Here is a 54,387-nt window from a genome sequence, read left to right as displayed (position 1 = left end):
CATTATTGGAGAAAAACTCAACAGCTCCATTCCCTCGACGCTCGAGGCGATGAGCGCAAAAAACGAAGAGTTTGTAGCCGGCCTTGCCGCGCGCCAGGCGGCAGCGGGCGCACATTATCTCGATATCAACACGGGTATGTGCGAAAACGAGGAAGAAACGCTTGTGTGGGCGGCAAAGCTTGCGCGTCAGGCAGCGCCCGACTGCGGCATCATGGCGGATTCCACCAACCCAAAAGCGCTTGCGTATCTGTTTGAACAGGTGGAGCTCAAAAATGCTATTATCAATTCCGTGACGCTGGAGGACGAGCGTATGCAGGGCGTGCTTCCGCTTGTAAAGCAGTATAAGACGGGTATCGTAGCCATGCCGCTCGATGGGGACGGCATACCCAAAACAGCGGAGCGCAGGGTGAGCAACGCGCAAAAGCTGATCGAAATACTGCGCAAGGAAGGCGTTTCGGACAGCGATATCTATGTGGATATCGTGGTGGAAGCGGCTGCGACGGGCTGGGACGCGCCCAAAGAAGCGCTCACAGCGACGCGCATCCTGCGCGAAGCATATCCGGACGTGCACCTTCTTGCCGGGCTTTCCAACATTTCGTTCGGGCTGCCTAAGCGCGGCATCATTAACCAGGCATTCCTTGCGTGCGCAATGGGCGAGGGCATGGACGCGCCCATCATGGATATTACAAACAATGCGATGAAGCTCCACCTTTGTGCGACGCAAATGCTTTTGGGGCAAGACGAATACTGTATGAATTATCTGACGGCTTACCGGGAAACGGAAGCGTAGACAACATGGAACTGCGTGCAGAGACGGGATTTTATGGCTGGCTGAAAGAGAGCAAATATTCCATACGGAATATTTGCCTTTTTTCATTGCTGATCGTGCTGCTTTCCCGTTTGCTGCTGTTTTTGCTTTTTTGCGGATATGCCGGCGTTCAGGGAGATACGCGAACGTTTTTGCAGGCACTCAACATCTGGGACGCGGAGTGGTATCAGGGCATCACCACACAGGGATACACGTGGGGCGCTGATTATGGCGGCGGGCTTGTCAACTGGGCGTTCTTCCCATTGTTCAGCCTGATCGTGCGTGGTGCAAACTTTCTGACGGGTCTCGACATCAACATTCTAGGTTTTGTTTTAAATATCCTTTTTCAGGCGGGGGCGCTTGCCCTGCTGATGCGGTATGTACTCGAAACGCGCGGCGCAAATATGCGTCAGGCGGTCGTGCTGTGCGTGCTGTTTTCGCTCGGCTGCTATACGTTTTATTTCGCGAGCTACTATACAGAATCGTTGTATCTCTTTCTGTTTGCGGGCGGACTGCTATTCCTGCACAGACGGCAATATCTATTTGCGGGAATCTTTGGCTTTTTTCTGGCGCTCACAAAAAATACAGGCATTGTGCTGCTGCTTGGTATGCTCATCCAGTTGCTGTACGATCACCGCAAAGGGCAGCATAAGGGCAAGTTAAGAGACGCGATACTGGGTGCGGTGCTCACTGCCGCCGGACTTGTGCTGTTTATGCTTTTTTTGTGGACGCGCACGGGCGACCCGCTGGCGTTCGTGCACGTACAAAGCGCGTGGGAAGGGTCGATCGGCAATCCGTTTGTCACCATTGCGAACGGCTTTGCCTCGGGTAAGGCACGGCAGATCTTTTTTGCCGTCTGCGCGCTCGCGGGACTTGCACTGTGCTGCTTTCTGGTATACAAAAAAAGATACGCGGAAGCGGGCATGGCGTTTGCGCTGCTGCTGATCCCCGTTTCTGTACGCCTGCAATCCATACCGCGCTACATCGCGTGCAACGCTTTGTTCATGCTTGCCTTCACAGACCTGCTTTTTCACATCAATAAAAAGTGGCTCGCGATCACGGCGGTCATAGCGTCCGCAGCGCTGGAATGTGGCCTTGTGTTCCTTTGGTTTGGATCATCAACCCTCCTTTGGTAAGAAAAATGGTAATTTTTACAAAATATTAATGCTTAGGACATACCGATTGATTGAATCCAAGCCTTTTTTATACTATAATAAAATCAATTTCCAATGGAAATTGACCACAGTCAAACAGATAAGGAAAAGGAATGTTCAATAACAATACGGTACAAACGACATCCTACGGGATTTTGAGCGATAAAGTAACAAGCGGTGTGGTGGTGGCGCACCTTTCCGATTTGCACGAAAAGGAATTCGGCATCCGCAACGGCCAGTTGTTCCATAAGGTAGAAAAGCTGATGCCGGATATTATTGCAATCACGGGCGATATGGTAGCGCACGAACACCAAAAAGGGATCGACGCGCGCTACACCAAGCAGTTTGCGCGCACGCTGGCGGGCATTGCCCCGGCCTATTTTGTCACAGGCAACCACGAGCGCAATTTTGATGGACAGATCGAAGATATTATGCAGGAATACGGCGTTACGGTACTGCGGGGCGGAGACCTTAAAAAGGTGCGTGCCGGCGGCAACGAGATCAACATTGCGGGCATGGACGACGTTTCCTTTTCGGGGGTAGACGTTCTCGATTCGGTGGGGGTGTTCTCCCAAACGAGCGGGTTTAATCTTTTCCTTGCCCACAGGCCGGAGTATTATCCGCTGTACCTGCATAAAAATATCGACCTTGTGCTGTCCGGGCATACCCACGCGGGACAGATACGCTTCCCCAAGATCGGCACGTTCGCCATGAGCGGGCAAGGCTTCATGCCCAAGTATGTGCAGGGTGAATTCACGGACGGCATAACGACCATGATCATCAGCCGCGGCCTCGGGTCGAGCGGCTACCCGAAAATCAGGATCAACAATCCGCCGGAGCTGGTTGCGGTATACATCGAGCCAAATCCAAAGGATCTTGCATAAAATTTTTTAGTACGTCAAGGAGTACAAGATGGAGAAGAGACCGTTTGTGACCAAAGAGCAGCTTGATAAGATCGCGGCAAAATATCCAACGCCCTTTCACCTGTACGACGAAAAAGGCATCCGCGAAAACGCGCGGCGTATGAACGAAGCGTTTTCATGGAACAAAGGGTTCAAGGAATATTTTGCGGTCAAGGCGACGCCCAACCCGGTCATCATGAAGATACTGAAAGAAGAAGGCTGCGGCATGGATTGTTCATCCTATACGGAGTTGATGCTGTCGCGCGCGTGCGGCTTTTCCGGGCACGAGATCATGTTTTCTTCAAACGATACGCCGGCGGAGGATTTTCAGCTGGCAAAAGAGATGGGCGTGATCATCAATTTAGACGATCTGACGCACGTGGCGTTTTTAAATGAGGTCGCGGGCATCCCCGAAACGATCTGCTGTCGCTACAACCCGGGCGGGAAATTTCAGACGGCAAACGGCATCATGGACAACCCGGGCGACTCGAAGTATGGCATGACGTACGACCAGATGGTCACCGCCTACCGGGAGCTTATGGTGCTGGGGGCGAAAAAATTCGGTATCCATGCGTTTCTCGCCAGCAACACCCAGACAGAGGACTATTATCCGGAGCTTGCGCGTATCCTGTTCGGGCTCGCGGTCAAACTGCGTGACGAAACAGGTGCGGATATCCGTTTCATCAATTTGTCGGGCGGGGTCGGTATCCCTTACGAACCGACAGGAGAGCCTGTCGATATCTTAAAGGTGGGCGCAGGGGTCAAAGCCGCGTTTGAAGATGTGCTTGTGCCGGCCGGGATGGGCGACGTCGCTATCTTCACAGAGCTTGGACGCTTCATGCTTGGGCCGTACGGCTGCCTGGTCACGCGTGCGATCCATGAAAAACATACTTATAAGGAATACATCGGGGTGGACGCGTGCGCGGCAAACCTGATGCGTCCCGCGATGTACGGGTCTTATCACCACATCACGGTAATGGGCAAGGAAGATGCGCCGCACGACCACAAGTATGATGTAACAGGCGGTCTGTGCGAGAACAACGATAAATTTGCCATCGACCGTATGCTGCCGGAGATCGACAGGGGCGATTTGCTGGTGATCCACGATACGGGCGCACACGGCTTTGCGATGGGTTATAACTACAATGGAAAGCTTCGCAGTGCGGAGGTGCTCTTAAAAGAGGACGGAACGACGCAGCTCATTCGCCGTGCCGAAACGCCGGAAGATTATTTTGCAACATTCGATTTTATGGATTTGTTCAACAAGTAAGAAAAGGCGATCAACAAAATGGATAAGTGGAAAAAACGGGTGTGCATTTTGTGTATGACGGCTGTCATACTCGTTTTGTGCTGCTCGTGCGGCATGCTGTACGATATAGGCGAAAGTGTGCTTGCGCAGCAGACAGAAGCGGCGCCCACCCCCACAAAGCGCCCAAGGCCGCTTCCCACCTTGCCGCAGACAGCAGAAGAAACGCCGCAGCCCGAGGAAACGTATAGCGCGCAGCGTGGCGATGAGGATTTTGAGCTGCTGGTCGATCCGGAAAGTTTGCTTTCCGGCGAAAGCGCGTTGACGCTTCCCGAGGCAGACGCAGACGCATCCTATAGTGTGCAGGCAGACGGAACGTACTTAAAAGAAACGCCGTTCATGGGCAAAGACGGCGGGGTGATCCTCGCCTTTGGCAGCAACGGAAAGAACGATTACGTCAATTATTTTTACAGCGGGGACTTAAAAACCATCACACCGCTGCTGATCGTAAAAGAGTTTACAGCGCTGCTTCATGCAACGCAGCAAAAATACGGGACTGCGAACATCCATCTGTGGTCGTTAAGCCCGACGGGCGATATGATGGATATGGCAATGGTGGGCGAGTTTACACAGGAAGATATCACGGACGCTGTCTTGCGCAACAGGACGGCAGGTTTTCAGTATGCGTGGCGCAGAGTGGGCGACAACATCGTCTATATCACGCTGTTTTTAGACGGACAGGGCAATTATGCCGTTGATTTCGTCTACGACAACACGCAGACAAGTAGTCTTCCCGCCTACGGGATTTGATATGCGGGTGCTTAGCAAATACGTTTTCTGTTTATATATATAGTAGGAAATAAACGGAAAAAAAGGAGTTTTATGGCAAATAAAATTGGAGAAGAGCCGGAGAAAAATAAGCAGGAAATGCCGGAGACGCAGGAGAGCACGCCGCGCAAAAAACGCAGCGGAGTGATTTCGTGGGTCGTTATTGTAATTGCCGCGGTTGTTCTCGTATTTTCTCTGGTGCAATATTTTGATATCAAGAGCGAAGACTGGGCGAGCGAAGGAGCTTATGACAAATTGAAGGAAGTGGCCGCAGCGTCGGCACAGCCAGAGGGGGCAAGTGACGACCCGCGGGACAGAAAGATCGATTTTGCCGCCTTAAAAGCGATCAATGAAGATGTTGTCGGCTGGATATACATGCCTAACACCAAGATCGATTATCCGATCGTGATTGGCAAAGATAACGATTATTATATTTCGCACAATGTGGATAAAACAGAATACCGCGCGGGCGCGATTTTCCTCGATTATCAGAATGCCCCGGATTTTTCTGACCAGAATACGATCATCTATGGACACCGTATGAATGACGGCTCTATGTTTGGAACGCTGAACCAATACGAAAGCGATGCGTTTTTCAGGGAAAACGACACGGTATATGTTTATCTGCAGGATGGCAGCGTGAACGAATATAAGATATTCTCGGCGTATACGGTAAACGAGGTAGACGAAACGTATACCATGGGCTTTGCAAGCGACGAGAATTATGAGCAATACTTAAAAAAAATGCGCGGGCGCTCCCCCTATAAGACGGATGTGGAGCTCAGCGCACAGGATAACATCATAACGCTTTCCACATGTGTAAGAGGACAGGACGAAAACCGCTATGTGGTACAGGCCGTACTGGAAAAATAAGGAGAATGAATGATGCATAAAACAATGAAGATCGAAGGAATGTCTTGTAGCCATTGCTCCGGCCGTGTCGAAATGCTACTGAACCAGCTGGATGGCGTAACTGCCAAGGTCGATTTAGAGGCCAAAACAGCGAGCATTGACGTTGCAGGCGACGTTAGCGACGCGCTGCTCAAAGAAACGGTAGAAAACGCGGGATATCAGGTGATCTCGATCGATTCGTAAAGTTGTTTTGGCGCTTTGCAGCAAGCGAACATGGCAAACGTAATGTATGCGCATGCAATGCCGAGTATTGCGCCTAGCAGGACGTCTGACGGGAAATGTACAAACAAATATACCCGTGAAAAAGAAATAAGAAGCGCGTAGACCGCTGCTGTGGTGCGCGCTTTTTGCTTGGTTAGAAAAAGCATAGTCACCGCGGCAAACGAGGAAGACGTATGCCCGGAAGGAAAGGAATAATCGTCCGGCGGCGAGATCAAAAGCTGCGAAACGCCAAACTGTTCGAACGGCCGCGGCCGCATCACCAGTTCCTTTAAAATCAGATTGCCAAGAATATACGAAAGTCCGATACAAAGAAGCATCATCCATCCGGCCTTGCGCATTTTTTTATCGAGCAGCATTAGAGCGCCGAGAAGCAGCCAAATAAATCCGTTGTCGTTGATCACGGAAAATGCCGGCATCAGTATATTGAGAAAATAACATGAAAAAGAGACCGAAGTCCATAGCAGCATTGCGCGATCCAGATTTTGCAGCATCAAAAGCCCCCGTTTCAAAAGTCTGTGGATATTATATCGTATTCGCCGCATAAAAACAGTAAACATTTTCTAAAGAAATCGACGATCGTATTTTTGATCGTAGACATTGACTTTTAAAGTGTTCTATTATACAATAATAAAGCTTTAAATTTTATAGTCGTGCCAGTAGCTCAGCTGGATAGAGTGCTTGACTACGAATCAAGAGGTCGGGGGTTCGAATCCCTTCTGGCACACCAGACCATCTAAAATCCGAACCCCTTTCTGGGGGCTCGGATTTGTTTTATATTTTTAGCAAAGTATTTGAATGGATTACACCTTTTGAATCGTATGTATAGTGAAACTAAATTCACGGAGGTGTGATAAAATGAGAAGAAAGACTAAAGTGATCGTTTGTATTGCCGTGGTGCTTTGCATCGTGCTGGCGGCAGGGACAGCCTTTGCCGCGTCGCACAGGGGCGGCAGGAACGGCGGCGGAAAGGGACAAAATGCAGGGACATCACAATCAGTGCCGCAGAAAACACAATGTACCTATCCAGATTGTCCTAGGCTTACAGGTGAGGCGGGTGCTTGCGCCAATGAAAATTGCAGATACTATCAGGATTGCCCCAACGAGGAATGTCCGCGGTTGAATGGTGGGGAATGCATCTATAATGATTGCCCGTTCAATGGTGAGAGGCCTCAAGACGGAACGGGGAGTCAAACAGGCAATAAGAATGCAGGCAGTCAAAACTCTGGAAACACGGGCGGCAATGGTACAGGTAACGGCACCCGTGGAGGTCACCATGGTGGGCGGCACCACTAAACAAGGTATTTATGCGCAGCGAAGCAGATATTGTGAAAACGATACAAACCTATTCTGACAATATTCGCAGAATCTGCTTCGTGTATCTTAAAAACGATGCGGATACAGAAGACGTCTTTCAGGACGTCTTCTTAAAATATGCACAATGCAAACAGAACTTTGAAAATGAAAACCATGTCAGGGCGTGGCTGATCCGTGTATGTATCAATCGGTGTAAGGATGTGTTAAAGAACTCCGCCCGCAGGAATACTTCAATTGACGAACTGCATTTCCTGCCGTCCACTGTTTTGGATGATAACAGGGAAACATTGGAAGCGGTTTTGGCGCTTCCGCAAAAATTCAGGACAGTCGTCTACCTGCATTATTATGAGGGATATACCGCGCCGGAAATATCCAGATTGATCCGAAAAAACATAAACACGGTCTATACATGGCTGGGACGCGCAAGGGAAAAATTAAAACAGATGCTGGGAGGTGAGCTGGGTGAATAGAATAAAAGATGCTTTTTCTGAAATCAAGGCCGAAGATGAGTTGGTTCAAAAGACAATAGAAGCTGTCACAAGAAAAACAACACAGAGAAAACCCCGCTCATTTGGGCGTGCTTTGGGAATTGTTGCTGGAGTAGCCTGCGCCTTCGTGCTAATGGTAGTTGGAGGTGTACTGTACACATCACAAACAGCTTATATTAGCATAGACGTGAATCCCAGTATCGAACTTTCTGTGAACAGGTTTGATCGAGTTGTGGATGCTGTCGCAAAAAACGAGGATGGGGAAGCCGTCCTTTCCGGGATTAAAATACAAAACTTAAAATATACTGATGCGCTCAATCTAATTATAGGTTCAGAACAAAAACTTGGGTATTTGCAAGATGGCTCGGATATTGTATTTGCCGTGCAAAGCAACGATGGGATACAACAGAAAACCCTTTTACAACAATCTGAAAGCTACGCAGAAAATGCTGTTGGGCTACAAAACACCGCTTGCTATGCCGTGAACGGCGATGAGTGGAACGAAGCACACCAACACGGTATATCCCCCGGGAAGTACAAGGCAATTCAGGAATTGCAGGAGTACGATTCGACTGTTACGGTTGAGGAATACGCCCACCATAGCACAAGAGAAATACGGCAGGAAATACGGCATCATCAGGATGGAAATGCGAATCAGGATTTGGATAATGCACAAGGACAGGGCAACGGAGATGGTCAAGGACAAGGCAGTGGGGGCGGTCAGGGAAATGGCAATGGTAACGATGGCAATCATGGGAATGGAAATTACAATGGAAATGGACACGGCTCAGGCGGGAATGGCGCAAAGCATGAATAGGTCATGAAGCGGCACTTACTGTTCATTAACAGTGAAACAAGACAAAACGCATAATAGAGGCATTTTTATATGTTCGGCACACCAAGAATAGCCCCCACCGGCAAGGTGAATTTACCTGGAGGGCAAAGAGAAGGCACCCTGGGGTTGATTCATGCAAGGGCGAGCCGAAGGCGAAGCGCGCGCAATCTCTTCTGGCACATTAACTATCTCTACCCATCAACCAATCGACAGATACATTCAAAATATTTGCAAGTGCATTCAGTTCTAAATCCGATTCAGGTCGTTTCTGACCTTCTAACAGTGAAAGAGCGGGGACACTAATATCAATTCCGACAGTTTGAAGTTTGCTTAAAAGTTCCACTTGCTTTATCCCAAGTTCTTTTCGCGCGATTGTTACCCGTGCGCCAATCATATTGCGATCACCAAGCGGCAGTTTCCTTGTTTTCATAGCGTGCTCCTTGTTTAAAAGGGCAAATAAAAATCGAATGATACTTTCAAGCGCGAACCGAAGTGTTCAGCCCTGTTATTTATCTTAACAATGCGTCCGTCGATACCTGAAAGCATTCCGCCAACATTTTAATTTCAATATCCGTGACAAACCGCTCCCCAAGCTCTACCCTACGAATAAAATGATTATCCACATCATATCCGGCCAGTTGTAATTTTTTCGCTAAAGCCCTTTGAGAAAGCGGCGGATTATAGTTTTCGCGTAAGCGTTTTACATTTTTTCCACAGAGATTATTTGTGCCATCTGGGGCTTTTATTTTAAACATATTTGCCTCTTTTTTGTTGAATAGTATTTACCATGACTTGATTCTAATGTATAAGTATCCTGACGGTGTTTAACACTATTCAACGCGAGGTAAAAAATGAATGATACTTTCCTCCATCGAAGCTGATCTATCTTTTTGAATCAGGAATATATGAATCGTTCAGCGAACCGGAACTGGTGGCTCAGAATGACAGGATCGCATGCGCGGACAAACGATTCGCGCGATATTATAATGAAGCAGAACAAATTTTTTTGCATCCCTAAATATAAGGCTGTAAATACGGACATCTACAATTTTTTTTGTTGGATACAAAGCGGGAAACAGGTATAATAAAATTTACTTGCGATTTAAAGCAAAATCTTTTTATAATCGTTAGATTTCGACAAAAATAATTGAACAACGCATCAAAACGAACATGAGCCAACAAAAGGGATAGGGTGGTTTTGGCTTTTTAGCGCGCATTTCAAAATTATGACGGTCAAAATATTACCGTTCTTTTCAAACAAGGTCATAAAAATACGATTCAAAACTACTTTTTTATGTCATTTGGGTACGAGTACTTTAAAAATGACATAGTCTATAATGAAAGAACACCGACACAAATTTTAACAAAAATTGCTCCCCTTCATAAATTCCACGAGATTTCAAAACAATATTTTGCTTTCATACGAATCTGTTTGTTCCAAGTGGAAAAAAGTTGCGCAGAACAGTTTGTTTTGCTGCACAAAATGTCTGGAGGTAAGATTATTGAACAGTAATTTATTGAATATCCGCAGCATTTTAGATCTGGAACAATGGCAAAAAATCCAGGATGAACTGGCGATCGTCACGGGTATGGCAATTTTGATTGTGGATTATAAGGGAGCGCCCGTCACAAAACACAGCGGCTGTACGGAATTTTGTGCGACAGTAAGGAAAAATCCGGAGACGGCTAAATATTGCCAGAAATGCGATTCGCGGGGAGGCATCGAGGCCGCGCGGCTCAACAAGCCTTTTATGTATTTGTGCCATTGTAATATTGTGGATGTCGCGATCCCCATCGTGATCGATGATAAATATATCGGCGCGGTTATGGCGGGGCAGGTCATGGCGGAACAGGCGAGCATGGCAGATAATTTGGAAAAGATACTGATGTCTGCTTATGAAAACAGTTTTATCGATCAAAGCGAGTCGCTCCGCAAAAAATTTGAGCGGATACCCAAAATTTCCATGCAGCGGATTAACGCAGGGATCAACCTGCTGCTTCACCTTTGTAATTATATTGTGGGAGAGGCGATCAGTAAAAGCGCGATGAACGAGACGTATGGAAAAATTTTGGGGAACGTCTCGGAAAGTGCTTCCGCGGGGGCAGACTTCACAGACACATCACTGGATGCAATGATCAATATTAAGGATCAGGTGGCAAAAGCGATCATGAGCAAGCAAGTAAAATCCGGCGAGCCCCAAGCGATCAGCTCGTCCAAGCATCCGATCCTTAAACCTGTCATCGAGTACATCTACAACAACAAACATGAAAACATCATGCTGTCGCAAATGGCAAAGTTATCCCATACCAGTCCAAGCTATTTAAGCCGTTTGTTCAAAAAAGAGATGGGAAAAAATTTCTCGGACTATGTGACAGATTTTAAGATGACGATTGCAAAAAACATGCTGGAAAACACCAGTTTGTCGGTAACTGACATCTCCAACGATCTTGGGTTCAGCGATTCTGGTTACTTTATCAAGTTATTTAAAAAGCATGAGGGCATCACCCCTGCAATGTTCAGAAAGTACATGAAGTGACAAATTTTACAGTCAAAAAACTACCATAACAGCCATGGAAGGCAATATTTTACGATGAATAATTACAAAATCAGGTCATAGTTGTATAATGCCTTTTGAATTTTTGGGAGTTATAATGGCACTACACCAACAAACCGAATACCGCATTTGCACCTTCCATCAGCCGGTATATCGGGAAACAATATCCAATATCTACTGAAAAAACAATAAATACAGGAACCACTCTTTCATTCAATTTATCGTATCAAAGATTTTATTAAAAAATCATGATAAAAATTATGGGCAAATAATAAAAAGGAGTGACAGATTATGACAAGAAGTTTTATTTCTCCCTCAAAATTCGTACAGGGAGAGGGCGAGCTTAAGAAACTGGGCGAGTATGTGGCCGGCTTTGGCAAGAAGGCCATATTGGTTGCGCATCCGGACGATTTTGCACGGGTGCAAGATATATTGGACGAGAGCCTGAGCGACACAGACTACGTACATGCCGCTTTTTCCGGAGAATCGTGCGATGCGGAAATAGGCAGGGTCGTGGAGCTTGTGAGACGCGAAGACGCGGATGTTGTGATCGGCCTTGGCGGCGGAAAAGCGCTTGATACAGCAAAGGCGACAAGCACGCTGACAAAAAAACCGGTCATCATTGTCCCGACGATCGCCTCGACAGACGCGCCGACAAGCGCGCTTGCCATTATTTATACGCAGAACGGCGAATTCGAACGGTATATGCACCTTCCCAAAAATCCTGACCTCGTACTGGTGGATTCCGGCATCGTTGCCAAAGCGCCGACAAGGTTTTTGATCTCGGGCATGGGGGACGCGCTTGCGACCGTGTTTGAAGCGCGCGCCTGCATCAAGGCAAACAAGCCCAACATGTCGGGCGGATTCAGCACGATCGCGGCAGCCGCGATCGCAGAGACGTGTTATGCTACGTTGCTTGAAGACGGGCATAAGGCAAAGGCGGCATGTGATGCAAATGTAGTGACAAAAGCGCTTGAGAATATCATTGAGACAAATATCCTGCTTTCCGGACTTGGGTTCGAGAGCAGCGGACTTGCGGCGGCACACGCGGTGCATGACGGGCTTACGGTATTGGAAGAAACACATCATTATTTCCACGGGGAAAAGGTTGCGTTCGGAACACTGGTACAGCTGGTGCTTGAAAATACGGATGAAGAAACGTTGATAGAAGTGCTGGACTTCTGCCGTTCGCTGTCGCTGCCGGTGTGCCTTGCAGACCTTGGCGTGGAGGAGCTTGACGACGAGAGGCTGATGAAGGTTGCGACGCACGCGTGTTCTGATTTGGAGACGATGGATAATATGCCGTTTGAGGTAACACCGAAAGACGTTGCGGCAGCCATCCGCACTGCAGACATCATTGGGAGGACTTGGTAAATGAAAAAGATCATGAACGAGGTTGTATCCGTTGTGGACGAAATGTGTGAGGGGATCATACTGGCGGATGACAACCTGGAATTGAATGAAAGGTATCGGGTGGTCAAACGAAAAAACCTTGATAAGAGCAAGGTGTGCCTGATTTCGGGGGGCGGAAGCGGTCACGAACCGGCACACGCGGGTTTTGTGGGCGAAGGCATGCTGAGCGCCGCGGTGTGCGGAGACGTATTTGCATCGCCGTCCACGATACAGGTATACAACGCGATCCTGCAAACGGAGAGCGACGCGGGAACGCTGTTGATCGTCAAAAATTATTCAGGCGACTGCATGAATTTTGATGCGGCGGCAGAAATGGCGATCGAAGACGGTATCGAAGTAGAATGCGTGTATGTGAACGACGATATCGCGGTACAGGATAGCCTGTATACGATCGGCCGCAGGGGCGTTGCCGGAACGGTATTTGTCCACAAGATCGCCGGGGCTGCCGCGGAAGCGGGAAAAGACTTGCAGGAAGTCAAACGGATCGCAGAAAAGGTGATCGAAAATGCCAAAACGATCGGTTTTGCGCTGACGTCCTGTACCGTGCCTGCCAAGGGTACGCCGACGTTTGAGATCGCGGAAGAAGAAATGGAATTCGGCGTAGGCATCCACGGGGAACCGGGCATCGAACGCTGCGAGGCGACGTCGTCGCTGCGGATCGCAAAGCGTATGTGCGATATGCTGTGCGAGGAACTGAAGCTAAAACAAAAAGACGAATGTGCGCTGCTCATAAACGGTCTCGGCGGTACGCCGCTGATGGAGCTGTATATTCTGAACAAAGATATATGCCGGGAGTTGCAGCAGAGAAAAATCCAGATGCACGAAGTGATCGTGGGCAATTATATGACCTCGCTTGATATGGCGGGCGCATCGGTGACGGTGCTCAAACTGGACGAAGAATTAAAAAAGCTGCTTGACAGCCCGGCTGATACGCTTGCGCTGAAGATATGAGGGGTGAAGGAATGGACATTACAGTTTCAGACGTAAAAAATGTGATCGCAAAATTGTGCGACGTCATCATTCAAAATGAAGTATATTTTTGTGACCTTGACAGCGCGGCGGGCGACGGGGATTTTGGTATGTCGCTTTCCAAGGGGTTTCGGGAAGTGCAGAAGCAGCTTGACCAGATCGATACAGCTGACGTGAGCCAGTTTGTGAAGGGTTGTGCGATGATCATCACAGAATATTGCGGCGGCGCATCCGGCCCCATCTGGGGTTCGGGATTCCGCGCGGCGGCACTGTGCGTTAAAGGAAAAGAGACGGTTACAGAGCAGGACGTTCCGGAGATGATTGGCGCGGCGATCGAAGGAATACAAAAGCGCGGTGGCGCAAAATTGGGGGATAAGACTCTGCTTGACGCGCTGATTCCGGCGCAGCAGGCAATGCAAAAGGCGGTGGATGAAGGCAAACCGCTTGCAGACGCGGTGGCACAAGCGGCAAAAAGCGCGGCACAGGGCGCGGAAGACACGAAAAAGATCGTCGCGAGCAAGGGACGCGCGTCATACCTTGGCGAACGAAGTATCGATTATCCGGATGCGGGCGCTGTAGCGATCAGTGTTATTTTTGACAGCTTTGTAAAGCAGAAACAATAACGACCAGAACTTTCAACCAGTGGAACTTACATAAAGGAAAATCCGTAAATTGTAGTGAGAAAAGCACAAAATAACTACAGTGTTCTTTCTCATACGCAAGATACGGGATAGTGGGACAAAAGCGATGCAGGAAAGGAAAAGAAAAAATGAAAACAGTAACGGAAGCAAGCAGGGAAGTACCGGTTTTATGCGAGGCTGATGTTGTCGTGATCGGCGGCGGCGCAGCGGGGATCGGCGCGGCGCTGGGAGCAGGGCGTTCGGGAGCAAAAACAGTGCTGATCGAGAGGTTCAACTGTCTGGGAGGATGCCAGACACTCACGTTCAACGACTCGTTCTCCTTTATCGACGACCGTATACAGGGTGGACTGATCCAGGAAATCATCGACAAATTGCACGAGGGCGGCGCGGTATACAAGCCGAGTGTCGGTTCCAAAAAGGCACACTGGAGCGCAGACGAGGGATGCTTTTACTTTGATCCTGAATATTACAAATTGATGCTTGAAAACATGATGGGCGAAGCAGGCGTACAGCTTTTGTACCACGCGTTCGCGGTGGATGGTATCCGTGAAGGCAATGAGCTGAAAGGCGTAATCATCGAAAGCTGGCAGGGACGCCATGCGATCCTCGCGAAGACGGTCATCGATTGTACGGGCATTGCCGATCTGGCGTGGAAGGCGGGCGCTTCCGTAACAGGCGAGGAAGGCTACAAAGACGATACGTACGGCCCGTACAAGGGCATGCACATGGCGTTTGGGTACGGCTACTTTATACGTGGGCTGGATTATCCCAAATTCCGTGCGTTCGCAGAAGCAAACCCAGAGGAATGGGCCGACTGGGTAAAGGGCAGGAAGCTCTTTACGGAAGCAAAGAAGACGGGCGAGCTCTATTCTTTCCGCAACAGCTGCATCTTCCAGGAATACGAGGATGGACGGGTATGGATGTTAAGCCCCGGATACCCGATCGAAAAGGGACACCATCCGTGGGAAGCGGAACAGATTTCGCTTGCGACAGTAGACCTCAGGAAACAGGCGTTCTCCATCCTGAACCTGCTCAAAAAGCATGTGCCGGGCTTTGAAAACGCGACAGTCGAACAGACGGCGAGCAAGCTGCTGCACAGGGACGGTCACAGGATCGTCGGGAACTATACAGTGACAGAAGATGATATGCGCGGCGCAAAAACGTTTGAAGATTCGATCGCGTGCTGCAACATGCCGCCGGATCCGTTCTTCCCGGACGGCGGGCACCACTTCAAATTTGACGTAACGCCTTACGATATCCCGTACCGCAGCCTTGTTTCCAAGGATTTTGGAAACCTGATGGCAGCGGGCGGCGCAGGCTCGATGGACCTAATCACATGGGCGGCGCTGCGGTATTGCACGCCAAGCGTATGCACAGGACAGGCAGCAGGAACAGCGGCGGCAATGGCAGCGAAGCAAGGCGTCATGCCGAGCCAGATCAATGTATCGGAACTTCAAAAAGAGCTGCATGGCAAAGGCCTGATCACAACAAACAAAGACCTGCCAGCGTCCGTTGTTGAGGAATACGCAAGACGCGCTGAGGAATGGGGCAACGGCTTCGGTATGTAAGAAAGGAAAAATATAAAAATGAAAACGATAATGGAGACCTCCAAGGAAGTATCGGTTTTATATGATGTTGACGTGGTTGTGGTCGGCGGCGGCCCGGCGGGCATCGGCGCTGCTCTCGCGGCGGCGCGCAACGGCGCGAAAACCGTGTTGGTCGAAAAATACGGTTGCCTGGGCGGAAACCAGACGCTGACACACAACGATAACTATACTTTTGTGGACGACCGCGTGCAGGGCGGCATTGTTGCTGAAATCATCGAACGCCTGAAAAAGGCGGGCGAAACGTTCAACCCAAGCGTGGGGTGCCTGCGCGACAACTGGAGTCCCGGAACGGGCTGCATCTATTTTGACGAGGAATATTACAAGCTTCTGGTAGAAGAAATGATGGAAGAAGCGGGCGTGACCCTGCTGTACCATGCATCTGCAGCGACAGGCATTGCGGATGGCAATATGCTTAAGGGGATCATCGTAGAGACGCATGAAGGCCGGCAGGCGATCCTCGCAAAATCTGTCATCGACTGCACAGGTCTTGCGCACATTGCATGGCAGGCGGGCGCAAGCGTAACAGGAGAAGAAGGCTATCCGGACGACCGCTTCGGTCCGTTTAAGGGTATGCACATGGGATTTGGCTACGGTTTTTGGATGTGTGGCATAGACTATAAAAAATTCCGTGAATTTGCAGAGCAAAACGAAGAAGAATGGGATTATTGGATCAAGGGCAAAAAGCTGTTTGTACAGGAAAAAGAAGCGGGCAGGCTGTATACGCCGCGCAACAGCACGCTGATGATCGAATATGCGAACGGACGCTGCTGGTTTATCGGCGCGTATAAGCCCATCGAAAAAGGCAGCCATCCTTGGATGGGAAAGGATTTGAGCGACGCGGAGGTCGATCAGCGCAAGCAGGCGTGGTCGATTCTGGAAACATTCAAGAAAAATGTTCCAGGTTTTGAGAACGCAAAGATCGAGCAGACGCCCATCAGGCTGCTGCTGCGCGACGGACACAGGATCGTGGGCGAATATACGATCACGGACGACGATATGAAGAACGCGCAGTCGTTTGACGACTCCATCGCGTGCTGCAATATGCCGCAGGATCCGTTCTTCCCCAACGCAAGCCATCAGTTCATCTATAATGTAACGCCGTACGATATTCCGTACCGCACGATGCTTTCCAAAGACTTTGACAACTTGCTCGCTGCGGGCGGCTCTGCCTCTATGGATCTTGTGACGTGGGCGGCGCTGCGGTATTGCACGCCGAGCATCTGTACAGGACAGGCAGCCGGGACGGCGGCGGCGCTGGCGGCAAAACAAGGCGTGACGCCCAAAGAAATCGATGTGAAGCTGGTGCAGGACACGTTGCACGAGCAGGGAATGGTCACAACGAACAAACAACTGTCGCCTGAGGTGATAGAGGAATATAAATGGCGGACAAAGACATGGAATAGGGGACTTAAGCTTTGATGCAGGCTGAAGGATCCGGCTACAACAAATCTGCTGCCCGCAAGACTAAGAGATTTGGAGGAATGTATAAATGATTCTCCGTTTTGAGAATGTAACAAAATACTTTGGTGGTCTGGCTGCGGTAAAGGATGTGTCCTTTACCGTAGGGGAAAACCAGATATTGGGACTCATCGGGCCAAACGGATCGGGCAAGACGACCTGCTTTAATCTGATCACAGGCGTACATAAGCCAACGAGCGGCAACATTTTATTCGAGGACAAGGAAATAAGCGGTACGCCGTCCCATAAGATCGCACGAATGGGCATCGCGCGTACGTTCCAGATCAGCAGCGTTTTTCCAACGTTGAGCGCGGTGGAAAATGTGGTCACCGCTCATTACAACAAGACAAGATCTAATTTTGTCACAGGGCTTTTCGGCATATGCGGGACGATCAAGGAAGAAAAACGTGTGCTGGAGCACAGCGAGGAGCTGCTGGAATTCGTGGGGCTCAAAGAAAAAATGCAGACCCAGGCAGACTCGCTGACGAGTGCAGACCAGAGAAGGCTGATGATCGCGATCGCGCTTGCCACAAGCCCCAAGCTTTTGATGCTCGATGAACCGTGCGCAGGCATGATCGAGGACGAACGTGCGGAGCTGATCGCTTTGATGCGTTCAGTGTGCAAAGACGGCATACCGATCCTGCTTGTCGAACACCACATGAAAATGATCATGGAAGTATGCCACCATGTTGTGGTCATGAACATGGGGCAGAAGATTGCCGAGGGAAAACCGGAAGACATCCAGAAAAACGAAGCCGTGATCGAGGCATATCTGGGAAGGAGCGGAAATCATGCTTAAGGTAGAAAATCTGATATTCAACTACGGCAACGTAGAAATCCTGCATGGATTATCCTTCAAGGCGGAAAAGGGAAAGATAACGGTTTTGATTGGGACCAACGGCGCAGGAAAGACGACGACCATGAAAGCGATCATGGGTATGATGCCCATCAAAAGCGGCAGCATCGAATGGGATGGAACGGCTCTCAACAAAATGAAATCCCATGCGGTCACGCAAAGCGGCGTATCGCTGTGCCCGGAAGGCAGACAGCTTTTTCCGGATATGACGGTGTATGAAAACCTGATCATGGGCGCGTATACGCGCACAGATAAAAAAGAGATCGAAAATTCGGTGGAGGAAGTATTTGGATGGTTCCCGCGTCTAAAGGACAGGACGAGCCAGCTCGCGGGCACGCTTTCGGGCGGCGAGCAGGAAATGCTTGCGATCGCGCGGGCGCTGATGGCAAAGCCGCAGCTTTTGATGCTGGACGAACCCTCCTGGGGACTGGCGCCGATATTGGTCGAGGAAGTAGGCAACATCGTAAGAGATATCAATAAACGCGGAACGACCGTATTGCTTGTGGAACAAAACACGCAGATGGCATTTGACCTTGCCGATTATGTGTACGTTCTCGAGACGGGTAACATCGTGATCGAGGGCACCGCGGAAGAACTTTCAAAGGACAAAACGATCCATGAGACCTATCTCGGCATCTAAGGATGTACAGAGCGTAACACATAGTATGATTGCAATTCAAAAACCGCTTTAAAGGAGGAAAATTATGGAAAACGCTATACTTCTTCAGCAATTGGTAAACGGCGTTGTTACAGGAAGTATTTATACCCTGCTCGGCATAGGGTTATCGCAGATCTACGGCGTTCTCGGCATCTCGCATTTTGCACATGGTTCTGTTGTGATGGTCGGCGGCTACATCGGGTATACCTTTGCACGGCTGCTCGGCGTACCGTGGATACTGGCAGCGGTCATCGCGATCCTTGGATGCGCGCTGTTGGGTATGTTTTTAGAACGATACTGTTACCGCGTAATCATCAAAGGGCCGCCTATCAATATCTTTATCATGGCTTTGGGACTGCTCTTTATCTTTGAGAACGTCTGCCAGATGATCTGGGGGGCTGATCCGGTTTCGATCCAGGCTGTGGGCAATACGACGCTAAAGCTTGGGCCAGTCACGATCACGACGTTCCGTCTGTACGTGATCATCATCAATCTGGTGATCATGGCGCTTCTGGCCTTTATGATGAAAAAGACCAAACTAGGACGCTCGATCCGCGCTATGTCGCAAAACAGAGAAGCGGCGACAATGGTCGGCGTAAACGTCAACAAGACGAGCAGCTCGGTCTTTGCGATCGGCAGCGCGCTCGCGGGCTTGTGCGGTATCTTTGTAACCAGCCTGTTGCAAATGTTTCCGTCCTATGGCGGCGACATCGTACTCAAGGGCTTTGCGGTCATGATCTTGGGCGGCCTCGGAAGCATCCCCGGTGTTATTGTCGGCGGCCTCATCATGGGTATCGTCGAAAGCCTTGGCGCAGGATTTATTTCAGCAGCCTATAAGGACGCGTTTGGATTTATCATTATCATCCTGGTGCTGATATTCAAGCCGAATGGATTGTTCGGTAAATCAAGCGCTGCAACAAAATAATGAATATAAGGGTTTTCTGAAAGGAAAAGAGTAAATCAAAATACAGGAGGATTGAAAGGAATGAAAAAAGGAAACTTTAAAGTACTGGCTATACTTGTAGCTGTGCTGATGGTCGTCGCACTGGTTGGTGGATGCGGCGCGCCGGCGGCACAAGAAAGCGGCACGCAGACCGGAGCGGGCGAACCTTCCGGCGGAGTAGCATCAGCTGATGGTGGCTCTGCGGCGAACAGTTCCAATGAAACACTGAAAATCGGTGTAGACGATTCGCTGACAGGAACGGGTGCTCCTTACGGTCTGCCGGCCTCTAACGCGGTCAAGCTCGCTGCTTCGGAAGTAAACGAAGCAGGTGGCATCAAGATCGGCGACAAGACATATAATATCGAAGTTGTCGTATACGACAACAAGAGCGACGCGACGGAAGGCGTGTCCACCATCCAGAAACTGATGGACATTGACCAGGTGCATTATGTACTGGGCTGGAGCTCTTCTACCTCCACCTCGTCTGCCGCACAGCAGATCCCGGGTAAGGAAGTAACGATGTTGGTCGGCAACGCGCGTTCGCCGCAGATCGCATTGCTCTCGCCCGGTAACCTGTTCCGCAGTGCTACGGCAAACTGCTACGATCCGGTTGCGGACTGCGAATACATCAAAAGCTTGGGCATCAATAAGGTTGCGGTACTCGCGTTTTTCAATGACACAGGGTACAGCGTACACGCAAACAACGTAGTCGATACGTTTGGCAAGGTCGGCGTGGAAGTGGTCGCAAAAGAAACGATGAACGCAGGGGATCTTGATCTTTTGAGCCAGATGACGAATATCGCCAACTCTGGTGCGGAAGCGGTGTACATGGCAGGTAATATCGAAGAATCCGCTATGGCGCTCCGCCAACTGCGTGAGCTCGGCTCGGATATCCCGATGATCACATTCTCGAGCGGCACAGGCCCGCAGTGGCTGGAAACATGCACGAACGACCAGATGGAAGGCAGCTACACCATTCGCCCGCAGGTTGCTGAAGAAGGCGGCGAAAACGGCAAACAGTCCGACGAATTCGTAGCGAAATACGAAGCGATGTTTGGGGAAAACCCGAGCCAGACAGCGACAAACGGTTATGACAACTTCTGGATTTTGATGGCGGCGATGCAGAACGCAGGCACAACAGACTGGCAGGCTGTCAACGACGCGCTGAAGGAAGTCAAGGTAGAAGACCTCGACCCGAGAGTCCTGATAGAATATACGCCCCTTGAAGGCGGACTGCTGTTTGACGACCTCGGCCAGGCCTATCATCCCTACACCGTTGCAAAATGGAGCATGGAAGACGAGAACTGGGCGTATGAAAGCACGATCGGTAAGGAACTGGGGCCGGACTTCCTGCACAATTTCTTAAAGGCATATTGTGAAGAACAGGGGATCGAATATCCCGGCACGAAATAAACCCACATTGGCACCATACGATAGACCTGTTTCGGAAGGCCCCGCACGGCGGGGTCTCTCCGGAGCAAAACCATGAAGGAGAAACCAAACAATGAAAACGATTCAGGAAAGCGCACGAGAAGTACCGCTGCTTTGTGAGGAAATGGACGTCATTGTTATCGGAGGCGGCGCGGCAGGCATTGGCGCGGCCATCTCGGCAGCACGAAACGGTGCAAAAACAATCATTATTGAACGCTTTGGTTTTTTTGGCGGAAGCCAGACAGCAGCCTTTGATGATTCCTTTGCATGGGTAGACGACCGGGTGCAGGGTGGTATTGTGCAAGAGATCATGGATGATATCATCGCCGCCGGTATGGATCACAAAAACAGCCCGGGTCAGGTGCGCGACCACTGGGCAAATGAATTCGGAAGCATCTTCTTTGACGGAGAATATTATAAATATCTGGTAGACAACCTGATGGAAAAGGCAGGCGTAAAGGTCGTCTTTCACGCGCTTGCAGTAGACGCGATCGTAGAGGGCGATTCCCTGCGGGGCGTGATCATTGAGAGCCTTGAGGGCCGGCAGGCGGTTCTTGGCAAAACGATTATCGATTGCACGGGCATCGCGCATATCGCGTGGAAATCAGGCGCCAGCGTAACAGGAGAAAACGGATATCCGGACGACAGGTTCGGTCCGTTTGAAGGGCTGCATATGGGTCTCGGATACGGATTTTTTGTCCGCAATATCGATTATCACAAGTTCCGTGAGTTTGCGCAGGCAAACCCGGAACAGTGGGATCATTGGGTCAAGGGCCGCGAGCTTTTCCCAAAGGCGCGCGCCGAGGGAAAGCTGTATTCCCCGCGTAATTCCTGCCTGATGACAGAATATGAGGACGGAAGGGCATGGATCATCAATCCTTATTATAAGCTGGAAAAAGGGCAGCATCCGTGGCAGGTAGAGGTTGTATCATATGCGGAAAAAGACATGCGCAAGCAGGCGTGGTCGTGCTGGGAGCTGCTGAAGGAAAATGTGCCGGGCTTTGAAAAGTCCCGCATAGAGCAGACGCCGTCGTGCGCGCTGCTTCGGGACGGGCACCGCATCGTCGGCGAATACACGTTAAAGGAAGAAGATATGTACGGCGCAAGGACGTTTGAAGATTCTATATCTATCTGCAATATGCCGCCTGATCTTTTCTTCCCGGACGGATCGCATCATTTTAAGTTCAATGTAACACCGTACGACATCCCGTACCGCTGCCTGCTTTCTAAAGATTATGACAACCTCTTGGCAGCCGGAGGCACGTCCTCGCTCGACTTCATCACGTGGGGCGCGATCCGCTATTGCACACCCAGCCTGACGACAGGACAGGCGGCGGGCGCAGCTGCGGCGATTGCAGTGAAAGATGGCGTTGCGCCGAAGAACGTGGATGTTAAAAAGGTACAGGAACAGCTCAACAGGCAGGGGATGCTGACAACGAACAAACAGGTATCGCCGGAAGTGGTGGCGGAATACGCGCGGCGTGCCGAAGAATGGGGCGATGGTTTTAAGATCAGCGAATGACCGGGACTTCAATACATCATATGGAGGAATAAATTCTATGTTGAAAAAATCGAAAAAGAGGCAATTGACGATCGCACTGGTCGCCATAGCGGCGCTTGTGATCATGCTCTTTATCCCGCAGATCGTAACGACCTCGTACTATCTGCACCTGATCATCGTTACGCTGATCTGGATCGTCCTGACGTCCGGGCTCAACATTATTCAGGGATATGCTGGATATGTATCCATGTGTCAGGTCGCCTTTTACGGGATAGGCGCATACGTATCCGGGCTGATGATGAGCAAGCTGGGGCTTTCCATGCCGGTAGGCCTTTTGATGGCGGTAGGGATCGGCCTTGTGGTCGGTACGATCATCGGCCTTCCGTCCCTGCGCACCAAAGGGCATTACTTCTCGATCGTTACGCTGGCGTTCGCCATGCTGTTATTTACGATCATGAAGGGCTGGCAGGATGTGACAGGCGGCATTCAGGGATTTTCGATCCCGCCGCTCAAAGGAGATTTCTTTGGGCTTCCGCTTTCGTCAAGGGAAGGGTACTTCTATATTGTGCTCATTGCCGCGGTGCTGACGCTGCTGTTTGTCTATCGGCTGTTTAAATCAAGGACGGGCAGGGCGATCGTCACGATGCGCGAGAATGAGAACCTGGCAAAGGCAGTGGGCATCAATGCAACGGGAACAAAGCTTCTCGCCTTTAACCTAAGCGCGGTTCTCGGATGTGTTGGCGGCGTGCTTTACGCGCACTACATGAATTTTGTCAATCCGACAACGTTTGCGGCAGGCATCGGCATGAATGCGATCCTCGCGGTTATGATCGGCGGATGCGGTACGGTGATCGGGCCGATCGTCGGTTCGGTGGTCGTGACCTTCCTGCCGGAGCTGCTGCGCGCGGCAGAGCTTTACAGGCAGCTGGCATTTGGTGTTTTGATCATTGTTATGGTATATCTGCTGCCCAAGGGAATGGTAAAACCGATCGTAGACGGCTTTAAGAAATTGATCAGCAAAATAAAAGAAAAAAACAACAAAGAAAATATTGCCAATATGCCGGAATGACAGGCAATACCAACCAAAAACAGCCCTCCAGTGGTGTCAGCGTGTTTGTCTGAATGGGGAGCAGACCACACAAGGTACCCATAAAGAACCCGCTTACCACATATTGATGAGCGGGTTTTGTTTATCCGGCGAAGAAAGGAATACAAAAGAATGCAGGACATTTATATTTTAGGCAGCGTAAGGACGGCGATCGGAGCGTTTGGCGGTTCATTACAGGACGTAGAGGCAGTAGAGCTGGGAACGGCTGTCATCAAAAATACGTGCGAACGTGCGGGCGTAGGTATGGAGCAGGTAAGTCAGGTTCTGATGGGCAACGTACTACAGGCCGGACTGGGACAAAATCCGGCACGACAGGCGGCAATGCGTGCGGGCATCCCGCAGGAGATACCGGCCATGACGATCAACAAGGTATGCGGGTCAGGGCTCAATGCTGTGAATCTTGCGGCGGCCTTGATACGTGCAGGCATGGCGGAATGCGTCGTCGCGGGAGGCATGGAAAATATGTCGCGCGCGCCGCATACGATGAGCCTTCGCCGGGGACAGAAGATGGGCAGCGTACAGGCGACGGATTCGTTGATCCATGAAGGTCTGTGGGATGCGTTCTATGATTATCATATGGGCGTCACAGCGGAAAATGTAGCGAAGCAATACGGCGTCACGCGTGAAATGCAGGATACATTTGCCCTGCAATCGCAGCAAAAAGCGCTGCGCGCGATACAGACAGGACGGTTCAGGGATGAGATCGTGCCCATTCCTGTCCTGCAAAAAAAAGGAGAGGCAGTATTGTTTGCGCAGGACGAATATGTACGGGATACTTCGGCAGAGGCACTGGCAAAATTACGTCCGGCCTTTGAGAAGGATGGAACAGTCACCGCGGGCAACGCTTCGGGCATCAACGACGGTGCGGCGGCGATGGTGGTCGCGTCCGGAGATTTTGTGAAAAAACACAACCTGATGCCGCAGGCGAAGTGGCTCGGGTGCGCGTCGTGCGGGGTAGACCCGCAGGTCATGGGCACAGGGCCGATCCCGACGGTCAAGCAAGCGCTGCAAAATACAGGACTTGTGATCGGCGATATGGATTTGATCGAGGCAAACGAGGCGTTTGCGTCTCAGGCTATCGCGGTGATGCGGGGAATTGGTGCGGACGAAGAAAAAACAAATGTCAACGGCGGTGCGATCGCCCTCGGACACCCGATCGGCGCGTCGGGCGCGCGTATTGCGGTGACGCTGCTGCATGAGCTCGCAAAACGAGAAGCAAAATATGGGCTCGCAACGTTGTGCATCGGCGGCGGGATGGGCGAAGCCGCAATCTTTGAGCGGGACGCCCTGTGCAGGTGAGCGGCATGGAAACCATTCGGATCGAAATCGAAGAAAATGTTGCGCGTATCGTGCTCGACCGCCCTGCGCAACGAAACGCACTCAACGAGCAGATGCTCTTTGAGCTGCAGGAAGCGTGTCAAAAACTCAATGGCAACCGGGAAGTGCGGTGCGTGATCGTTACGGGAAGCGAGGAAGGCAGGGCGTTTGCGGCAGGAGCGGATATTGCCGCGATGGAAAAAATGACGTATGAACAGGCGTACGCGTTTGCGCAGCTGGGGTGCGAAACGTTCCGCATGCTCGAGCAGTTGGAACAGCCTGTGGTCGCGGCGGTAAACGGCTATGCCCTTGGCGGCGGCATGGAGATTGCTCTGGCATGCGACATTCGCCTTGCATACGATACGGCGGCGTTTGGGCTGCCGGAAACGACGCTGGGCGTGATGCCGGGGTTTGGCGGTACGGTACGCCTAAGGGAGCTGGTCGGTCGTGGACGCGCGGCGGAAATGATTTTTACAGGCAAGATGATCAGCGCGCACGAAGCGCTGCAATATGGACTGATCAACGCATGCTTTGAAAAAGACGTGTTTGAGCAGGAGGTGGCAAATCTGGCGCATACGCTGTGCGCAAATGCGCCGCTTGGCATCAGGAATGCAAAAAAAGCCATGACACAAAAAAAGTTTATAACGGAAAACATGTATTTTGCCCAGTTGTTTCTGACCAAAGATCAAAAAACAGGCATGGGTGATTTTAATCGTAAAAAGAAAACAGAATATTTTTCAGGAGAATGATAAATGAAGAAAATAGCGGTAATCGGCGCGGGAACGATGGGTGCATCCATTGCACAGGTGTTTGCAATGGCGGATCGCGAAGTCGTTTTGGCGGATCGCAGTATGGCGGATGTGGGGCGAGGAAGGGACATCATCTGTGATTCGCTGCTGTATATGATGGCGAAAGAAAAAATCAGCGAGAGACAAAAAGACGAAATCCTAACACGGATAAATTTTACGGACAATATGGAGGAGTGCGGCGGAAGCGACCTTGTCGTGGAGGCGATCTATGAGAACATGGAGGCCAAGCGGGAGATGTTTGGCGCGCTGGAAAAAATTGTGGGAAGCGATACGATCCTTGCGTCCAATACCTCGTCCCTGTCTATCACGGAAATCGGGAACGGGCTGAAATACAGGGAGCGTTTTTTGGGCATGCACTTTTTCAATCCGGCAAACATCATGAAGCTGGTCGAGGTCGTGAGCGGTATGCATACCGCGCCGGCGGTCGTGGAACGTATCGTAAAGACGGCGCGCGAAGTTGGCAAAACGCCGATATGCGTTAAGGAACACGCGGGCTTTGTGGTGAACAGGATACTGATTCCCATGATCAACGAGGCGATCGGCGTATATGCCGACGACGTTTCTTCGGTGCAGGATATTGATACGGCGATGAAGCTGGGATCGAACCAGCCGATCGGCCCGCTGGCACTGGGGGATATGATCGGGCTTGACGTGGTTCTGGCGATCATGGAGGTACTGCAAGCGGAAACAGGGGAGGACAAATACCGTCCGCATCCGCTGCTCAAAAAAATGGTGCGCGGCGGACTGCTGGGAAAAAAGACAAAACAGGGTTTTTATTCATACGAAAAGTAACCGTCGCTTTTTTTACGCCGCTTTGGTATACTAAGGAGCAAGAAATGCGGCGTGAAATGGATTTTGTATTGAGAAAATGGGAAAAAAGTGATGCGCACAGCGTTGCGCGTTACATCAACAATCATGACGTGCAAAAATGGCTGCGTGACGGGCTTCCTTTTCCCTATACTCTCGAGGACGCGGTTGTGTTTATTGAGGATATGTGCCTTGCCGCCGACCCTAAGAAGAACATTATGCTGGCGATCGATGTGGACGGCGAAGCAGTCGGGAGCATTGGCGTTTTTCAAAAGGACAACATCTACTGCAAAAGTGCGGAGCTCGGATACTGGCTGGCGGAGCCCTACTGGGGACGCGGGATCATGACGCGCGCGGTGCGCCAGATATGCAATGTAGCGTTCGATAGCTTGGATATCGTGCGTATCTTTGCGGAGCCGTTTGCGGAAAATGCCGGATCAAGAAAGGTGCTGCAAAACGCAGGGTTTCGCCTGGAGGGGATCGCCGAGCGTTCAGTATATAAGGAGGGGCGCGTGCAGGATTCCTGCATGTATGCATTCGTGATTTGAAATTCAAAGACATTTCGATCCAAAAGAAAATTACATTGGCAAACTTTATGATGATCGTCATTCCGGTGATGATCGTTTTACTTGTTATGGTGGGCATCCTGTTCGGCATACTGGAGGGCAAGGGCTCGGGACTTACGGTCACGGCGCTGGAAAAATTCAGCAGTAAAACAACGAACTACCAGCTGCAGGTGATGGTGGATTCTTTGAGCGAGGAGCTTGTGGAAAACGCACAGCCGTTCGCGCAGGGATCGGCCTTTTTAGGTGTGTGCGAGGACATGGAAGGGTTCGGTACAGAGATTCTGGTTTTGGACGGCACGGATATCCTATACCGCACGCCGGGCGCTTCGGAGCGGGAAATGCTTGCAAATGCGGCGGAGATCGGTGCGGGCAAAGGAGATACGCCGTTGTTTTTACGCAACGAAAACGGGTTTGTCTACCGGACGCAAACGGATGCGGCGGGAACGACATATTCTGTTTTTGTCGTAAACCGCGGGCTCGCCTATGATACAGGAGAGTATTATGTATATGAACAGATAAAAACCCAATTGAAAATTTTATTGGTGGCGATGGGCGGCACGGCGATCCTGATCATTGTACTAACGGGTGTGATCTTATCTAAGAAAGTGTCGAGAAGCATTTTGGCGCCGCTCCGGCAATTGAGCAGGGCGACAACAGAGATACGAAACGGTAATCTGGATTATGCAGTTGATTTTCGTTCCGGAGACGAAATGGGGCAGGTATGCGAGGAATTTGACGAAATGCGGCGGCGGCTGAAAAAATCCGTATTGCTGCAACAGCAATACGCCAGAGAACAGCAGGAGATGATCGCCGGGATATCGCACGACCTGCTGACGCCCATCACATCCATCAAGGGCTATGTGAGCGGGATCGTTGACGGCATCGCAGATACGCCCGAGAAACAGGAGCATTACCTGCGCACGATCTATGATACGGCGTGCGATATGGATCAGCTTGTGGAGAATTTGTTTTTGTTTTCCAAGCTCGGGACAGATAAAATGCCTTTTCACATGGAGCGTACCGATCTTGCCGCCTATCTTTTGCACTGCTGCGGGGAGCTGCGGCTCGGCATAGAAAAGCATGATATGGAGCTTGTATTTGAAAACAGGTGCGCGGGGCATGTATGGACAAAGATTGATCGTGCGCAGCTTGGGCGCGTGCTGAAAAACCTTGCGGACAACAGCGTGAAATATCGAAAAAAAGATGCGTCTGTGAAAAGCCGGATCAATATTGTGCTGGAGGACGTAGGCGAGGGCGCTGTGCGGATCGTGTTTTCGGACAACGGCAGCGGGATCGGCGAAGCAGAGGCGGAAAAGATATTCGAGAGTTTTTACCGCGGCGATCCTGCGCGGGGCAATGCGGCAAAGGGCAGCGGCCTCGGGCTTTCGATCGCGCGCCGCATCGTCATGCGGATGGGCGGGAAAATTTTTGCGCAGGGACGGCCGGGGTTGGGGCTTGCCGTGATGATCGTTTTGCCGCGACAGGGAGAGTAAGGGCATGAAACGAATACTGATCGTTGAAGACGACAAGAGCATAGCAGAGCTCGAGCGGGATTATTTACAGGCAAACGGATTTGAAGTGACCAACGTTTTTACTGGTACAGAAGGGCTTGAGGAGGCGCTCGGGAATGAGTATGCGACGATCGTGCTCGATGTTATGCTACCTGGTGTGGACGGGTTTGAAATATGCAGGAGGCTGCGCGAGAAAAAAGATACGCCGGTGATCATGGTTTCTGCGCGCAGGGAGGATATCGACAAGATACGCGGGCTTGGTCTGGGCGCGGACGATTATATGGTTAAGCCGTTCAGCCCGTCCGAGCTGGTGGCGCGCGTGCAGGCGCACATTGCGCGGTACAAGCGGTTGACGGGTGCGTCAAAAGAGGATAAGGCAAATAGAATAGAAACAGACGGGCTGGTGATCGACGTAGAGGCCCGCCGGATCTTTCTCGCGGGACAAGAAGTGGTGTTTAAAAATAAGGAGTTCGAACTGCTGGCCTTCCTTGCCTCCCATCCAAACGTCGTGTTCAGCAAAGAAACACTCTTTGACCGGATATGGGGAATGGAACCGTTTGGAGACACGGCGACAGTGACGGTGCATATCAACCGCATCCGCGACAAGATCGAACGCGGCGGCAAAAAATATATCGAAACAGTATGGGGCTCGGGTTACCGCTTCCGCGGATAAGCGATGAGCAGCTCGAAGTGGATGGTGATCTCTGTGATGTGCTCAAGCTGCGCTTCTTGTATGGGGATATGTGACGTCAGGGGCGTCATTTTATAAAAAGAGACAAGCTGTTCCTGCGAGACAGGAAGCGTATAAAGGATCGTTTTTTGATCGGCGATATCGGCGTGACGCGCCATATGGCCGATTGTTTTTTCGTTGGTATATGTTTTGCTTTCCAGGTTTTTGGACACGCATTGACGCAGCTCGCGCAGATATTGTTTTCCGGGCACGGCTTTTATGATCGCGCCATCCGGGCACAACACGCGGGCGAATTCGTCGTAGTTTGCGGGCGCTAAAATGTTGAGCAAAATACCTACCGCGCCGTCGGCAACAGGCAGGGCGGCGAGGTCGGCAACGGCAAAGCGTGCATGCCCCGGCTCTTTGGCCGCCAATACAACCGCTTCCTTCACATTGTCGATCCCATAGACGTGTAAGCCTGGCGAACGTGCCAGAAAGTGTGAATAGTATCCTTCCCCGCAGCCTGCGTCTAAAACGACGGGAGTTTTGTCGGGAAGAAAGCGTGTTACCGTCTCCTGCACTGCCATAGCGACAGGCTCAAAGAAGCCGTCCCCAAAAACCGTTTTGCGGCTTGTAAACAATTCGCTGTCGTATCGCAGGTCGTGTCCCGCGCCGCCGGGAAGCAGGTGGACATAACCCTTGGAAGACAAGTCGAAGCAATGCCCGTTTTTGCACAAAAAACTCCCGTTCTCATGCAATGAAAGGGAGGCCCTGCAGACCGGACAACGAAAAAATATGTCGCTTCCTTCAAATTTTTTGATTACTGTCTGGATTTTCATGTTTTTATTATACCATTCTATGGGGGAAGGGCAAAGCGCAGCGCCCAAAACAGGCGACGAAACCTCTGCGGGAGGAATACTTGTACTGATACTTTTCAGCACGCTGACTGCCGGATGGTATATACGAAAATTGAAAACGGAAAAATAACAGTAAAACAGGGAAGACCGCATTTAAAACGCGGTCTTTTTGCTTGCTTACATTGACAGTGTTTTTTGAACAGGCTACAATAAAAGGGTATTTTTAATCCCCCAAATTGCAGAAAAGAGGAAAAAGCGATGAACAGTCAGGTCGTGCAGATTGCGGCAAGGATACGCGAGCTAAGGGAGATCCTTGAGATCCCGCAGGAAGAGGTCGCGCGCAAGGTGGGCGTAGGCCTTCAAGAATATCAAAAATATGAAAGCGCGCAGGACGATATCCCGATTGGCGTGCTTTACGGCGTGGCTGCGGAGCTTAAAGTAGACCCGACAGAGCTTTTGACGGGCGAAGCGCCGCGCATGGACGAATATACGATCGTGCGGGGCGGCAACGGCGTGAGCGTAGAGCGCTATCCTGGGTATTCGTTTACATCGCTGGCATATAATTATAAACACCGCGATATGGAGCCGATGATCGTGACCATTTCCCCCAGCGAGGAGGCGGAGCTGGTGACGCATGACGGGCAGGAATTCAATTATGTGCTGGAAGGCAGTATCAAGATTGTGATCGGCGAGCGAGAGTTTGTGCTGGGGGCGGGCGACAGCATTTATTTCAATCCGGCGATCCCGCACGGGCAGCGTGCCATAGACGGCGAAGCGAAATTTTTGACGATCATCAACGAGTGAGGGCGGGTATATGTTGGAACGTTTTTTAGACAGGACAGAATTTGAGAATTACGATGATTTTAAGCAGAATTATGCGCTCAATATACCGGAACACTTTAATTTTGCGTATGATATTGTAGACGGATGGGCGCAGCAGGACGAAAATAAGCCCGCGCTTGTATGGTGTGACGACGACGGCAACGAAAAGAGGTATTCGTTCGGCGATGTGAGCCGCCTAAGCAATAAAGTGGCCAATATGCTGAAAAGCAAAGGGATCGAAAAGGGCGATGCGGTCATGCTGATGCTAAAGCAGCGGCCAGAGGTCTGGTTTATGATGGTCGGCCTTCATAAGCTGGGGGCGGTGTGCATACCGGCGACGTTCCAGCTTACGCCTAAGGACATCATCTACCGCTGTAATGCGGCGGAGATCAAGATGATCTGTGCAGTAGATGATGACGAGATGCTCGGGCATATCGAGCAATCTCTGCAAGAATGCCCGACACTGAAAAGCGTGGGCGTAGTGGGGAAGAACATTCCCGCATGGGCGTTTGACTTAAGGAATGCCTTAAGCGAAGCGGACGAAAACTGGACGCGCGCATATCAGAACGAAAACGACGACCCCATGCTGATCTACTTTTCGTCGGGCACGACGGGGATGCCGAAGATGATCCTGCACGACTTTACATATCCGCTGGGGCACATTGTGACTGCGAAGTATTGGCAGAAGGTGGAGGACGGCGGGCTGCACCTGACTGTTGCGGATTCCGGCTGGGCAAAATTCGGCTGGGGGAAAATATACGGACAATGGATCTGCGGAGCGGTTATCGTCGCTTATGATACGGAAAAATTCGATCCGCATAAAATGCTTGAAACGATCGACAGGCTCAAGCTGACGACGTTTTGCGCGCCGCCGACGATTTATCGTTTTTTGATCAAGGAGGATATGAGCGGGTGTGACTTTTCGACGATCAGGCACGCGGGCATCGCGGGAGAACCATTAAATCCGGAGGTGTATAACCGCTTTTTGGAGATGACAGGCCTTGCCGTGACGGAGGGCTTTGGACAATCGGAGACAAGTGTGCTGATTGCGAATTTCGGTTGGGATCCGATCAAGCCGGGTTCGACGGGAAAGCCGTCGCCGCTTTATGATGTGGATATTGTGGATGAAGACGGCAATTCGTGCGAGGATGGTATCGTCGGTTCGATCGTGGTCAAAAATACCGACAAAAAACATCCGACAGGATTGTTTAAAAAGTATTATAAGGATAAAGAGGCGACTGAGCGCTGCTGGCAGGACGGTGTTTATAACACGGGCGATACGGCATGGCGGGACGCGGAAGGCTATTTCTGGTTTGTGGGCCGCAACGACGACGTAATCAAATGCTCAGGATACCGGATCGGGCCGTTTGAGGTAGAGAGCGCGCTGCTGACGCATCCGTGCGTGCTCGAATGCGCGGTGACAGCCGTGCCTGATCCGGTGCGCGGGCAGGTCGTGAAAGCGACTGTCGTGCTGGCGCGTGGATACGAGCAGAGCGATGCGCTCAGGAAAGAGCTGCAGACGCACGTCAAGAATGTGACGGCGCCTTACAAATATCCGCGCGTGGTCGAATTTGTGGAAGAACTGCCTAAAACGGTAAGCGGAAAAATACGGCGCATACAGATACGCACAGAGGACGCAGATAAAGCATAAAGAAAAAACACGGCAATCGCCGTGTTTTTTTTGTGCAAATTTTTAATAATTGAACCGTTCGCTGTTTTTGACGACCAGTTCTGCCTGTCGCGCGTAGGTATCCTTTAGGATGGGGTATAAGGAACGGTAGGTTCCATAATATTCTTCATAGATCTCCACGTTTGTGGGATCGGGTTTTACTTCACCTGTGATCTTGATGATCGAACGGCAGGCGTCTTTCAAAGAAGAAAACGCGCCGCACCCAACAGACGCCATCAGCGCCACACCGCACGCAGGAGCCTCTTCGATGCTCGTGCTGAGGATGGAAGCGTTGAAAATATCCGCTTGTATGTGCCGCCACAAACTGCTTTTTGCGCCGCCGCCCGAAGCCCTGATCTCGGTGACCTCGATGTCGTATTCGCGCAGAATTTCAAGCGTATCACGCAGGCTGAACGTAACGCCCTCCATGACGGAGCGGCAAAGCTCCTCGCGTCCGTGCCGGTAGGTGATGCCGAAAAATACGCCGGAGGCGTTTGGATCGGAATACGGCGTACGCTCACCGTTCAAATAAGGCAGGAAGCAAAGACCCTCACTGCCCGGCTTGGCGTTTTGCGCAAGCTCGCTCATATAGTTGTATACGTCCTTGCCAAGAGAGGCAAGTTCTTTTTTTTCTGTAGGAAACATGGAATCGCGCAGCCATTTGAAGGAACCGCCCGCACCGAGCGTACAGCCGAACAGACACCATTTTTCCTTTTGCACGTGACACATGGAAAGCGCCGCGCGCGGCAGCTTGTCTGCGATGGGCGTATCCATAGCCGCGAACACAACGCCGGACGCACCGATGGTGGAGGAGACCATACCGGCCTCGATGACACCGTTGCCCACGCCGCCTGCCTGCTGGTCGCCGCAGCCCGCAACAACGGGTATGCCGCTTTTCAGGCCGAGCTCCTTTGCGATGTCCTGTTTGAGATATCCGGCTACGTCGCACGATTCAAGCACGCGCTCGGGCACGATCGATTTGTCGATCCCGCACAATGTGAAAAGCTCGTCAGACCATGCGCGCCGGGGAACGTCGAACAAAAAAGACCCTGACGCGTCCGTGACCTCGGTGGAGATATCGCCCGTCATCATAAAACGGAGATAGTCTTTGGAGAACAGGACCTTATAAATCCTTTGATACTCCTCCGGGGTGTTTTTTTGCATCCACATCAGCTTGGGCGCCCAAAAACCGGGCAGTGGATGATTGGCGGTGATGCCGAGAAAAGTATCGCTGCCGATGTTATCTTCGATCCATGCTTTTTCTTTGGTGGCGCGCTGGTCAAGCCAGATGATGCAGTTGCCTATGGTATCTAAATTATGGTCGAGACAGGTGGTCGCAAGCATCTGGCCGGTGATGCCGATCGCTTCGATCTTTTTGCCCGCGTCGCTCGAATTGACGGCGGCTTTGACTGCTTTTTTGCACGCAGACCACCACTCTGCGGGGTCTTCCTCGGCATGGTGGTATCTGGGCGTGATCATATTATATTCCTCATAGCCTGTGCCGGCCAGATAGCCATTTTCTCCTATGACGATAGCTTTTACGCCGTTTGTACCAGCGTCGATGCCGAGAAAGTACTTCATTTATAATCCCTCTTTGGATGGTTCGTTATTGGTCTTCCGGCTTTAGACGCTCTAAAATGCCTTTGGCCGTATATTCGTCTGTGATCAGTACGTTGAACAGCTTGCCCCGCGCCGCGCCGATGATGGCGTCAACCTTGTATTTGCCGCCCGCGGCAGCGACCACCGTGGGGATGCTTTTGAGTGTGGCGGTGTTGACGGCGATCACGCGCTGGTTAAGAGACGTGTTGCATGGCGTTCCGCCGACGTCGTAAAAACGGGCACAGATGCAGCCGACCGCGTTGTTCTTTCTGAGATCTTCGATATCTCCGCGTGTGACGGCGTCCGAATCTGTGGCGTGCACATTTTCAATGGTAGAGGAGTGATCCAATTCTCCGTCGATGCCGACGACTGCCAAATCAAGTAATTTTGCTTTGTCAAAGATCGTTTTCAACGGCTTGGAATCCAGGAATGCCTGTGCCGTTAAAATGTTCGCGGCGATCATAGGCGCGTACAGATAACGCACCGTGCTGCGTGGGAAATTGGAAGCGACCTTTTCGCATAACGCGTTTGACAGGATGTTGACCTCACGGTTTGTGCCGAGGCCGCCGATCAGCGGGATAAATTCCACGTCCTTGATTTTGTTGGTGGTCTTCACCTTCTCGGCAAAGCATTCAAGCGTACGCCCCCACCCAAAGCCAATGTGTCCGCCGCTTTTTAACAGGTTGGCGGTATAGGTCGCCGTGGCGCTGCCGATGCGGTCGTCGATAATGTCGCGGTTTTCACTGGGCACGTTCACGATCTTTACGTCCTCGATCCCCAAAAGGTGCCGCAGGGCAAGCTCGTCCTTCAAAAAGGCGTTTGTCTGGCGGGGCTCCGCGATCTGGATGCGGACGATTTTTTCGATTTTTGCCTCTTTGAGCATTTTGACGATGGTCGGACGGGAGATATTCAGCATTTTTGAAATCTCAGCCTGCGTCTTATCTTCCATATAATATAAATGTGCAATTTTAATCTTTAAATCGTATCGTTCTTCAACAGAAAAGGCCAATGTTTTGTCCCCATTTCTTATTATATAGGCAAAAAACTCTTAATATGATAGTAAGGGATACGTTAACGATTGTCAAGCAAATGTAAATATGATATCCAAATGTTAACTTATTTTGCCCCAAAAGAGGTATTTATGTAAAAAAAGCGATTGACTTCATAAATCATTTGTGTTTTAATCAAAGTATCAACTGAATGTTAACTTTTTTCAATACAGTTAACATTTGAAAACGAATAACTTTTACAAGAAATCAGCAAAGTACAACAGAATGAAAAGTAAAGAATGTAGATTAATGTTTTCAACATTAACAATATCTTATGTAAATTAACTAAAGTTAATGAAATTAACAAAAATAAACGAACGAGGAACGGCCAATGAAATTTGATTTAGTGCTTGACAAAAGCTTTGAAATAGCAGAGACGCCTGTCTGGGACGAGCGGATCGGCAAGCTTTACTATACGGATCTTTTTACGGGCGACGTACACCGCTATGATCCCAAAAGCAAAGAACAGGAAGTATGGAAAACAAATGCGCTGATTGGCAGCGCGGTTCCGACGAACGATGTGGATAAATTGTTCTGTGCGCTCGACACAGGAATGCACCTGCTTGACCTAAAAAACGGGGAACTCGAGCTTTTGTGTGATCCGGAAAGCGGGAATAAGCAGAACCGCTACAACGATACGCGTATCGACCCCAAGGGACGTATTTTCACGAGCTCGGTCTCCAAGCTTTACGGCACGGACGACTATAGGCCGGATATGCGCGGTAACTTTTATATGGTGGATACGGACATGAGCGTACATGTAGTAGAAGAAGGCATCAACCAGTATAACGCGATCGTATGGAACGCAGACGCAACAAAAATGTATGTGATCGACACCTTTAATGAGGCGCTGATCAGCTACGATTACGATATCGATAACGGGCCTGTCGGTAAAGGCAGGGTCATTATCGAATTTGGCGAGCTCGGTATGCCGGATGGCATGAGTATCGACAGCGAGGACAATCTCTATATCTGTCACTGGACGAAGCAGGTATCCGTATGGGACAAAGACATGAACCTGAAGGAGACCATCAAGATTCCGGTGGAATTCGCGTGCTGCACGGGTTTTGGCGGAGAAGATATGAAGGACTTGTACTTAGCGACTGCCAAGTATTGTTATTCCGAAGAAGAATTGAAGGCAAATCAGGGAGCCGGCGGATTGTTTTGCGCGAAAAGCGCAGTCAGGGGAACCGGAGACCATTTCTATCAAGTAAATAAATAAGGAGAGTAAAAAATCATGTATGCATTCGAATTTCAGGTGCCGACCAAGATCGTGTTCGGCGAAGGAGAAGTATCAAAAGTAGGCGAGCAGGCTGCGGGCTTTGGAAGAAAAGCAATGCTTGTTACATATGACGAGGATTTTGTAAAACAGGTAGGTTTTTACGATAAAGTCAAAAAGAGCTGTGACGCTGCGGGCGTCGAGCTGCTGGAGTTCTTCGGCGTGAAGAGCAATCCGACGGCGGAGCATGCGGCAGACGGGATCAGGATGGCGAAGGAACAGAAGCCGGACGTGATCATTGCTCTTGGGGGCGGCAGCGCAATGGACGAAGCAAAGTTCATCGGTGTGGCCGCAAAATATGACGGCGATCCGTGGGATTTCCCGACGGGCAAAGCGGCGATCGAAGATACGATCCCTGTGATCGTGGTGGTCACGATCCCGGCGACGTCCTCAGAGCTTAACGGTACGGCTGTTATCACAAACGAAACGCTGCGCCGCAAGGACGGCTTTGTAAGCGCGATCATGAAGCCACGCGTATGTATCTTAGACCCTGAACTCACCTACACGATCCCGATCCGCCAGACGGCGTATTCGGCGGCGGATATCGTATCGCACCTTTTGGAGCACTATTTGGGACACCAGCTCGCGTTTGCGCCATATCAGGACCATTTCTGCGAAGGCGGCATCCGTTCCATTATGGAATGTATGGACAGGCTGTTAAAAGACCCCAAAGACAAAGACGCACGGGCGATCATGATGTGGCAGGCGTCTTACGCATGGTGCGGGTTCTATGATTGCGGATTCGGACTGCCGAACTCCAACATTCATATTCTGGGTCACTCGCTGTCAAATTTTTACGACACGCCGCACGGCGCTGCGATGTCGGTAACGATCTTAGCGACAATGCGGTATTATCTGAAGGAAAGAACGGCGAAATATGCGCAGTTTGCACGCGAGGTATTCGGCGTGCGCGACGAAGACGATATGATCGCGGCTTGCGCGGGTATCGCGGCGATCGAGGCATGGTTTAAGAAAATCGGCGCACCGGTGACGCTCAGCGAAGCGGGGATCACCGATCCGGACGCGATCGACAAAATGACGCCGGACGCGCTTGCGACGGCACGGGCATGGGGCGAGGAAGAGGAATACGGCTATAACGAGGCCGTGATCCGCGAGATGTTTGAGCTCTGTCTGTAAAGGAAGCTGCTGCGGGAGACAATATGATTGAAATCAGCAACCTGACAAGAAAATACGGCGAAAAGACAGCGGTAGAGAATGTCAGCTTCAAAATCAATAAGGGTGAGATCGTCGGCCTGCTCGGGCCGAACGGCGCAGGTAAGACCACGATCATGAAAATGATCGCGGGTTACCTGATGCCCACAAACGGAACGATATTGGTAGATGGCATCGACGTGGTGGAAAATCCGCGCGAAGCCGCTGCCAAGATCGGTTTTTTGCCCGAGCTTCCGCCGCTTTATCTGGAAATGGAAGTTGCTGAATACTTGAAATTTATGGCAGAGATCAAAGGGATCGCAAAGGAAGAACGCGCATCCCGTATTGAAGAAGTGATGGACATCGCGCAGGTCGCACACGTAAAAGAACGTGTGATCGCGCATCTTTCCAAAGGATACCGCCAGCGCGTAGGCCTTGCCGGGGCGCTGATGGGTATGCCGGAAATACTGATTTTGGACGAGCCGACGGTAGGGCTCGACCCGCGGCAGATCGCCGATTTCAGAAAGCTGATGATCGAGCTTGGCAAAAACCATACGATCATATTCAGCACGCATATCCTGTCGGAGATCGACATGGTATGCGAAAAGGTAGTGATTTTAAACGAAGGACGCGTTGTGGCCGTCGACCAGATGGAAAAGCTGGAGCAGGGCAAAAACGGATTCCTGCTGCTGGTGGATGCAGAACAAGCCGAAGCGAAACGGGTGCTTGCGGGCGTGATGGACGAATCGTGCTTTGCGCCGGCAGAGGGCGCTGGACAGGGAAGCTGGTTCCACATCTCAGAGCAGGACAGCCCTGCGCTCCGCAAACGTATTTTCTTCGCGCTGGCGCAGGAAAATATGGCGATCCTTGAAATGAAAAATATGCAATTGACACTCGAGCAGGTGTTCCTCAACCTGACTGCGGTGGATGCACGTAAGGGAAAGGAGGCGCAGTGATGAAGTATCTGTACAAGAAAGAGATGGCAGTCTATTTCACAACGCCTTTTGGTTACATCTTCCTCGGCGTGTTCCTCATCCTGTCGGGCATCATGTTCACGATCTACAACCTCCTCGGGGGCAACGGGGATATGGCGGGCACATTCGACCTGCTGAAAAATTTTGCTTTTATTATCTTTCCGGTGCTCACAATGAAGCTGTTCGCGGAAGAACGGCAGGCGGGTACGGAAATGGTGCTGGTAACGTCCAAGCTCAAGATGACGGATATCGTGCTGGGCAAATTCTTTGCCGCGCTGACGCTGTTTGGCATCGCGCTGTTGGCGACGCTGGTCTATGTGGGCATTATCGCGGCATACGGCGACCCAAATTTTGGGGCGCTTGCGGCCTCGTATCTGGGCTTTTTCCTGCTCGGTATGGCGATGAGCTCGGTATGCCTGTTCATCTCCTCGATGGTAGAAAACCAGATCACGGCGGCGATCGCTTCTTTCGGGCTTTTGTTTTTCATGGTTTTGCTGGCCTCGTTCACGAAGTCGATGACGATCCCCGTGCTGACGCCTATGCTTTCCGCGATCGCGATCACAGTGCAATACGACCAGTTCACACTCGGTATATTGAGTTTGGGGCCGATCTGCTATTACATCGGGCTGACGATCGTTTTCGTGCTGCTGACCATCAAGAGCATGGAAAAACGCCGGTTTAACTGAGGGGGAGGCAGAGATGAAGAAAGAACAATCAGTTATTGCGGCAAAAAAGAAGAAATTTATGGTCACCTCCATCATATGGATTGTGGTGGTGGCGCTGATCGTCGTATTCGGCGTACAGCTTGCATACCGCGTGCCGTGGACATACGATATGACAGGACAGAAGCTGTTTGTGTTAAGCGAAGAAACAAAAAACGTTACGGACGGCCTTACGGACACGGTAAAGATCGGAGCGGTTTATTCGGACAGCAATCAGGATGCCATGGTAAGCGCGCTCTTGAAAGAGTACGAGAAGATTTCTCCCAACATTCAAGTAGAATTTCTGGATGTGGATAAAAACCCCGGCATGCTTGCAGGCTATGAGCTTGGAGATGTGAAGGCCGTACCCAACGGCACGATCATCGTCAACGGCAACGGACGGTATAAGGTGATCGCCCCGACAGAGCTGTTTGCGTCGGGCGAAACGGGCAACCAGTTTTACGGCGAGAGCGAGATCACGGGCGCGATCCGCTATGTGACAGCGGAAACGCTACCAAAGATATACTTTTTACAAGGGCATGACGAGCTGAAAACAGGCACGGACACCGCAAAAGCGGTAGCCCTGCTGGAGCGGGACGCGTACGCAGTAGATACGCTTTCGCTGCTGGAAAAAGGAAGCGTGCCCGAGGATGCTTCGATGGTGATCGCGGTTTCCCCCGCGGAAGACTTATCTGACGAAGAAGCAGCGGCGTTGCGCACATACCTTGAAGCGGGCGGAAAGTTCCTGCTGAGCGTGGATCCGACACTCAGCACCAATACGGACAAGCTGAAAAACTTCGGCGAGATCACGCGTTCGTACGGCATTGATATTGCAAACAACTTTGTGTTCGAGGAGGATCAGTCGTACTACCTGACGACGAGCAACATGTACCTGATCCCGCGGTATGGCGAACACGCCATCACAGAGCAAATGATAAACGACCAGAAATATGTGGTGCTGCCGCTTGTACGTGGACTGACGGAAGTTGAGCATGCGGACGACGTCAAGCTGACGCCGCTGCTGCAATCGTCGCCCTCCTCGTGGATGCGCACGGATGTATCCATTGCGGAAAACGGCATGACAGAAAAAGACGTACAGGGGCCCATCAACTTAGCGTACGCGGTGGAACAAAACGGGCCGCGTATGGTGGTCATCGGGGATTCCAATTTTATGACAGACGGAAACCTTGAAATGCAGGGAAACAGTAACCTGTTCATTAATAGTGTTGACTGGTTAAATGGCGGACGCGACTCCGCGATGATCGCCGGAAAGGTTATCAACTCCAATAGCATGGTGGTGCGCGGCGCGGATTTTGTAAAGCTGATGATCATCTGCTGTGTGGTGATGCCGCTCGTGATGTTCGTAGGCGCGATATTCGTATGGCGCATGAAGAAGAACAAATAGCGAAGCGACGGCCGGGGAGGACGGGGAATGCTGAAAAAGCATAAAAAGTTAATCATACTGGTCATCGTGCTTGCTGCTTTGATCGCCGTATATGCGGTGGTCAGCAATTCGAACGATCCTGCATTATCCGGCAAGCTGTTTTCCCTAGACGGGCAGCAGGCAGAGCATATTGAAATCACGAACGGGTATGGAACATATACATTCGATCTCGTCGACGGAAAATGGATCGTTTCGGAAAACGGGCAGCAGTACCGCACGAACGATGAAAAAATGAAGCTGATGCTGGACGCGCTCAATCATTTCACGATTTCGCGCGTGCTCGATCAGGAGATCGGCCTTTATGGGTTCGAGCAGCCAACGGCAAACGTAACGGTAAGGACAAGCGGGGGCGCGGAATACAGCTTTTTGGTAGGGAGGCCTACAATAAGCAGTAGCAGCGCTTACGTCAAGGATCAGGACAGCAATGTCGTGGCGCTCACGCCTTCGGCGAATGTGGCGCAGTTCGACGGGAGCCTCACAGCCTACAGGGATAAAAATGTGTTCACGGTGGACGGCGCAAATTTGCGGCAGGTCGCCTACTATAAGGATGGAGAGCTAAGCGTGAGTCTCATATCAGACGGGACGAGCTGGTATCTCAATTATCCGTACGAAGCACCGGCGAGGAGCATCGTGACCAACGAGATCCTTGAAATGCTCAGGGGGTGGACGATTGCGGGATTCCCGGATATGGCACAGGTCACAGAAAGCGACATGGGCCTAAGCGACGCAAAGGACGCACTGATCTTGGTGGACGCAAGCGGAAACCAGCAGACGTTGGAATTTGGGAACAAATCCGGCGCCGCGACCTTTGTCCGTACGGGCAGCGAGGACGACGTCGCAATGCTGTATACGGCAGATATCGATTTTTCGCAGCTTAACGCACAAAGCCTGTTGTTTATATCGCCGCTCAAGGCGAATATAGACGATATCAGTTCGATCGAAATGAATATCGGCGGAAAACAATATCTCTTTGCGGTAAACAGTGCCATGCAGACCGCGTCGGTAAATGGCAGAATGATCGATTATGAGGATTTCGTAGGCATCTACTATAAATATGTATTGCTTCTTGCGGATGGCAGGGACGATGCGGGGGCAAAGGATATGCAGGCGGTGGCGAACATGAAGACCACGCTTACAAACGGACAGGAACTGACACTGGCACTTCTGCCGCGTGACGACAGCACCTATTTTATGGGGCTTTCTGACGGCAGTGCGGTCTATTATATGGATAAGGGACGGCTTAATGCTCTGATGGAAAGAGTTGCGGCGGTCGCCGGCTGATCACCCGATAAATACCGCATAACACGGTATTAATATAAATAAAAAAGGAGGAATAAAGAAAATGAAAAAGAGTACAAAATTGGTTGCTATCGTTATCGCGATTATGCTCGTAGCAGTAGCCCTGATCGCTTGCACGGCTCCGCCGGCAGCATCTGAGTCCGCGGCTCCGGCAGCGTCTGAATCTGCGGCAGCTCCGGCAGCGTCCGAAGGCGCCGAGGAATCTGCAGAGGGTGGTGCTGCAAAGACAGACGTTGTAATCGGTAAGGTGCCGATCACGTTAAAGCATGACGTTCACGGTAACGATGCAAAATGGGCAAAGATCTATGCAGATGAAAAGTATGGCGCTACATACGAAGTCATCGATCCGGACAGCGACCTCAACAAAGAGATTGCTGCGGTTGAGACATTCATCAGCAAAGGCGTTGACGGCATCATCCTGCATCCGGTAACGGAAGACGGCGTTGATGAGATCATCAACGAAGTACGCGATGCTGACATCAACATCATGACATACAATGTTGCGGCAAAGGGCAAGAAGGTTCCGTTCCTTGCGATCGACGAGGCGGAAGTTGCTTCCCAGATGGGCGCTGATATGGCGAAACAGTGGATCGAGCTGTATCCTGACAAAGAAGTTCAGGTAGGTCTTGTAAGCTGGACAGACATCGCGTTCTGCTTTGACAACCGCAGCGGCCCGTTCCTGGCTGGCGTAAAGACAGTTGTTGACTATCTGCCGACAGATGACAGAGGCTTTAAGAACACAGCTGGCGAAACGCTCACAGGCGCTACTTACTGGGAGCATGCAGGCGGAGACCTTGAGAAAGCAACGAAGGTAACTTCTGACGCGATCACAAAGTACCCGGATGTAAATGTCGTTTATGGCGACAACGTTTCCAACGGTCTTGGCGCTTTGGCGGCATATGAAGCTGCTGGCCGCGGCAAAGCTGTAGACGGCGTTCCGCAGACAGAGATCATCGCTTCGACAGACGCTTCCGACGGCGAGCTCAACAAGATCGCTGATCCGACGTCTTCGCTCAAGTATTGCCTCGGCATGCAGCCGCAGACATTTGCTTATGCGCAGGTCGACATGATCATGAAGCTGATCAACGGCGAAATGGACAACGACGTATATGTAGAAGAAAAAGTACCGGATACGTACTTCAACTACTACAAAGATTCTGTGAAATCTATGCAGGATTGGTACAACACACAGTATATGCCTGAAAAGGAACTGGATCTGGTTGGTACGTTTGGAGACAACAAAGTAGCGTAAGTTACGCGAAACCAAAGAATGAAACAGATTGCGGGCAGGGGTTTCCCCTGCCTGCAAAAAGTTAAACATTTACCGCCTGGCGGTAAACATCAGAAATGGAGGTTCAAATGCCTGAGCATATTTTGGAAATAAAAAACATTTCAAAACATTTCACCGGTGTCAAGGCGCTTGACGACGTTAGTTTTAACATTGTAAAAGGTTCATGCCATTGTCTGGTTGGTGAAAATGGTGCGGGGAAGTCTACGTTGATCAAAATATTGACGGGCGCGCATCCCAAAACCTCCGGCACGATTCTATATAATGGAAAAGAGTTCAGCCCCACAAGCACAAAGGATGCAATGAAAAGCGGCATCGGATGCCTGTTCCAGGAGCTTAACGTCGTTGAGAAGCTACGGGTGGAAGAAAATATCTGTCTCGGCCTTGAGGAGACAAAATTCGGTATCATCAAAAAAAGTTCCAACCAAAAGGTTTTTGACGTACTGCGCAGGATCGACGCATCAATCGAGCCCAAGCAGTATATCGAGGAGTTGAGCGTTGCGAAACGCCAGGTCGTTGAGATGGCAAAAGCGCTTGCGATGGATTCGGACGTTATCATCATGGACGAGCCGACCGCGGCTTTGACAGAAGAAGAGGTCAACCGCCTGTTTGAGATCATAGCCGATCTGAAAAAACAGGGGATTACGATTATATACATTTCGCACCGTCTGGAAGAGATCATGGAGCTTGCAGACTATATCACGGTACTGCGCGACGGCAAGCACATCGAAACAAAGCCGCGCAGCGAGGTTGCAGACCGCAGCGATCTGATCCAGCTGATGATCGGCAAGGTCATCATGGAGGATTATGTTCCCAATGCTGTGGATAAAAGCAAAAAAGCGATCGAAGTAAACGGGATTACGACGGACAAGCTGAAAAACATCAACTTTGATCTTTATAAAGGCGAGATATTGGGCTTTTACGGCCTAATCGGCGCGGGCAAGACAGAAATCGCGCGGGCGCTTTACGGAGCGGATCCGTATATTGGTGAAGTGCTTGTGGACGGCGAAAAAGCGGATTTGAAAACGCCGGGCAAGGCGCTTGCAAAGGGGATCGCCCTTGTGCCGGAGGAGCGCCGGACGCAGGGAATCGCAACCGCGCTTTCCATTGCATCCAATACGCCGATGATGAACTATCACACGGTTTCCAAAAACGGCATGCTCAACAAGGCAAAGCAGGCTGAGGTCGCCAGAAAGTACATCGACTCCATCGGCATTGCCTGCCGTAACGAAAACCAGTCCGTTGCTTATCTTTCCGGCGGTAACCAGCAGAAGGTCGTTTTGGCAAAGTGCTTGAACGCAGACCCGAAGGTGCTGTTGCTCGACGAGCCGACAAGGGGCGTTGACGTAGGTGCAAAGCAGGAGATATACCATATCATCCGCCAGATGGTAAAAGACGGCTGCTCGGCTATCGTTTTTTCCAGCGAACTGCCGGAGATACTCGGCCTGTGTGACCGCATTGTGCTGCTGTTTGACGGTGAGGTAAAAGCCATCATGAACAACGACGAAACACTCAAAACACAAGAAATCATGCATATCGTTACGGGAGGAGGTACGGATCATGAATAAAGAGAAAACGCTGACGCAGAAAAAAGGCCTGAAAATGACCTCTGACGGCGTACAAAACCTTACGATCTTCCTGATCTTTGTGGTAGCGTGTATTATTGGTTTTATATTACAGCCCGATCTGTTCTTCGGCTATACAAATATATTGAACATTTTTGTGAACTCGTCCAGCATCATTATGGTTGGTGCGGCGGTCACGCTGGTGCTTATTTCAGGAAACCTTGACCTGTCGGTTGGCGGTGTGGGCGCAATGGGCGCCGTGCTGTTCGGCCTAATGACCATTGCAGGCGTGCCTGTGCTGGTCGCGGCGGTGCTTGCGGTATTGATCGGCGGGGGCTTCGGATTTTTAAGTGGATATTCCATTGCGAAGTTCAAGCTGCCGTCATTCATCATCTCCCTTGCGTTCAGCTACATCTGCCGTGGCGTGGCGCTTATTGGCGCAGGCGGCGCAGTGGTGTTCAACCTGCCGCAGGATATCGGCATCATCGGTCAGACGATCGGCGGCGTTCCGATGCCTATGGTATATGCGCTCATCGCTGTCGTCATCTTTATGATCATCCAGGGCAAAACAACGTTCGGAAGCAAGGTATATGCGGTCGGTTCTAACATCACGAATGCAAAGCTTTCGGGCATTAACGACAAAAAAGTCATTTCAAGAGTATTTATGGGTTCGGGAATGATGGCGGCGTTTGCCGGCGTAGTGCTGACTTCGCGTCTTGCTGCTGCCGACAGCGGTATCTTCCCCAGTCTGGAATCCGACTGTATCATCGTGGCGGTTTTGGGCGGTACGGACATCAACGGCGGACGTGGCACGGTGCTGGGTATGCTGATCGGTGCATTGTTTATCGCTGTGCTGGGAAATATTATGAACATGCAGGGCATGACGGAATATATCCAGAACGTGGTGCGCGGCGTGGTACTGATCCTTGCGATTTTGATGAACAATATCATTCGCAACCGGATCAAGGTTTGAGGAGGGAGGAAGAACAATGAGTAAATTAGGAAGATCTTCAAAACAAAATATTGTCCTTTTGATCATTTTGATCGCATTATGCGTGTTCTTTTTCTCGCAGAATGATAAATTTATCAGCATGCGCAATATGATGAACATGGTTCGCCAAAGCCTGCCTAACCTGTTGCTTGCCTGCTCGATGATGTTCGTCATCGCAAGCGGAGCGATCGACTTGTCAATCGGCGGTATCATGGGGCTTTCGGCGATGTTCTACGGCTACCTGTGCATCTGGGGCGTGAATCCGTGGCTCGCGATCCCGATCATTATGGTGTTTGGCGCAGGCATCGGCGTGCTTAATACGGTCATCATGGAAAAGCTGAAAATACCGGCGATCATGGCGACGCTTGCCACGTGGATCATCACGGCGGGTATGGCGCTCGTGGTGTGTAACGCGATCCCGATCAGTGACGAGCTCGTAAAGCCGATCACGGCGTGGAACTCGATGAAATTCTTTGACGGTATCCCGCTGGCGCTGTTCATTGTGGTCGCTGTGATCCTATTGTTTATTTTCCTTGAGAAGAAAACGCTTCTTGGGAAGTATGCGATCGCGATCGGCGGCAACGACAGTGCTGCATATTACGCAGGTATCAACGTATTTAAGATGCGTATGATCTTCTTCATCCTGAGCGGCGCGATCGCTGCGTTCTCTGGTATGTGGCAGGTAGGGCGCCTCGGCTCTGCCGACCCGACCATCGGCGTAGGCATGGAGTTTTCCGTCATTGCAGCCGTTATACTGGGCGGCGTCAACATCAAGGGCGGCGAGGGCACGATCCTCGGAGTCGTGATCGGTACGCTGATCCTGATGATCCTCACCAACGGGATGCAGATGATGGGCATCGATTCCTTCTTCCAGCAGATCGTAACAGGTATCGTGCTGTATGTGGCGGTTCTTGTAAACAGTCTTGGTGGTAGCAAAAAGAAAATCAGCAAGAAAATGGTTGCGGCAAAAGAGTAACCACCTGAATAAGTAAAAAGAACCCCCCTGGTCGATGACCAGGGGGGTTCTTTTGTTTAACATCTGGAAAAGATGTTTGGTTGACTTTTTGATAATTCTTTGGCGAAGGAGTCGATCTCGTTTGGCGTATAGATACGCAGCTTCTCGATGCCAACAGGCCGGTAAAGCTGCAGCGCATAAGCGGGAAGCGTATCGACCTCATCCGCCATCGTTTGCAGGTCGGCGGGCTTAAGCTGCGGGATCACCGTTGTGCGCAGCTCCCACTCGATGTTCGACTCAAACAATATATCGAGCGTTTCAAGTACGGGAGCGCTGTCGCCCTGTCCGCGACAGATTTCAGCATAACGCGCAAAGGGCGCCTTGTAGTCCATCGCGACATAATCAACGAGCTTACGGTCGAGCAGCGTGCGCACCACAGGGGGAGAGCTGCCGTTGGTATCTAGCTTCACGTCGTATCCAAGCTCTTTGAGACCTTCCGCAAAAGGTACGATATCCTTTTGCAGCGTAGGCTCGCCGCCTGAAAGCACGATACCGTCAAGCAGTCCTGCGCGCTTTTTTAAGAATGCCATGACCTCGTCATTGTCCATGAAATCCGTCGTCGTGAGCAGCCCGCGGTTGTGGCAAAAGCCGCAATCGTAATTGCACCCTGCCGTAAAGACAACTGCCGCCAGCCGGTGGGGAAAATCGATGGTTGCCGTTTTCAGTAGCCCGGCAATGTTCACAGACTCTTTTCCTTGACCGTGTATTTGATGCGCTCGTCGTATTCCATCTTTTTGCCCTTGTGGAAGTTCTGCACCGGACGCAGGTAACCGACCACGCGGCTCCATACCTCCGTATCGCTGCCGCATTCAGGGCAGGAAAACTGCTCGCCGTCAAGATATCCGTGCTCCTGGCAAATAGAGAAGGTGGGCGTTAAGGAAATATACGGCAGCTTGTAATTTGTAAAGATTTTACGGATCAGTTTTTTGGCGACCTCTACGTCGGAAATGCGCTCGCCCATGTAAAGGTGCAAAACCGTACCGCCCGTATAAAGACTTTGCAACTCGTCCTGCAAGTCCATCGTCTCAAAGATATCGTCCGTAAAACCGACGGGCAGCTGCGTGGAGTTCGTATAATAAGGAACCTTTTCGTCTCCTGCGCAAATGATTTCAGGATATTTCTTTTTATCAAGCTCCGCTAAGCGGTAGCTCGTACCCTCTGCGGGTGTTGCCTCAAGGTTGTAGAAATGGCCTGTTTCCTCCTGTATCTGCGTCATCAGGTCGCGCAGATAATTCATGATGGATACGGCAAATTCCTGTCCTTTTTCCGTGGTCAGGTCTGTGCCGTCGCCAAAGAAATTCAAAAGCGCTTCGTTCATACCCAGTACGCCGATCGTATTGAAGTGGTTGAACCAATACTGGTCGGTGCGCATTTTGATGTTACGCAGGTAATGTGCAGAGAACGGATAAAGCCTTTTGTCTGTCTGGTCTTCGATGATCTTACGCTTGATCTCGAGGCTGTTTTTCGCCGTCATCACAAGCTGCCAAAGTCTGGCCTTAAATTCTCCCTCGGATTTGGCGAGATAGCCGATGCGCGGCAAATTGATGGTCACAACGCCGATCGAGCCTGTCATGGGGTTGGAACCGAACAGGCCGCCGCCGCGCTTCCTAAGCTCCTTTGTATCGAGTCGCAGACGGCAGCACATGGAAAGCGCATCCTCCGGGCTTAAGTCAGAATTGATATAGTTTGAAAAATAAGGGATGCCGTATTTGCAGGTGATCTCCATAAATTTGTTGACCACCGGGCTGTCCCAGTCAAATTCGTTCGTTACGTTGATGGTGGGGATAGGGAAGGTGAAAACGCGTCCCTTGGAATCGCCCTCCAGCATGACCTCGCAGAAGCATTCGTTGAACAAATCCATTTCCTTCTGGAAGTCTCCGTATGTTTCCCTGCGCACCTTGCCGCCCGTGATCACAGCCTCGTCCTTTAAGGTGCGCGGCACGACGATATCGAACGTCAGGTTGGAAAACGGGCATTGGAAGCCCACGCGCGTAGGCACGTTGATGTTAAAAATGAACTCCTGCAGCGCCTGTTTGACTTCTTTTTTGGTCATATTGTCGTAACGGATGAACGGCGCGCAATAGGTGTCGATGGAAGACCACGCCTGTGCGCCTGCTGTCTCGCCCTGCGTGGTGAATGTGGAATTCACGACTTGCCCAAGGAAGGAACGCAGGTGGTTCGCGGGGGAAGATTCTACCTTGCCCGGAACGCCGCCGAACCCGTCCATCAAAAGCTGCTTCAAATCCCAGCCCGCGCAATAGGGGCCGAAAAAGCCAAGGTCGTGGATGTGGAAATCGCCGCCTGTATGCGCCTCGCGCACCTCCTGCGGATAGATTTCGTGCAGCCAGTATTGCTTGGTGAACGTTTCGCGCACATAGTTGTTCATGCCGTTGATGGATTTTTGCGTGTTGGCGTTTTCCTTGATCTGCCAGTCTTTGTCGTCCAGGTAATCGGAGAACATATCGATCGTCGCGCCGATAAGGGCGTTTGATTCCCTTGCGGCACGGCGTTTTTCGCGGTAGAGGATGTAGGCCTTGGCCGTCTTTGCGTGTCCGCCCTCAATGAGGACTTTTTCCACAAGATCCTGTATCTGCTCAACGTCGGCAGTGTCAGATTTTAATTGCAGGTTCGCAAGATCGACAACGTCGTCGCTGATTTTTTGCGCGGTATCAAAATCGTCGCCGCCTACTGCGGTAACGGCCTTGAAGATTGCCCATGTAATTTTTTCTTTTTGGAAAGCCTGTGTGCTTCCGTCTCTTTTTTTGAGTTGTGTGATCATGATTCTTTCTCCTTGTGTATGATGAGTGCGGATGTATGATGAGTGCGGATAAAGCGTAAGAATAAAAAAACGCCCGGACAAAGAGCGCTTGACTCCTTTGCCATACTCCGTGGCAGTATTTGAGTAACCGTTGCAGGCTGGTCTTCTGGCTCGAGCATGATAACGCCGCACACGCCTTCCCAAAGTGTTACCCCCAGTGGCACTTTGCGTGCAGCTACGCTCTTACAGCGGCGGGACCGCGCGGGAATTGCACCCGTCTTCCCAATTGTGATCCCATGAGGATCACCTGCAAGACACAATATACTGTGTAGTTAAATTTAATTAACCCATAGATATTGTATTGCTAATAAAAAGAAAAGTCAATAACTATTTCATAAAAAGAAAACATTAAAAAACGCCGCAAGCGGCGTTTTATGTGGATCAGTCATTGATTTTGCCGTGCTTTGCCTCAAATTCCGCGACGTGCTCTTTAATTAGTTGGACGATCTCCATATTGGCGGAACGCCCATCGTAGCTCGCAACATAATGAAGCTTGTCGAGCAATTCGCGTGACAATCTTAGGGTATAAGTTGATCCCATAGTTTTGGATGTCATTTGCACAAGGTGTTTTCCGCTCATTTCTATATCCGGTTTCCTTATGAATTCACTTTATATCTATTGTAACTGTATTTATCATTCGAATGTGAAGAATGAATGCAAATATCATTTATTATGAATTCAAAGGGAGGTTACATTTGATGAAAATCCTATTATTTACAGACGATGAAATAGAAATCGAGCATTATAATACAATGAAGGTACTGGTTCCGCCGGAGTGCGCCCTTTTGGAGGCGGATCACGCCGTGGTCATTGTCGCCAACGAAGCGAGCTGGTTTGTGGAAGCTGTGGGCGAGGCGGCAGAGCTTGCGGGTAAGCCCTACGATGTGCTGCAAATAAAAAAACGCCGCTAGGGGCGTACCAGATTGAACGAAGACCGCGCCTGCCATGCTTCCTATCGACGGAGCTTACCGCAGTCTTGGATGGCTCACCGTCTTCTTGTTACCGCCAGTCGTCACGGCTGTTCGCAACTCGCTCGGGTTTTGCTTCGCAAAAACTCGCTCCTGCAAACACCGACGTGACTCCGCCGGATTCGGCACGCTATAACGCCCTCTATAGGAAGCTCTCGCACTGGCGGTCGAGCTTCGTCAGGTTGTCCTCTAACTTTTTGACCGCGATGCGGTATACAGGACTCGTGACCTTGCGCACGCCGACCGGGCAAACCTTGATGCAGGCAAAGCAGCGGATACATTTTTTTGTGTCCGTTTTTTTGAGTTCTGTCGGATCGATCGCTCCTGCCGGACAGATCTTTGCACATACGCCGCAGCTTGTGCACGAGTTATCTCCCCTGGGCGCGAAGGGCACGCTGCCATACGGGCGGTAGGGATGGTTGCCCGGCAGTACAGGGCCTCTGACGTCGCCACCGGCAGAAAGCTTGTCCTTGCATGCCTGTGCAAAGCGCTCCGCCTCCAAAAGATCGTCCGCATTCGGCCTGCCTGTTGCGATCTTCTCAGAAAACGTGTGCTGCGCAATGCCTGTAAATGCCGCCGCCGTAACAAAATCCTGCTTGGCGCATAAATCTGAAAGCTCTAACAGCGCGTCGTCGAATGCGCGGTTACCATACACCGCGACAAGGATGGCGCGCGTACCGTCGCCGTGCAGGCGTTTAAGCAGCCCGTTATCGATCTGCACCACCCTGCCGTAATATACAGGCACGCCGATCACAACGAGGTCGTCTTTTGAAAAAGTATGCTCGCGCAGACGGGTCTCGCGATCAGAAAGGTCGAGGCTGGCGTATGTTTCCCCAAGCGCCCCGGCAATTTTTTGCACATATTGTTTTGTTCCGCCCGTAGGGCTGAAATAGATGGCTGTGATATCCATAAAATCATTCTCCTTTTGGGGTCTCGCGACGCGGCGGATGGCAATGCCTGTGCATCTCGCGCATGTTTTTGCGGTTGTGCTCCCAGTCGCGCCAGATCGCGTCAAGGTCTACGTGCTCCGCTTTTCGCAGCGCGGGTTTCACGTCGAGCAAAACTTCCATTTCTGCGCGCGCCGCCTCATCGAACTGGAATTTGCCGCCCGACATGACCCATGCAAACGCCGTGCTCATCAGCGACTGGTGCATGAGGGAAAGCAGCATTTTAGGGTCGGACGAATTACGCATTTCGCCTGCTTCCTGCGCTTTTTCAATAATATCCTGTTGTAATTTTAGCGAAGCGTCCCGGCGTTCGTCGATGCGGAACGTACCAACGTCGCGGTTCAAGTTTTTAATGAAAAGCTGGCGTGCGATCTCTGTGCCGGAGTGGTTAAGATGCTCAAAGAACGGTTTATAAGAAAACCATAATTGTTCTACGAAATTTTCGGCGTTGAGTATCTGCATAAAGTATTCGGTGTTGATGTCGTAATTCATCTCGTGGAAGTCGTCTAAAAGATCGTCCTTGGACTTGAAATAATAATAGAAGGTATGTTTATTGACCCCGCTTGCTTCGCAGATTTCGTTGATGGTGACATCCTCAAAACCCCGCTCCCGAAACAGGTTCAGCCCGATCTGTTTGATTCTTGCTTTGGTATTTCTTTCAGCCATGACGATACTTCCTTCTATAGCACTTTACTACTGAACTTATCATAATTATGCAACCGTGTCAATGTTTTTTAAAAACATATTGACATTATTATGCAACCGCGGTATCATAGGTAAATTGAAAAGTTTTTATTTTAATAAAGAGAGAGGAAAGAGGGAACTTATGAGGCGCATATTGAAATATTTGAAGCCTTATGCCGCGCTCATAGTGGCGGCGGTCATATTGCTCTTCGGGCAGGCGTACTGTGACCTATCGCTTCCTAATTATATGTCGAAGATCGTAGATACCGGCATACAACAGGGCGGAATCGAAAGCGCGGCGCCAAAAGCGGTGAGCGAGGGGACAATGAATACCCTGCAGGCGTTCATGGAGGACGGCCAAAAGGAACTGGTACAGGCAAATTATACGCTTGTGACAAAAGACAGCGCGGATTATAATACCTATTTAAAGGAATATCCGGCGCTCGAAAATGAAAACATCTATGTGGAAAACAAGGTGGACGAAGCGACGCAGCTGAAGCTTGGCGGAGCCTTTTCGCGTCCATTTGCATCGATCAGTGCGATCGACCAGGTCATAGAAGCGGAAAAGAGTGGCTCGGACACCATTGCGCTCGACAAGCAGCAAAACGAGGATGGAACGGAAAAAACTGCGGCGATCCCGCCTGCGGTGATGCAGTTCATGGCGTTTTATGCGCAGCAGCCGGAGGGAACGGGCTTTTTTGACGCGCTCAACGCCTATCCGGATGCACAGCCGGTATACCAGGCGTTAGACAGCCTGCTCGATGAGAAGCTTGGCAATATGGACGCAAGCATGCTCGCGCAGATGGCGATCCCGGCGGTGAAAAGCGAATACGCGGCGCTCGGCCTCGATACCATGAAGCTCCAGCAGGATTACATTTGGAGCAATGGCGCGATGATGCTTTTACTGGCGCTCGGCTCTGCGGCGTGTACCGTTGTCGTCGGGCTGCTGGCGGCAAAAACCGGATCGGGCGTTGCGCGCGACCTGCGCGAAAAGACGTTCACCAAGGTGGAGAATTTCTCCAACGTGGAATTCGATAAATTTTCGACAGCGTCGCTCATTACACGCAACACAAACGACGTGACGCAGATACAGATGGTGCTCATCCTGATGATCCGTATGGTCATCTATGCGCCGATCATGGGCGTGGGTGGCGTCATCATGGCGCTCAATAAGAGCGTTTCCATGTCGTGGATCATCGCGCTTGCGGTCGTCGTGCTGCTTGGGTTCATCGGCTCGATCTTTGCGGTCGTCATGCCCAAGTTCAAAAAGATGCAAAGCCTGGTCGACCGTCTGAACCTCGTTATGCGCGAGAGCCTGTCTGGACTGATGGTCATTCGCGCGTTCAACACGCAGAAATTTGAGCTTGACCGTTTCGACAAGGCAAACGTAGACTTGACCAAAAACTCGTTGTTCGTCAACAGGGCGATGGTGCTGATGATGCCCATCATGATGCTGATCATGAACGGCATATCCGTGCTCATCATTTGGGTCGGCGCCAACCAGATCGCGGCCTCCTCTATGCAGGTGGGCGATATGATGGCGTTCATCCAATACGCGATGCAGATCATCATGGCATTTTTGATGATGTCCATGATGTTCATCATGCTGCCGCGCGCTTCCGTTTCCGCCCAACGCATCGCGGACGTGCTGGATACGGAGCCGCAGATCAGGGATCCCAAAAATCCTACAAAGTTTACAGACCCCAAAGGGCTGCTGGAATTCAAAAACGTGAACTT

General features: G+C 50.9%; 51 protein-coding genes, 1 tRNA gene, 1 pseudogene and 1 riboswitch. Of the genes and pseudogenes, 42 read left to right on the top strand and 11 right to left on the bottom strand.

What is annotated here, in order from left to right; genetic code table 11:
• The 7 genes from VB081_RS08625 to VB081_RS08595 all read left to right on the top strand — a co-directional run.
• The coding region (locus VB081_RS08625) for a dihydropteroate synthase (protein WP_323400418.1) at positions 1-790 on the top strand (790 nt) is incomplete at its 5' end.
• 5 nt (positions 791-795) lie between these two features.
• On the top strand, positions 796-1,944 hold the full coding sequence (locus VB081_RS08620) for a hypothetical protein (protein ID WP_323400417.1): 1,149 nt from the start codon (positions 796-798) through the stop codon (positions 1,942-1,944).
• 131 nt (positions 1,945-2,075) lie between these two features.
• Positions 2,076-2,846, top strand: a complete 771-nt coding sequence (locus VB081_RS08615; protein ID WP_323400416.1) for a metallophosphoesterase — start codon at positions 2,076-2,078, stop codon at positions 2,844-2,846.
• A gap of 28 nt (positions 2,847-2,874) precedes the next feature.
• A complete protein-coding gene (locus VB081_RS08610) occupies positions 2,875-4,134 on the top strand; it encodes a diaminopimelate decarboxylase (RefSeq protein WP_323400415.1) in 1,260 nt (419 codons plus the stop codon).
• A gap of 18 nt (positions 4,135-4,152) precedes the next feature.
• Positions 4,153-4,920 carry a hypothetical protein gene (locus tag VB081_RS08605; protein WP_323400414.1) on the top strand — a complete coding sequence of 256 codons (768 nt, stop codon included), beginning with the start codon at positions 4,153-4,155 and terminating at the stop codon, positions 4,918-4,920.
• A 72-nt stretch (positions 4,921-4,992) separates the two neighbouring features.
• Complete coding sequence (srtB, locus tag VB081_RS08600) at positions 4,993-5,811, top strand: class B sortase (RefSeq protein WP_323400413.1); 819 nt, start codon at positions 4,993-4,995, stop codon at positions 5,809-5,811.
• Between the two features lie 9 nt (positions 5,812-5,820).
• Positions 5,821-6,033 (top strand): heavy-metal-associated domain-containing protein, encoded by a 213-nt coding sequence (locus VB081_RS08595; protein ID WP_323400412.1) that lies wholly within the window; start codon positions 5,821-5,823, stop codon positions 6,031-6,033.
• Here VB081_RS08595 and VB081_RS08590 read toward each other — a convergent pair.
• Positions 6,009-6,563 carry a phosphatase PAP2 family protein gene (locus tag VB081_RS08590; protein ID WP_323400411.1) on the bottom strand — a complete coding sequence of 185 codons (555 nt, stop codon included), beginning with the start codon at positions 6,561-6,563 and terminating at the stop codon, positions 6,009-6,011. The genes VB081_RS08595 and VB081_RS08590 overlap by 25 nt on opposite strands.
• 159 nt (positions 6,564-6,722) lie before the next feature.
• Here VB081_RS08590 and VB081_RS08585 point away from each other — a divergent pair.
• The 4 genes from VB081_RS08585 to VB081_RS08570 all read left to right on the top strand — a co-directional run bounded on the left by VB081_RS08585 (position 6,723) and on the right by VB081_RS08570 (position 8,691).
• Positions 6,723-6,799, top strand: a tRNA-Arg gene (locus VB081_RS08585).
• Between the two features lie 128 nt (positions 6,800-6,927).
• Positions 6,928-7,365 carry a hypothetical protein gene (locus tag VB081_RS08580; RefSeq protein WP_323400410.1) on the top strand — a complete coding sequence of 146 codons (438 nt, stop codon included), beginning with the start codon at positions 6,928-6,930 and terminating at the stop codon, positions 7,363-7,365.
• Positions 7,366-7,376: 11 nt separating this feature from the next.
• Complete coding sequence (locus VB081_RS08575) at positions 7,377-7,856, top strand: sigma-70 family RNA polymerase sigma factor (RefSeq protein WP_323400409.1); 480 nt, start codon at positions 7,377-7,379, stop codon at positions 7,854-7,856.
• Positions 7,849-8,691 (top strand): anti-sigma-I factor RsgI family protein, encoded by an 843-nt coding sequence (locus VB081_RS08570; RefSeq protein ID WP_323400408.1) that lies wholly within the window; start codon positions 7,849-7,851, stop codon positions 8,689-8,691. The genes VB081_RS08575 and VB081_RS08570 overlap by 8 nt, the downstream gene beginning before the upstream one ends.
• Positions 8,692-8,890: 199 nt before the next feature.
• On the opposite strand, the gene VB081_RS08565 is transcribed toward VB081_RS08570, so the two are convergent.
• Positions 8,891-9,139, bottom strand: coding sequence for a helix-turn-helix domain-containing protein (locus VB081_RS08565; RefSeq protein ID WP_323400407.1), 249 nt, complete (start codon positions 9,137-9,139; stop codon positions 8,891-8,893).
• Between the two features lie 79 nt (positions 9,140-9,218).
• Complete coding sequence (locus tag VB081_RS08560) at positions 9,219-9,464, bottom strand: helix-turn-helix domain-containing protein (protein WP_323400406.1); 246 nt, start codon at positions 9,462-9,464, stop codon at positions 9,219-9,221.
• A 747-nt stretch (positions 9,465-10,211) separates the two neighbouring features.
• Here VB081_RS08560 and VB081_RS08555 point away from each other — a divergent pair.
• The 17 genes and pseudogenes from VB081_RS08555 (at position 10,212) to VB081_RS08470 (ending at position 29,532) form a co-directional block, all read left to right on the top strand.
• A complete protein-coding gene (locus VB081_RS08555; protein ID WP_323400405.1) occupies positions 10,212-11,246 on the top strand; it encodes a PocR ligand-binding domain-containing protein in 1,035 nt (344 codons plus the stop codon).
• A 309-nt stretch (positions 11,247-11,555) separates the two neighbouring features.
• A complete protein-coding gene (locus VB081_RS08550) occupies positions 11,556-12,638 on the top strand; it encodes a glycerol dehydrogenase (RefSeq protein WP_323400404.1) in 1,083 nt (360 codons plus the stop codon).
• Positions 12,639-14,269: pseudogene (dhaK, locus tag VB081_RS15020) on the top strand (dihydroxyacetone kinase subunit DhaK).
• 146 nt (positions 14,270-14,415) lie between these two features.
• Positions 14,416-15,855 carry an FAD-dependent oxidoreductase gene (locus VB081_RS08535; RefSeq protein ID WP_323400401.1) on the top strand — a complete coding sequence of 480 codons (1,440 nt, stop codon included), beginning with the start codon at positions 14,416-14,418 and terminating at the stop codon, positions 15,853-15,855.
• 18 nt (positions 15,856-15,873) lie between these two features.
• Positions 15,874-17,313: an FAD-dependent oxidoreductase gene (locus tag VB081_RS08530; protein ID WP_323400400.1), complete on the top strand. Its 1,440-nt coding sequence runs from the start codon at positions 15,874-15,876 to the stop codon at positions 17,311-17,313.
• A gap of 70 nt (positions 17,314-17,383) precedes the next feature.
• Entirely contained in the window at positions 17,384-18,151 is a 768-nt protein-coding gene (locus VB081_RS08525; protein WP_323400399.1) for an ABC transporter ATP-binding protein, read from the top strand.
• Positions 18,144-18,848 (top strand): ABC transporter ATP-binding protein, encoded by a 705-nt coding sequence (locus tag VB081_RS08520; RefSeq protein WP_323400398.1) that lies wholly within the window; start codon positions 18,144-18,146, stop codon positions 18,846-18,848. Before VB081_RS08525 ends, VB081_RS08520 begins: the two co-directional genes overlap by 8 nt.
• A gap of 64 nt (positions 18,849-18,912) precedes the next feature.
• A complete protein-coding gene (locus VB081_RS08515) occupies positions 18,913-19,791 on the top strand; it encodes a branched-chain amino acid ABC transporter permease (protein ID WP_323400397.1) in 879 nt (292 codons plus the stop codon).
• A gap of 60 nt (positions 19,792-19,851) precedes the next feature.
• Positions 19,852-21,222, top strand: coding sequence for an ABC transporter substrate-binding protein (locus VB081_RS08510; RefSeq protein ID WP_323400396.1), 1,371 nt, complete (start codon positions 19,852-19,854; stop codon positions 21,220-21,222).
• Positions 21,223-21,313: 91 nt separating this feature from the next.
• Entirely contained in the window at positions 21,314-22,762 is a 1,449-nt protein-coding gene (locus VB081_RS08505) for an FAD-dependent oxidoreductase (RefSeq protein WP_323400395.1), read from the top strand.
• A gap of 37 nt (positions 22,763-22,799) precedes the next feature.
• A complete protein-coding gene (locus tag VB081_RS08500) occupies positions 22,800-23,810 on the top strand; it encodes a branched-chain amino acid ABC transporter permease (RefSeq protein ID WP_323400394.1) in 1,011 nt (336 codons plus the stop codon).
• A 150-nt stretch (positions 23,811-23,960) separates the two neighbouring features.
• Positions 23,961-25,148 carry an acetyl-CoA C-acetyltransferase gene (locus tag VB081_RS08495; RefSeq protein WP_323400393.1) on the top strand — a complete coding sequence of 396 codons (1,188 nt, stop codon included), beginning with the start codon at positions 23,961-23,963 and terminating at the stop codon, positions 25,146-25,148.
• Positions 25,149-25,153: 5 nt separating this feature from the next.
• Positions 25,154-25,915: an enoyl-CoA hydratase/isomerase family protein gene (locus VB081_RS08490; RefSeq protein ID WP_323400392.1), complete on the top strand. Its 762-nt coding sequence runs from the start codon at positions 25,154-25,156 to the stop codon at positions 25,913-25,915.
• A gap of 3 nt (positions 25,916-25,918) precedes the next feature.
• Positions 25,919-26,767 carry a 3-hydroxyacyl-CoA dehydrogenase family protein gene (locus VB081_RS08485; RefSeq protein ID WP_323400391.1) on the top strand — a complete coding sequence of 283 codons (849 nt, stop codon included), beginning with the start codon at positions 25,919-25,921 and terminating at the stop codon, positions 26,765-26,767.
• A gap of 44 nt (positions 26,768-26,811) precedes the next feature.
• Positions 26,812-27,330, top strand: coding sequence for a GNAT family N-acetyltransferase (locus VB081_RS08480; protein ID WP_323400390.1), 519 nt, complete (start codon positions 26,812-26,814; stop codon positions 27,328-27,330).
• 35 nt (positions 27,331-27,365) lie between these two features.
• Positions 27,366-28,841, top strand: a complete 1,476-nt coding sequence (locus VB081_RS08475; protein WP_323400389.1) for a sensor histidine kinase — start codon at positions 27,366-27,368, stop codon at positions 28,839-28,841.
• 4 nt (positions 28,842-28,845) lie between these two features.
• Entirely contained in the window at positions 28,846-29,532 is a 687-nt protein-coding gene (locus VB081_RS08470; protein WP_323400388.1) for a response regulator transcription factor, read from the top strand.
• Here VB081_RS08470 and VB081_RS08465 read toward each other — a convergent pair.
• Positions 29,514-30,470 carry a putative RNA methyltransferase gene (locus tag VB081_RS08465; RefSeq protein WP_323400387.1) on the bottom strand — a complete coding sequence of 319 codons (957 nt, stop codon included), beginning with the start codon at positions 30,468-30,470 and terminating at the stop codon, positions 29,514-29,516. The genes VB081_RS08470 and VB081_RS08465 overlap by 19 nt on opposite strands.
• A gap of 174 nt (positions 30,471-30,644) precedes the next feature.
• On the opposite strand from VB081_RS08465, the gene VB081_RS08460 reads away from it, so the two are divergent.
• Both VB081_RS08460 and VB081_RS08455 read left to right on the top strand, forming a co-directional pair.
• Positions 30,645-31,190, top strand: a complete 546-nt coding sequence (locus tag VB081_RS08460) for a helix-turn-helix domain-containing protein (protein WP_323400386.1) — start codon at positions 30,645-30,647, stop codon at positions 31,188-31,190.
• Between the two features lie 10 nt (positions 31,191-31,200).
• Entirely contained in the window at positions 31,201-32,859 is a 1,659-nt protein-coding gene (locus VB081_RS08455; RefSeq protein ID WP_323400385.1) for an AMP-binding protein, read from the top strand.
• A gap of 42 nt (positions 32,860-32,901) precedes the next feature.
• On the opposite strand, the gene xylB is transcribed toward VB081_RS08455, so the two are convergent.
• Together xylB and VB081_RS08445 are read right to left on the bottom strand one after the other, a co-directional pair.
• Positions 32,902-34,458, bottom strand: a complete 1,557-nt coding sequence (gene xylB / locus VB081_RS08450) for a xylulokinase (protein ID WP_323400384.1) — start codon at positions 34,456-34,458, stop codon at positions 32,902-32,904.
• Between the two features lie 25 nt (positions 34,459-34,483).
• Complete coding sequence (locus VB081_RS08445) at positions 34,484-35,425, bottom strand: sugar-binding transcriptional regulator (RefSeq protein ID WP_323400383.1); 942 nt, start codon at positions 35,423-35,425, stop codon at positions 34,484-34,486.
• Between the two features lie 431 nt (positions 35,426-35,856).
• Between VB081_RS08445 and VB081_RS08440 the strand changes: the two genes are divergently transcribed.
• The 10 genes from VB081_RS08440 (at position 35,857) to VB081_RS08395 (ending at position 47,194) form a co-directional block, all read left to right on the top strand.
• Entirely contained in the window at positions 35,857-36,747 is an 891-nt protein-coding gene (locus VB081_RS08440) for an SMP-30/gluconolactonase/LRE family protein (protein ID WP_323400382.1), read from the top strand.
• A 15-nt stretch (positions 36,748-36,762) separates the two neighbouring features.
• The gene (locus VB081_RS08435) at positions 36,763-37,941 is read left to right on the top strand and encodes an iron-containing alcohol dehydrogenase (RefSeq protein WP_323400381.1); all 1,179 of its coding nucleotides are present in this window, start codon (positions 36,763-36,765) and stop codon (positions 37,939-37,941) included.
• A 23-nt stretch (positions 37,942-37,964) separates the two neighbouring features.
• Positions 37,965-38,912, top strand: a complete 948-nt coding sequence (locus VB081_RS08430) for an ABC transporter ATP-binding protein (protein WP_323400380.1) — start codon at positions 37,965-37,967, stop codon at positions 38,910-38,912.
• The gene (locus tag VB081_RS08425; RefSeq protein ID WP_323400379.1) at positions 38,912-39,616 is read left to right on the top strand and encodes an ABC transporter permease; all 705 of its coding nucleotides are present in this window, start codon (positions 38,912-38,914) and stop codon (positions 39,614-39,616) included. The genes VB081_RS08430 and VB081_RS08425 overlap by 1 nt, the downstream gene beginning before the upstream one ends.
• Before the next feature lie 13 nt (positions 39,617-39,629).
• Positions 39,630-41,036, top strand: coding sequence for a GldG family protein (locus tag VB081_RS08420; protein ID WP_323400378.1), 1,407 nt, complete (start codon positions 39,630-39,632; stop codon positions 41,034-41,036).
• Positions 41,037-41,063: 27 nt separating this feature from the next.
• Complete coding sequence (locus tag VB081_RS08415; protein ID WP_323400377.1) at positions 41,064-42,356, top strand: DUF4340 domain-containing protein; 1,293 nt, start codon at positions 41,064-41,066, stop codon at positions 42,354-42,356.
• A 61-nt stretch (positions 42,357-42,417) separates the two neighbouring features.
• A complete protein-coding gene (locus VB081_RS08410; RefSeq protein WP_323400376.1) occupies positions 42,418-43,626 on the top strand; it encodes a sugar ABC transporter substrate-binding protein in 1,209 nt (402 codons plus the stop codon).
• Between the two features lie 107 nt (positions 43,627-43,733).
• Positions 43,734-45,230: a sugar ABC transporter ATP-binding protein gene (locus VB081_RS08405; RefSeq protein ID WP_323400375.1), complete on the top strand. Its 1,497-nt coding sequence runs from the start codon at positions 43,734-43,736 to the stop codon at positions 45,228-45,230.
• Entirely contained in the window at positions 45,223-46,200 is a 978-nt protein-coding gene (locus VB081_RS08400; RefSeq protein WP_323400374.1) for an ABC transporter permease, read from the top strand. Before VB081_RS08405 ends, VB081_RS08400 begins: the two co-directional genes overlap by 8 nt.
• A gap of 16 nt (positions 46,201-46,216) precedes the next feature.
• Positions 46,217-47,194 (top strand): ABC transporter permease, encoded by a 978-nt coding sequence (locus tag VB081_RS08395; RefSeq protein ID WP_323400373.1) that lies wholly within the window; start codon positions 46,217-46,219, stop codon positions 47,192-47,194.
• Between the two features lie 56 nt (positions 47,195-47,250).
• Here the strand turns inward: VB081_RS08395 and VB081_RS08390 are convergent, their stop codons facing one another.
• The 3 genes from VB081_RS08390 to VB081_RS08380 all read right to left on the bottom strand — a co-directional run bounded on the left by VB081_RS08390 (position 47,251) and on the right by VB081_RS08380 (position 50,591).
• On the bottom strand, positions 47,251-47,916 hold the full coding sequence (locus VB081_RS08390) for an anaerobic ribonucleoside-triphosphate reductase activating protein (protein ID WP_323400372.1): 666 nt from the start codon (positions 47,914-47,916) through the stop codon (positions 47,251-47,253).
• Positions 47,913-50,012 carry a ribonucleoside triphosphate reductase gene (locus VB081_RS08385; protein WP_323400371.1) on the bottom strand — a complete coding sequence of 700 codons (2,100 nt, stop codon included), beginning with the start codon at positions 50,010-50,012 and terminating at the stop codon, positions 47,913-47,915. The genes VB081_RS08390 and VB081_RS08385 overlap by 4 nt, the downstream gene beginning before the upstream one ends.
• Positions 50,013-50,130: 118 nt before the next feature.
• A riboswitch (cobalamin riboswitch) is annotated at positions 50,131-50,317 on the bottom strand.
• Positions 50,318-50,432: 115 nt separating this feature from the next.
• Positions 50,433-50,591 (bottom strand): Arc family DNA-binding protein, encoded by a 159-nt coding sequence (locus VB081_RS08380; RefSeq protein WP_323400370.1) that lies wholly within the window; start codon positions 50,589-50,591, stop codon positions 50,433-50,435.
• A 158-nt stretch (positions 50,592-50,749) separates the two neighbouring features.
• On the opposite strand from VB081_RS08380, the gene VB081_RS08375 reads away from it, so the two are divergent.
• A complete protein-coding gene (locus VB081_RS08375; RefSeq protein ID WP_323400369.1) occupies positions 50,750-50,962 on the top strand; it encodes a hypothetical protein in 213 nt (70 codons plus the stop codon).
• Between the two features lie 199 nt (positions 50,963-51,161).
• Here the strand turns inward: VB081_RS08375 and VB081_RS08370 are convergent, their stop codons facing one another.
• Together VB081_RS08370 and VB081_RS08365 are read right to left on the bottom strand one after the other, a co-directional pair.
• Complete coding sequence (locus VB081_RS08370; RefSeq protein ID WP_323400368.1) at positions 51,162-51,929, bottom strand: 4Fe-4S binding protein; 768 nt, start codon at positions 51,927-51,929, stop codon at positions 51,162-51,164.
• Between the two features lie 4 nt (positions 51,930-51,933).
• The gene (locus tag VB081_RS08365; RefSeq protein WP_323400367.1) at positions 51,934-52,632 is read right to left on the bottom strand and encodes a TetR/AcrR family transcriptional regulator; all 699 of its coding nucleotides are present in this window, start codon (positions 52,630-52,632) and stop codon (positions 51,934-51,936) included.
• A 160-nt stretch (positions 52,633-52,792) separates the two neighbouring features.
• On the opposite strand from VB081_RS08365, the gene VB081_RS08360 reads away from it, so the two are divergent.
• The coding region (locus tag VB081_RS08360; RefSeq protein WP_323400366.1) for an ABC transporter permease at positions 52,793-54,387 on the top strand (1,595 nt) is incomplete at its 3' end.

Origin of the sequence: Christensenella sp. (assembly GCF_034927525.1) — a bacterium.
Lineage (GTDB): Bacteria > Bacillota > Clostridia > Christensenellales > Christensenellaceae > Christensenella.
The sequence above is the reverse complement of the archived record's forward strand: the minus strand, read 5'-3'. Positions and strand labels throughout refer to the sequence as shown.

What these genes read in the sequence shown, in the direction of transcription:
- VB081_RS08620 (WP_323400417.1), top strand. Translation starts at nt 796, where the DNA reads ATGGAACTGCGTGCAGAGACGGGATTTTATGGCTGGCTGAAAGAGAGC.
- VB081_RS08615 (WP_323400416.1), top strand. Translation starts at nt 2,076, where the DNA reads ATGTTCAATAACAATACGGTACAAACGACATCCTACGGGATTTTGAGC.
- VB081_RS08610 (WP_323400415.1), top strand. Translation starts at nt 2,875, where the DNA reads ATGGAGAAGAGACCGTTTGTGACCAAAGAGCAGCTTGATAAGATCGCG.
- VB081_RS08605 (WP_323400414.1), top strand. Translation starts at nt 4,153, where the DNA reads ATGGATAAGTGGAAAAAACGGGTGTGCATTTTGTGTATGACGGCTGTC.
- srtB (WP_323400413.1), top strand. Translation starts at nt 4,993, where the DNA reads ATGGCAAATAAAATTGGAGAAGAGCCGGAGAAAAATAAGCAGGAAATG.
- VB081_RS08595 (WP_323400412.1), top strand. Translation starts at nt 5,821, where the DNA reads ATGATGCATAAAACAATGAAGATCGAAGGAATGTCTTGTAGCCATTGC.
- VB081_RS08590 (WP_323400411.1), bottom strand. Translation starts at nt 6,563, where the DNA reads ATGCTGCAAAATCTGGATCGCGCAATGCTGCTATGGACTTCGGTCTCT.
- VB081_RS08580 (WP_323400410.1), top strand. Translation starts at nt 6,928, where the DNA reads ATGAGAAGAAAGACTAAAGTGATCGTTTGTATTGCCGTGGTGCTTTGC.
- VB081_RS08575 (WP_323400409.1), top strand. Translation starts at nt 7,377, where the DNA reads ATGCGCAGCGAAGCAGATATTGTGAAAACGATACAAACCTATTCTGAC.
- VB081_RS08565 (WP_323400407.1), bottom strand. Translation starts at nt 9,139, where the DNA reads ATGAAAACAAGGAAACTGCCGCTTGGTGATCGCAATATGATTGGCGCA.
- VB081_RS08560 (WP_323400406.1), bottom strand. Translation starts at nt 9,464, where the DNA reads ATGTTTAAAATAAAAGCCCCAGATGGCACAAATAATCTCTGTGGAAAA.
- VB081_RS08550 (WP_323400404.1), top strand. Translation starts at nt 11,556, where the DNA reads ATGACAAGAAGTTTTATTTCTCCCTCAAAATTCGTACAGGGAGAGGGC.
- VB081_RS08535 (WP_323400401.1), top strand. Translation starts at nt 14,416, where the DNA reads ATGAAAACAGTAACGGAAGCAAGCAGGGAAGTACCGGTTTTATGCGAG.
- VB081_RS08530 (WP_323400400.1), top strand. Translation starts at nt 15,874, where the DNA reads ATGAAAACGATAATGGAGACCTCCAAGGAAGTATCGGTTTTATATGAT.
- VB081_RS08525 (WP_323400399.1), top strand. Translation starts at nt 17,384, where the DNA reads ATGATTCTCCGTTTTGAGAATGTAACAAAATACTTTGGTGGTCTGGCT.
- VB081_RS08520 (WP_323400398.1), top strand. Translation starts at nt 18,144, where the DNA reads ATGCTTAAGGTAGAAAATCTGATATTCAACTACGGCAACGTAGAAATC.
- VB081_RS08515 (WP_323400397.1), top strand. Translation starts at nt 18,913, where the DNA reads ATGGAAAACGCTATACTTCTTCAGCAATTGGTAAACGGCGTTGTTACA.
- VB081_RS08510 (WP_323400396.1), top strand. Translation starts at nt 19,852, where the DNA reads ATGAAAAAAGGAAACTTTAAAGTACTGGCTATACTTGTAGCTGTGCTG.
- VB081_RS08505 (WP_323400395.1), top strand. Translation starts at nt 21,314, where the DNA reads ATGAAAACGATTCAGGAAAGCGCACGAGAAGTACCGCTGCTTTGTGAG.
- VB081_RS08500 (WP_323400394.1), top strand. Translation starts at nt 22,800, where the DNA reads ATGTTGAAAAAATCGAAAAAGAGGCAATTGACGATCGCACTGGTCGCC.
- VB081_RS08495 (WP_323400393.1), top strand. Translation starts at nt 23,961, where the DNA reads ATGCAGGACATTTATATTTTAGGCAGCGTAAGGACGGCGATCGGAGCG.
- VB081_RS08490 (WP_323400392.1), top strand. Translation starts at nt 25,154, where the DNA reads ATGGAAACCATTCGGATCGAAATCGAAGAAAATGTTGCGCGTATCGTG.
- VB081_RS08485 (WP_323400391.1), top strand. Translation starts at nt 25,919, where the DNA reads ATGAAGAAAATAGCGGTAATCGGCGCGGGAACGATGGGTGCATCCATT.
- VB081_RS08480 (WP_323400390.1), top strand. Translation starts at nt 26,812, where the DNA reads ATGCGGCGTGAAATGGATTTTGTATTGAGAAAATGGGAAAAAAGTGAT.
- VB081_RS08470 (WP_323400388.1), top strand. Translation starts at nt 28,846, where the DNA reads ATGAAACGAATACTGATCGTTGAAGACGACAAGAGCATAGCAGAGCTC.
- VB081_RS08460 (WP_323400386.1), top strand. Translation starts at nt 30,645, where the DNA reads ATGAACAGTCAGGTCGTGCAGATTGCGGCAAGGATACGCGAGCTAAGG.
- VB081_RS08455 (WP_323400385.1), top strand. Translation starts at nt 31,201, where the DNA reads ATGTTGGAACGTTTTTTAGACAGGACAGAATTTGAGAATTACGATGAT.
- xylB (WP_323400384.1), bottom strand. Translation starts at nt 34,458, where the DNA reads ATGAAGTACTTTCTCGGCATCGACGCTGGTACAAACGGCGTAAAAGCT.
- VB081_RS08445 (WP_323400383.1), bottom strand. Translation starts at nt 35,425, where the DNA reads ATGGAAGATAAGACGCAGGCTGAGATTTCAAAAATGCTGAATATCTCC.
- VB081_RS08440 (WP_323400382.1), top strand. Translation starts at nt 35,857, where the DNA reads ATGAAATTTGATTTAGTGCTTGACAAAAGCTTTGAAATAGCAGAGACG.
- VB081_RS08435 (WP_323400381.1), top strand. Translation starts at nt 36,763, where the DNA reads ATGTATGCATTCGAATTTCAGGTGCCGACCAAGATCGTGTTCGGCGAA.
- VB081_RS08430 (WP_323400380.1), top strand. Translation starts at nt 37,965, where the DNA reads ATGATTGAAATCAGCAACCTGACAAGAAAATACGGCGAAAAGACAGCG.
- VB081_RS08425 (WP_323400379.1), top strand. Translation starts at nt 38,912, where the DNA reads ATGAAGTATCTGTACAAGAAAGAGATGGCAGTCTATTTCACAACGCCT.
- VB081_RS08420 (WP_323400378.1), top strand. Translation starts at nt 39,630, where the DNA reads ATGAAGAAAGAACAATCAGTTATTGCGGCAAAAAAGAAGAAATTTATG.
- VB081_RS08415 (WP_323400377.1), top strand. Translation starts at nt 41,064, where the DNA reads ATGCTGAAAAAGCATAAAAAGTTAATCATACTGGTCATCGTGCTTGCT.
- VB081_RS08410 (WP_323400376.1), top strand. Translation starts at nt 42,418, where the DNA reads ATGAAAAAGAGTACAAAATTGGTTGCTATCGTTATCGCGATTATGCTC.
- VB081_RS08405 (WP_323400375.1), top strand. Translation starts at nt 43,734, where the DNA reads ATGCCTGAGCATATTTTGGAAATAAAAAACATTTCAAAACATTTCACC.
- VB081_RS08400 (WP_323400374.1), top strand. Translation starts at nt 45,223, where the DNA reads ATGAATAAAGAGAAAACGCTGACGCAGAAAAAAGGCCTGAAAATGACC.
- VB081_RS08395 (WP_323400373.1), top strand. Translation starts at nt 46,217, where the DNA reads ATGAGTAAATTAGGAAGATCTTCAAAACAAAATATTGTCCTTTTGATC.
- VB081_RS08385 (WP_323400371.1), bottom strand. Translation starts at nt 50,012, where the DNA reads ATGATCACACAACTCAAAAAAAGAGACGGAAGCACACAGGCTTTCCAA.
- VB081_RS08380 (WP_323400370.1), bottom strand. Translation starts at nt 50,591, where the DNA reads ATGGGATCAACTTATACCCTAAGATTGTCACGCGAATTGCTCGACAAG.
- VB081_RS08375 (WP_323400369.1), top strand. Translation starts at nt 50,750, where the DNA reads ATGAAAATCCTATTATTTACAGACGATGAAATAGAAATCGAGCATTAT.
- VB081_RS08370 (WP_323400368.1), bottom strand. Translation starts at nt 51,929, where the DNA reads ATGGATATCACAGCCATCTATTTCAGCCCTACGGGCGGAACAAAACAA.
- VB081_RS08365 (WP_323400367.1), bottom strand. Translation starts at nt 52,632, where the DNA reads ATGGCTGAAAGAAATACCAAAGCAAGAATCAAACAGATCGGGCTGAAC.